Genomic DNA, 53,740 nt, shown 5'->3' with positions numbered 1-53,740 from the left:
CTGGGTGCCTGGCAGACCGGCTTGCGCCACGCCCATGTGCCCGACTGCATGGCGCAGATCGCCAAGGCCTTGCCGCCCGAGGACGTGGCCGCGCTGGCGGCCTGGCTGTCTTCTCGCCCGGTGCCCGCCAACAGCAAGCCTGCGCCGCCGGTCAGCGAGCCGATGCCGATGCGTTGTGGCAGTGCCGTGCCCTGAGCGCCATATGGCTGGCCGAACTCCCCTGCTCACGGTGAAGCGCCTGCTGGCTCTGGCGGCCTTGTCGGCCGCCGTGTTGCTGGCGGGTGTGGCGGTGGTGCTGGGACGCGACCTGAGCGCGCGCGCCCTGCCGCCGGTGGACCCGGCGGCCCGCGTGGACGTTGCCTCGGCGCTGGTGGAACGTGGTGCTTACCTGGCGCGCGCAGGCAATTGCGCCGCTTGCCACACGGCTCGTGGCGGCCTGCCTTACGCGGGCGGGCGACCCTTGGTCACGCCCTTTGGCACCGTCTTTGCCAGCAACCTCACGCCCGATGACGACACCGGGCTGGGGCGCTGGAGCGCCGACGCGTTCTGGCGCGCCATGCACCTGGGCCAGTCGCGAGACGGTCGCCTGCTGGTCCCCGCCTTTCCCTATGACAGCACCACCCGCATCACCCGCGAGGACAGTGACGCGCTTTACGCTTTTCTGAAGAGCCTGCCTGCGGTGAATCAGGCCGCCACGCCCCACGCACTGCGATGGCCCTACAACACCCAGCTCGCGCTGGCCGCCTGGCGTGCGCTGTATTTCAAGCCCGAAGCCTTTGTGGCGGATACCGGCCAGAGCGCCGAGTGGAATCGGGGTGCTTACCTGGTGCGCGGCCTGGGCCACTGCGCGGCCTGCCACGCCACGCGCGATGTCATGGGTGGCGTGGTGGCCGACGGCGAATTCTCGGGAGGGCAGCTGCCCGAACCAGGCTGGTATGCGCCTTCGCTGCACGCACAGACCGAAGGCAGCGTGACCCACTGGGAAACCCAGCGCATCGTCAACCTGTTGCGCGACGGCCTCGCGCACGAAGCCTCGGCCGTCGGGCCGATGGCCGAGGTGGTGTTCGGCAGCACGCAACACCTGTCCGAGCCTGACCTGCGGGCGATGGCCATCTACCTGCAATCCCTGGCCCCTCGGCCGGTCACACCGGTGGCCTTCGAGCCAGCGCGCGGTGACCAGCGAGAGCTGGGCGCGCGGGTGTACGAACAGCGTTGTGCTGACTGCCATGGCGAGCAGGGCCAGGGCGCCGCAGGCATCTACCCGGCGCTGGCGGGCAACCGCGCCGTGACCCAGGCTTCGGCCGCCAATCCGGTGCTGGTGGTGTTGGGCGGGGGTTTCCCGCCCGCCACCGCTGGTAACTCACAACCGTTCGGCATGCCGCCCTACCGCACCCTGCTGACCGATGCTGAAATCGCTGCCGTGGTCACACACCTGCGCCAGTCCTGGGGCAACCAGGCTTCGGCCGTGCCGTCGCAGGCAGTGCAGCGCCTGCGCTGAATCACTTTCCTCTGGACGGGCATTGGTGCGACACTCGAACGGTGACCACGAAAAAATCTCCCCCCCCGATGGCCCAGCCCGAGTCGCTGCGTCCCGCGACACGCACAGTCGCTGTCGATCCGCTGTTTCTCGCCGCACCCCAGGTGTCGACCTACCTGGGCGAGTTCGCGCTCACCAACGCCAGTGGTTTCTTTTTTGAGCGTGAGGACCGGATTTACCTGGTCACCAGCCGCCACGTGGTGATCGACGAGGCCAGTGATCACCTGCCCGACCGGCTGGTGATTGAGCTGCACCTGGATGCCACCAACCTCACCAAATCCACCGGTTTCTCGGTGCCGCTGTACCGCGACGGCCAGGCGCTGTGGCACCAGGGCCGCGACAGTGCGGGGGAGATCGATGTAGCCGTGATCGAGCTGGAGCGCGCTGCGTTTCCGCCCTCGGCCGTCTACCGCGTGTTCACCCCCGACCATATCCAGGCTGCATTCGCCGCCGTGCCTGCCGATGCCTCGCTCATGGTCGTGGGCTTTCCACTGGGCTTTCACGATGTCGTGCACCACCTGCCGGTGGTGCGGCTGGCCGCCATCGCTTCCCCCCTGGGCATCCGCTTTCAGGGCCAGGGCTTTTTCCTCACCGACGCGCGAACCCACCGCGGCACCAGCGGCGCGGCCGTGGTGATGCGCGATCCGGCGCCCACCACCCCCGCCACCAAGGCGTTGCCCTGGCGCTTGCTGGGCGTGCACTCCTCGCGCATGGACATGGGCAACCGCGATCTGGTGCTCGACGAATCGCTGGGCCTGAACTGCGCCTGGTACAGCGACATCCTGCTCACCCTGACCGAAGAAGACTGAGCCGGCACTGCGCAAGAAACCCCTGGGTCGGGCCTTGCCCCTCGCCTGACCTAGACTGGGGCGCATGAAAACCGCGCTTTTGTTTCTGGGCCTGGCCGCGGCCACCGCGGTGCTGGTCCTGGGCGGTTGCGCTGCTTCGCGCATCAGCACGGCGGCGCAGCTCGCGCGCGACAGCGAGCCCTTCCAGCACACACCGCCCAACCCCACCTTGCGCCTCCTGATCGTGGGCGACAGCACCGGTGTGGGCACCGGCGCCAGCTCACCCCAGGCCAGCCTGGCCGGCCTGCTGGCCCAGGCCTATCCGCGCCTGCGCATCGACAACCGCGCCCGCGACGGCGCCACCTTCGAAGGTGTGGTGCAGCAGCTGCAGGCCGACGATGCGCGCTACGACGTTGTGCTGATCCAGGCCGGCGGCAATGACGTGATCCGCCTGCGCCGTGCCGATGCCATGCGCGACGACATTGATCGCGCGGTCGCACTCGCGGCCGCTCGTGCCGGTCGTGTGCTCATCATGCCCGCCGGCAATGTCGGTAACGCACCGTTCTTTTTCCCGCCGTTGTCCTCGCTCATGACCACGCGCGCAGAGCGATTGCACGGCTTCATCCAGGCCGCGGCGCAGCGCCACGGCGCCATCTACATCAATCTGTTTCAGGCGCCCGAGAACGATCCGTTCGTTCAGAAACCCGGCCTGCACGCACGCGACGGCTTGCACCCGAGCGACGCCGGTTACCAGGTCTGGTTCGATGAGCTCAGCCGTCAGGCCGGCCTGGCCCAGCTGTTGGCCGCCGCGCGCGCCGGGTAAGTTGCATTGACGCCTGCGTGACCGGTGCGAACCGGCTGTCTTTGCCATGATGACCTGCATGAACACAAGCGCGAAACCCACCTCCGTCGAAGGTCGCATCTCCACCGAGCAACGCGGCCATGTGCTGCTGATCGGCATCGACCGGCCCGCCAAACGCAATGGATTCACGCCCGCCATGCTGCGCGCGCTGGCCGAAGCGTACACGCGGCTCGACGACGACCCGGTCCTGCGCGTCGGCCTCTTGCACGCGCAGGGCGATCACTTCACCGCCGGGCTCGATCTGCCCAGTTTTGCGCCGCTGATGCAGCGCGGTGAATCGCCGGTGCCCGAGGGCTGGGTCGATCCGGTGGATCTGGGTGACCCGCGCTGGCGCCGCCGCGCCAAGCCCATGGTGGTCGCAGTCAAGGGCATCACCTACACGCTGGGCATCGAGCTCATGCTCGCCGCCGACATCGTGGTGGCGGCCGACAACGGCCGTTTTTCGCAGCTTGAAGTCAAGCGCGGCATCATGGCCACTGGCGGCGCCACGCTGCGCATGGCCGAGCGCTCGGGCCTGGGCAACGCTTTGCTGCACCTGCTAACGGGCGACGAGTTCGGCAGCGCCGAGGCATTGCGCCTCAACTACATTCAGCGCGTCGTGCCCGCGGGCACCGAGTTCATTGAGGCGCTGCGCCTCGCCCAGACCATCGCCGAGCAAGCGCCTCTGGCGGTGATCGAGACCCGGCGCAGCGCCGTGCTCGCGGTCGAACAAGGGCCCATCGTGGCCCAGGCCGAGTTCGAAGCGGTGCAGTAACGCCTGGCGCAGAGCGAGGATGCGAAGGAAGGTGTGGCCTCGTTCCGCGAAAAGCGGGCCGCGGTGTTCAGGGGCCGCTGACTGGGCGTCAGTCGGTGAAGCGCCCCACCAGCGCTTCGCCCCAGCCCCAGGGGCCGGTGAGGGTCAGCGTCACCGTGGTCCAGCCGCCGTCGGTCTGCACCTGCTGCTCGGCGTCCCAGGCGCCACCCTCGTCCAAAGGCCCCTGCGGCCCTGGACTGTCGGCAACGGCCTGGGCCATCACCGCCCGCACTTCGGCCAGCACCCCCGGCAGATCGGCGGCGCGCACGCTGGCCATCGCCTCCCAGGTGCCGGTGCCTTCGCCGTCGTCGCTGGCGTCGAAGATCAGGTAGCTCAGCGCCATCGTGCCGTTGTTGCGCGCGTGCTCACAGCGCGGCCACGATGCCGTCGCTGCGCGGGTCGGCTGCCCCTTCAATCACGCCGTTCGGGTGGCGCACCAGCGCGCCGGCATGGCCCATGGTGTCGCTGAAGGCTTCGGGCAGCACCTCCACCGCATGGCCGGCTTCGCGCAGTTGTTCGATCAGCGCCGGCTCGAAGCGGCTTTCCAGCTTGAGCGTGGTGCTCACGTCGCCCCAGGTTCGGCCGAGCAGCCAGCGCGGCGCGGTCACCGCCTGCTGCAGGCCCTGGCCAAAGCGGGCGTAACGCGTGAACACCGCCGCCTGGGTCTGGGGCTGGCCCTCGCCACCCATGGTGCCGTAGGGCATGACGCGGCCGTCGTCGAACAGCGCCAGTGCCGGGTTGAGTGTGTGAAATGGCCGGTGGCCAGGCTTCAGCACGTTGAGTGCCTTGGGGTCGAGCGAGAAGCTGGTGCCCCGGTTTTGCCACACGATGCCGGTGTCCTGCAGCACCACGCCCGAGCCGAACTCCCAGTACACGCTCTGGATGAAGCTCACCGCGCGGCCTTGCGCGTCGATGCAGCCCATCCAGATGGTGTCGCCTGGCGCAGCCACGTCGGGCCACGGAAGCGCTTTCTCGCGGTCGATTTCGGTGGCCAGATCGGTCAGTGAGGCGGGCTTGAGGAAGCTCTTGGGGTCGGCGGGCAGGCGCTGCGGATCGGTGACCACGCGCTCGCGCACGCGAAATGCGCGTTTGGTCGCTTCCACCAGACCATGCACGTGGGAAAAGCCCTCGCCCTCGGTCACCCCAAGGCGCTCGAACAGGCCCAGGATCATCAGGGCCGAGAGGCCTTGCGTGGGGGGCGGCAGGTTGTAGATGGTACTGTCGTTCAGCCGCACCGAGAGGGGCTCGACGATCTGCGCCCGGTAGGCCGCGAGGTCGCTGCTGCGCAGCGGGCTGCCCACGCGCTCGAGCTCAGCGCCGATGCGTGCAGCGAGCTCTCCGCGATAGAAATCGTCCAGGCCACGCTCGGCCAGTTCGGCGAGCGTGCGGCCCAGCGTGGGCTGTTTGAGGATGTGGCCCACCGCGGGCGGCTGGCCATCGACCAGGTGGGTCTGCGCAAACCCTGGCGCGTCCTTCAGGCCGTCGAACTTCTCGCGCGTGAGAGCCGACTGGCTCTCGGTGACGGCGATGCCGTTGTGCGCATGGCGAATGCCGTCAGCCAGCAAGCGCGACAAGGGCAAGGCGGGTCCCCAAGGTGCTGCCACCTCCAGCGCCTTGGCCCAGCCGCCGATGGTGCCGGCCACGGTAAGGGCGGCCTTTGGTCCGCGCGACGGAATGCTGTCGTGCCCGGCGTAGAAGTCCAGGTCGGCCAGGGCCGCAGCAGGGCCACAGGCACTGATGGCCACGGGCTCCTTGCCGGGTTCGTGGATGAGCCAGAAGCCGTCGCCACCGATGGCGTTCATGTGCGGGTAGACCACGGCAATGGCGGCGGCAGCGGCCACCATGGCCTCGACTGCGTTGCCACCGTCGCGCAACACGTCGCGCCCGGCCTGCGCGGCCAGGTGGTGTGGGGCCACGTGCATGCCGCCGAGAGCGGTGAGGGTGTGGATCACAGGGGAGGTCTCCTTAGGGTGGTGTCGGTACTCAGATCACAGATTGTCGGGTGTTTGTGCCGCGTTGCGGGCCGCAGTGGGACTCCACTCTTCGCCGTCAAGTTGGCAGCGGCCCTCAGTGCAGCAGGCCGTAGAACATGCGCAGCGAGGTGAGTGCGAGAAAGACAGCAAATACCTGGCGCAGGCGGCGCGCGTCGATGGCATGGGCGAGTTTTGCTCCCCAGCCGGTGGTGGCCATGGTGGCGGGCACGATCGTGGCCATGCCCAGCAGGTTCACATAGCCCAGGCTCGCGGGTGGGCGGCCGGCCACACCCAGGCCGTTGATCAGAAACGCCAGCGCCCCGGGAAAACTGATCACCATACCCAGCATGGCGCCCGTGCCCACGGCGGTGTGCATGGGCACGCGCAAGGCGTTGAGGATGGGCACGCTCAGGGTGCCGCCACCGATGCCCATGAGCGTCGAGATGCCGCCAATGCCGCCCCCCAGCAGCGAAGTGCCCACCTGGCCCGGCAGGCCGTCCGCCAGTGCGAAGCCCTCGCGCTTGAATGCCATGTTCAGCGCCACCACCAGCGCCACCGTAGCGAACACCGCGGTGAGCACGGAGCCACTGAGGTAGCGGCTGGCCACCGAGCCTGCCAGCACGCCCACAATCACCGAGGGCATGAGCCGCTTGATCAGCGCGAGGTCCAGGCTGCCGCGTTTGCGATGTGCGCGACTGGACATGATGGAAGTGGGAATGATGGTGGCCAGCGAGGTGCCCACCGTCACGTGCATGCGCACCGATTCGTCGATGCCCAGCAGGGTGAACAGGTGGTAGAGCACCGGCACGATGACGATGCCGCCGCCGACGCCGAGCAGTCCCGCGAGGATGCCGGCGATCACACCCGTGGCCAGCAGGGCGAGCGCCAGGCCCAGCAGCCACAGGCCACTGTGTTGGTTGAGGATGTCCATGGTGCCTCCCCGATCACCAGCCGATGGCCTTGGGCAGCCACAGCGCGATCTGCGGATAGAGGAACAGCAGCACCAGCGCACACAACTGCAGTGCAATGAAGGGCAGAACACCCTGGTAGATGTCCTTGATGCCGACCTCGGGTGGCGCCACGCCTTTCAGGTAGAAAAGGGCCCAGCCGAACGGCGGCGTGAGGAAGCTCGACTGCAGGTTCATGGTGATCAGCATCGCCAGCCACACCGGGTCCACACCCATGTTCAGCAGGATGGGCAGGAACAGCGGCACTGCGATGTAGCTGATCTCGATCCACTCGATGAAGAAGCCCAACACAAAGATGATCATCATCATGAACCACACGGCGGTGTTGGCGCCACCGGGCAGGGCATCGAACATTTTCTCGATCAGCATTTCGCCGTGCAGGCCCCGGAACGACAGGGCGAAGACCTGCGCCAGCATCAGGATGAACATCATGATGGCGGTGATCTTGCTGGTGTCGAGCGCCGCCTCGCGCAGGGTTTTCAGGCTGAAGCGACCCGACAGGGCGGTGATGACCACCGCGCCCACCGCGCCCATGGAGGCGGCCTCGGTGGGGGCGGCGATGCCGCCCACGATGGAGCCCAGCACCGCCACCACCAGCATGATCGGCGGCACTAGCACCTTGAAAAAGCGGATCCACAAATCGCGGCGCGACAGCGCATCGCGCTCGGCCACTGGCACCGGCGGCATGGTGTGGGGCCTGAGCATGCCCATCACCAGCAGGTAGACGATGTAAACGCCAGCCAGCAGCATGCCCGGGCCCACCGCAGCGGCAAACAGCGTGCCCACCGAGAGCTGCATGATGTCGGACAGCAGGATCAGGATCAGGCTGGGCGGAATGATCTGCCCCAGCGTACCCGAGGCGCAAATCACGCCGCAGGCCACGCGTTTGTCGTAGCCGCGCCGCAGCAGCGTGGGCAGGGTGAGCAGGCCCAGCGTGATGATGGTGGCACCCACAATGCCGGTGGTGGCGCCCATGAGCACGCCGAACAGCACAATGCCCACGCCCATGCCGCCGCGCACTCCGCCGGCGATGTGGCCCATCACGTCCAGCAGGTCGTCTGCCAGTCGCGATTTCTCCAGCATCACGCCCATGAACACGAACAGCGGGATGGCCATCCACTGGTAGCCCGAGACGATGCCGTAAAAGCGGGCGGGTAACAGGCTGAACAGCGTCTCGCCGAAACCCATGTAGCCGAACACCAGGCCCACCGTGGCCAGGCTGATGGCGACCGGGATGCCGATCATCAGCATGACAAAAAAGCCGCCCAGCATCAGCAGGGCGTAGGTCTGCATCTCAAACATGGGCGCCCTCCAGGCTTGCGCGGCGGGTGATCACCAGCCGCATCAGGTGCGCCAGCTGCTGTAGCGCGACCAGGCTGTAGCCCAGTGGAATCAGCGCCTTCACCGCCCATCGGTAGGGAATGCCGCCCGGATCGGGAGAGCCCTCCAGGATCGAATACGACTGCCCCACGTAAGGCAGCGACAGGTAAACGAACAGCAAGGCCACGGCCGCCGTCAGCAGCGCAGCGAAGACGTCCACCACGAACTTGGTGGTGGGCGAATACCGGGCATAGAAAAGGTCCACCCGGACGTTGTCGCCGCGCTGCAGCGCGTGGCACATGCCCAGAAGAATGAGCGCAGCGAGCAGGTGCCACTCCAGCTCCTGCGCCCACACCGAGCCCAGACTCAGCGAGTAGCGCAGGATCACGTTGAGCGCCACCAGGCCGATCATGGCCAGTGCCACCCACGCGGTGACGCGCCCGATCCAGTCGATGAACGACTCGATGCCGCGCAACGCGGCAGGCGTGTGGATATGCCCGGCTGCGCTCATGTTCAGCCCCGCACCTGGGTGTGGTAGGCCTCTTCGCTGATCTCGCTCCAGCGGTCAGACTTGGCCTTGTACGCCATGTACGAGTCGCGCACCTTCTTGGTCATCGGGTCCTTGGCCACCGCCTCGGCGAGCACCTTCTCGGTCTCGGCACGAAGCGCCTTGATTACGTCCGCGGGCAGCGGCCGGGCGATCACCTTCTGGTTGTTCACCAAGTCGTCCATGGCTTCGGAGTTAGCCTTCTGGCACCAGGCTTCGCTGATCACGTTGCAGGCCGCTGATGCGTTGCTGACCACCGCCTGCAGGTGCTTGGGCAGTTTGTCCCAGGCAGCCTTGTTGATGAGCAGTTCGGACACCGTTGCAGACTCGTGCCAGCCGGTGGTGTAGTAGTACTTGGCGGCTTTCTGCAGGCCGAGGCGGCGATCCTGGAACGGTCCGACGAACTCGGCCGCATCAATCACGCCGCGCTCCAGGGCGGGGAAGATCTCGCCGCCCGGCAGCACCTTCACGTCCACCCCAAGATTGGCGTAGACCTTGCCCGCCAGTCCAGGGATGCGCATCTTCAGGCCTTTGAGGTCGGCCACAGACTTGATTTCCTTCTTGAACCAGCCGGTCATCTGCACGCCGGTGTTGCCGCAGGGCATGGCCACCATGCCGAAAGGCGCGTAGACCTCGTTCCAGAGGTCGATGCCGCCGCCGTCATACAGCCATCCATTGACGGCCTGGAAGTTCATGCCGAACGGCACGGCGGTGAAGTACTGGGCGGCGGAGGTCTTGCCGGTCCAGAAGTAGGCATTGGCGTGGTTCATTTCCACGGTGCCGGCGCGCACCGCATCGAAACCTTCAAACGCGGGGATCAGCTCGCCAGCGCCAAACACCTGAATGTTGAGCTGACCGTCCGACATCTCGAGGATGCGCTTGGCCAGGTCGGTGGCGCTGCCGGGCCCCGCCATGTAGAAGGGCGAACCCTTGGGATAGGCGCTGGTCATTTTCCAGTTGAACTGGGCCTTGCCCTGGGCGTGGACCAGGGCGGGTGCGCCGAGCACGCTGCCTGCAACAGCGGCACGGGAGAGGAACTGGCGGCGAACGAGTGACATGGTGAGACTCCTGGGTGGGTTGGAAAAAATGGCGCTGCCGTTTGTACGGCCACACCCAGACCCATGCGCAAGCGCTGTGCCACACACCAAAAATCACTTAAGTCATTGAAAATATTCAATAAAGTCCTGATCGACAGGGGGCACGACTGCACCAAGAAACACCGTGGCCGGTGCCGTTTGCCACAGGCGGCGTGATCGAATGTTCAGCCGATCCGCTCCGGGTGATCGTTTGTCAACAGCTGGATGCCGTTTGGATGGCATCGGTAGCGTGCCGGCCCCGTCCAGCGGCCGCGGCGGTGACGAATGTTCAGCCTGCACCCGCCCGGTGCGCGCGCACCACGCTGGACGCACCGCTCACAGCCGGGCGCCGCCGCGCCGGTGCTTGACCCGGGTGAGCAGGGTCTTGCAATCGACCGACAGGATGTCGGGCCGGTTGAACAGGTGGCGGTGAACAAAGGCCTCGAAGTCCTGAACGCCTTCGGTCAGCGCATGCACGTGCAGGCTCTTGAGGTCGCTCATGATGTAGAGGCTGACCACTTCCTTGCAATCGGCCAGCTCCTGTGCCACCGCCTCTAGGGCCACCGGCGCGACCTGGATATCGAGAAAGGTCGACAGCACCTTGCCCAGCTTCTCCGGGTTGATCACCGCGCCGAACAGCTCGATCACGCCGCTGGCCTGCAGCGCCTGCACCCGGGCCCGCGCGTGCGCGCGGGAAATGCCAAGCTGGCGTGCGATATCGGCGAAGGAGGCGCGGCCGTCTTTGACGAGGATGCTGAGCAGGGCGCTGTCGAGCTTGCTCAGGCTGGGTTCCGGCAGCGACGGCGAAGGAGTGGAGATCAGTGCGTTGGACGTCATGCTCGATTGCAAGCACATCCTGCGCCAGACCCGGCCGGGTGCAATGGCCAAAAAAAACGGCGCCTCGAAGGGCGCCGTCAGTCTCCTCGACTCCTCGTTGTCAGATCAGGCGGCAGCTTTCACTTTGAGGCGCCAGGCGTGCAGCAGCGGCTCGGTGTAGCCGCTGGGCTGTTCCTTGCCCTTGAACACCAGGTCCAGCGCGGCCTGGTAGGCCATGCTTTTCTTGAAGTTGCCGGCCATGGGTTTGTAGAACGGGTCGCCGGCGTTCTGGCCGTCGACCACCGCGGCCATGCGCTCGAAAGTCTTCTTCACCTGTGCTTCGGTCACAACGCCGTGCAGCAGCCAGTTGGCCATGTGCTGGCTGGAGATGCGCAGCGTAGCGCGGTCTTCCATCAGACCCACGTTGTGGATGTCGGGCACCTTGGAGCAGCCTACGCCCTGGTCAACCCAGCGCACCACGTAGCCCAGAATGCCTTGGGCGTTGTTGTCCAGTTCCTGCTGTTTTTCCTCGGCGCTCCAGTTGGGGTTGCTCGACACCGGCACGGTCAGCAGACCGGTCAGCAGGTTGTCGCGCTCCTGAGAGGCGTCGATTTTTTCCAGGCCTTTCTGCACGTCGGACACCAGCACCTGGTGGTAGTGCAGGGCGTGCAGCGTAGCCCCCGTCGGGCTGGGCACCCAGGCGGTGTTGGCGCCGGCTTTGGGGTGGGCGATCTTCTGCTCCATCATGGCCTTCATCAGGTCGGGCATGGCCCACATGCCTTTGCCGATCTGCGCCTTGCCGCGCAGGCCGCAGGCCAGACCCACCAGCACGTTGTTGCGCTCGTAGGCCTGGATCCAGGCGCTGGTCTTCATGTCGCCCTTGCGCACCATCGGGCCGGCCATCATAGTGCTGTGCATCTCGTCGCCGGTGCGGTCGAGGAAGCCGGTGTTGATGAAGGCCACCCGGCTGGCGGCGGCAGCAATACAGGCCTTGAGGTTGACGCTGGTGCGGCGCTCCTCGTCCATGATGCCCAACTTGACGGTGCTCTCCGGCAGACTGAGCACCTGCTCGACGCGGCCAAACAGCTCGGCGGCAAACGCCACCTCGCGCGGGCCGTGCATCTTGGGCTTGACGATGTAGACCGAGCCCTTTCGCGAGTTGCGGATCGCGTCCCTTTTTGTGCGCTTGAGGTCGTGCAGGGCGATGGTGGTGGTGACCATTGCGTCCAGAATGCCTTCGGGAATCTCTTGGCCTTCCTCGCCCCAGAGGATGGCGGGGTTGGTCATGAGGTGACCGACGTTGCGCAGGAACATGAGCGAGCGGCCGTGCAGGCGCACGGGTTTTCCGTTCGGTGCGGTGTATTCGCGGTCCGCGTTGAGGCCGCGGGTCATGGTCTGGCCGCCCTTCTGGAACGACTCCACCAACGTGCCCTGCAGGATGCCGAGCCAGTTTCGGTAGGCCAGTACCTTGTCCTGTGCGTCCACCGCGGCTACCGAGTCTTCGAGGTCGAGGATAGTGGACAGCGCGGCTTCCACCACCAGATCGCTCACGCCAGCGGCGTCGCTTTTGCCAATCGGCGTAGCGCGGTTGATCTGGATGTCCAGGTGCAGGCCGTTATGTTTGAGCAGCACAGCGGTGGGCGACTTCGCTTCACCCTGGTAGCCCACGAGCTGGGCCTGGTCGGCCAGTTTGCTGGTGCCGCCGCCGTTGAGACCGACCACGAGCTCGCCGTCCTTGTTGATCTTGTAGGCGGTGGAACCCACATGGGAGCCCTTCTTCAGCGGTGCGCAGCGGTCGAGCACGTGGCGCGCGTATTCGATCACCTTGGCGCCGCGCTTGGGGTTGTAGCCGCCCTTCTTGCCTGGACCTACTTTGCCGCAGCCTTTGTCTTCGCTGATCACGTCGGTGCCGTAGAGCGCGTCGTACAGGCTGCCCCAGCGTGCGTTGGCGGCGTTGAGCGCGTAGCGCGCGTTCAGGATCGGCACCACCAGCTGCGGGCCGGCCTGCACCGCCAGCTCGTCGTCCACGTTCTTGGTGGTGGCCTTGACCTTTTTCGGCTCGGGCACGAGGTAGCCAATGGTCTCCAGGAACTTGCGGTAGCCCAGCATGTCGCGCACCGGGCCGGGGTTGGCGCTGTGCCATTTGTCCAGCTCTGCCTGCAGCCGGTCGCGTTCGGCCAGCAGGGCCGCGTTCTTGGGCGCGAGGTCGCTCACGATGGCGTCAAAGCCCTTCCAGAAAGTCTCGCTGGACACACCAGAGCCTGGTAGCACCTGGCTGTTGACGAACTCAAACAGTTCGGTGGCGACTTGCAGGCCGTGGATCTGGGTGCGGGGTGTTTTGTGGGTGGTCATACGTTGCTCCAAAAGAAAATAAATACTGAAAGGATTGGTCTCGGCGGTACGTTGGGCTGAGTCAGGTCAGCGGTGGAACCGGCTTCGCCGGGCCACAGGCTGCGACTCTCGTCCCGCAGGAAAGGGGGGAAGACGCGAAGCGGCGCAGGGGGGCGTTCACAGCATCTCCAAAACATCGCGCAGGCTGCTGCCGATGCGGTGCGGCGCGGTGCCGAGTTCTTCGAACGGCGCGTTCTGGCGGTTGACCCAGAGTGTCTGGTAGCCAAACCAGGTGGCGGCAAGCGCGTCCCAGCTGTTGGAGCTGACAAACAGCGTCTCATTTGCCGGCACACCCGTGGCAGCCGGGCCCAGGGCGTAGGCTTCGGGCGCGGTCTTGAACAGGCGCACCAGGTGCACGCTGATCACATGGTCGAGCAGCTCGTCCAGTCCGGCGCTACGCACCGAAATGCCCAGCATCTCGGGGTCTCCGTTGGACAGGATGCCGGTCTTGAGGCCGCGTTCGCGCAGCGCCGTGAGCACGGCGCGCGTTTCCGGAAAGCCCGAGAGGTGGCGATACTGGCCCATGAGCGCGCGGTGGTGGTCTTCAAAGCCGCCGGTGGCCCATTCAGCGCGCGCGGCGGGCGCCACGGACTTGATGGCGTAGCGCAGGGCAGCCTCGGTCAGCGTCCAGAACGGCTGGTAGTGCGCGCCGTGGTTGCTGGTGGTGGCCAGGCGTGTGTATTCAATCTGCTTGTCACGCCAGAGCAGGGCCAGCCGCTGGCCCTGACCGGAAAACAGCTGCTCGGCCAGCATGGCGATGCTGTACACGTCGAACAGCGTGCCATAGGCGTCAAACAAGACCGCGCGGGGCTTTTTCATGCCTGCCAATGTATTCCAACCTTTGCCCAACATTAAAAACCCTGCGGGGGTTTGACCTGTGACTTTTTTGAATGCAGTCCTGCTCAGAGCCCAGGCGGTACCATGCGGACATGCCTTCCAGCCCCACCCCCGACGTGCGCATCAGCGAGGTCGGCCCGCGCGATGGGTTGCAGTCCGTGTCGGCAACCATGGCCACGGCCGACAAGTGCCGCTGGATCGACGCGCTGGTGGCCGCCGGCTTGCGCGAGATCGAGGTGGCGTCGTTCGTGCCGGCGCGCCTGATGCCGCAGATGGCGGACGCTGCCGAGGTGGTGCGCCATGCACTGACCCATGTCGCGCGACACCGGCGCCTGACCATCATGGTGCTGGTGCCCAATGCCCGTGGGGCAGAGGCCGCCTTTGCCGCCGGGGTGCACAAGATCACCCTGCCGGTCTCGGCCAGTGAGGCCCATTCGCTCGCCAATGTGCGCAAGACCCGTGCACAGATGCTCGACGAATTGCGCACAGTGGCCGCGCTGCGGCGCGACAGCGCACCCGCAACCTCACTGGAAGTGGGTCTGTCCACCGCCTTCGGCTGCACGCTGCAGGGCGCGGTGCATGAAGACGAGGTGATCCGCCTGGCGGTTGATTGTGTGAGCGCGGGCGCTGACGAAGTGGGCCTGTCCGACACCACCGGCATGGCCCACCCGGCGCAGGTGCGCCGCCTGTTCACCCGCTTGCGCGCCGAGCTCGGCGACCGCGCGGGTGCCGCCCATCTGCACAATACCCGCGGCCTGGGCCTGGCCAACTGCCTGGCGGCGTGGGATGTGGGTGTGCGCAGCTTCGACAGCTCACTTGCTGGCCTGGGCGGTTGCCCCTACGCGCCCGGCGCCAGCGGCAACGTGGTCACCGAAGACCTGGTCTTCATGTTCGAAGCCATGGGCGTGCGCACTGGCGTGCAAATCGATGGCCTGCTGGCCGCGCGCGAGCCGCTCCAGGCTGGTTTGCCCGGCGAACCGCTGCACGGCATGACCCCTTTGGCTGGCCTGCCCAAGGGCTGGTCATCTTTTGAATACCCAAGCACGTCGATCTCATGAGCAACGCTGCACCCAATTCTTTGCCCTACGCCGGCATCCGCGTCGTCGAGTTCACCCACATGGTCATGGGCCCGACCTGCGGCATGGTGCTCGGCGACCTAGGTGCCGAGGTGATCAAGGTCGAGCCACTCAAGGGTGACAACACGCGCCGCCTGCTCGGCTCCGGCGCAGGCTTCTTCCCGCTGTTCAACCGCAACAAGAAAAGCCTGGTGCTTGATCTGCACACGCCACAGGGCAAGGAAGCCGTGCTCAAGCTCATCGCCACCGCCGACGTGGTGAGCGAAAACTTCAAGACCGAGACCATGCAGAAGCTCGGGCTGGACTACGACAGCCTGAAGCAGCTCAACCCGCGCCTGATCTACGTGAGCCTCAAAGGCTTTCTGCCCGGACCGTACGACCACCGCACCGCGCTTGACGAGGTGGTGCAGATGATGGGCGGCCTGGCCTACATGACCGGGCGGCCTGGTGACCCGCTGCGCGCGGGCAGCAGCGTGAATGACATCATGGGCGGCCTGTTCGGCGCCATCGGCGTGATGGCGGCGCTGAAAGCGCGCGAGACCACGGGCCTGGGCCAGAAGGTGGAGAGCGCGCTGTTCGAAAACAACGTGTTCCTCGTCGCGCAGCACATGATGCAGTTCGCCGTGACTGGCCAGCCCGCCGCGCCCATGCCCGAGCGCATTTCGTCCTGGGGTATTTACGACGTGTTCAGCGTCAAAGACGGCGAGCAAATTTTCCTCGCTGTGGTCAGCGATACCCAGTGGGACATCTTCTGCAAGGCCTTCAGTTTCGACGACCTCAAGGCCGACCCTCGCCTGCCCAGCAATAACCACCGCGTGCGCGAGCGCAGCTGGCTGGTGCCTGAGCTGCGCCAGCGCCTGGCCAATCGCAGCGCGGCCGAGCTGGCCGAGGTGTTCGAGCGCGAAGGCCTGCCGTTCGCGCCCATCACCCGCCCGCACGACCTGCTAGACGACCCGCACCTCAACGCCACCGGCAGCCTGGCCCCCATCACCCTGCCCGACGGCGAATGCGCCGGCCAGACCGCACCCACCGTGTTGTTCCCGTTCACGCTCGATGGCCAGCGCCCCGGCGTGCGCCTGAGCCCACCTCGCCTGGGCGAGCACAACGCGGAGCTGCTGGGTGAGCTCGGCTATGGTGAGGCGGAGATCGCGCGGCTGAGCGGGCTGACGTAGGGGTCAAGCCGTCCCGCCACTGGCGGTGCCCGGCGAAGCCTCAGGCGGTGAACGCCGAGAAGTGGTTTGCCAAGTGCATGGCGTGGGCCTGTTCGTATTCGGCCTTGCTCAGCGCGCCGTAGGCAAAGTGCGGTTGCAGCGGCCCGGCGTGGTCGCGGAAGGCCTGCGCCGCGATTTGCAGGCGGGCCAGCGCCGCGACGGTGTCGGTATCGGCCGGGAGGGAGGGCGCGCCGGGGATGGGGTCGTCCAGCGGGTGGCTCATGCGCCCGCGCCAGGTGAACACGCCAAACGCTGTTGCGCCTACCGTGCGCTGGAACAGCGTTGACTTCGTCTCTGGAAACCCCCTCACCGAGTATTCGATGCTTTGCGCCAGGTGGGTCAGCGTCTGGCCCCAGTTCCAAGGCGTGTGCGGCTGCAGGTTCGGCGCCTGCGAGAGGCGGGTGAGCTCGGCCAGTGCTTAATCCAAGGTCTTGAAGCTGAGCCGCCGGTTCATGCCCGGGCCTTCTCGGCAACCGGCGCTGCCGAGGGTGCCCAAGCCCAGCGGGGCGGCCACCACCGCGCTGCTGAGCAGCCGGCGGCGTTGCAGGTCGACCTCAGGCGGTTGCGGCGTCAGCGTGGTCATTATCTGAGAGGGCGGATCAAAGGGTTTCACTTTAGCGTTCACCGTCGGCAGGGTCCACCCAATAAATCGTTAGCAGGTGCCACTGAATCGGTTTCAGTCAAAAATACGGCGGTGACTGCGATTGATTGCACCAATTTTCTGGAGTAATCTGGCCGGCGATGGACAAACTCAAGCAGTTCGAAACCTTGGTCTCGGTGGCCGCGCGCGGCAGCCTGACCGCGGCGGCCAAGGCCGAAGGTGTGGCACCCGCCATCATCGGGCGCCGGCTCGATGCGCTGGAGGCGCGCCTGGGCGTCAAGCTCATGGTGCGCACCACGCGGCGCATCACCCTCACCCACGAAGGCAGCGCGTTTCTGGAGGATTGCCAGCGCCTGCTGATTGATCTTGCCAACGCCGAGGCCAGCGTCAGCGCCGGCGGCGTGAAAGCCAGCGGCCACCTGCGTATCACCGCCCCCGCCGGCTTTGGTCGCCGCCATGTGGCGCCGCTGGTGCCGCGCTTTCGCGAGCTGCACCCCGAAGTCACCATCTCGCTCAACCTCAGCGACCGCGTGGTCGACGTGCCCGGCGAAGCCTACGACTGCGCGGTGCGCGTGGGCGACCTGCCCGACTCGTCGCTGGTCAGCGTGCGCCTGGCGGACAATCGCCGTCTCTGCGTGGCCACACCCACGTATCTGCAGCAACACGGCAGCCCGCAGGCCCCTGCTGATCTGGTGCGCTTCGACTGCCTCACGCTCAGCAGCGACGCGTCACAGACGCGCGGCTGGGCGTTTGCCGTGGGCAAGGAAGCTGGTGGCAGCCCGGAAGTGATCCACCTCAAGCCCGGCGGCCCGCTGGACTGCAGCGACGGCCAGGTTTTGCACGAGTGGTGCCTGGCGGGCTACGGCATCGCCTGGCGCAGCACCTGGGAAGTGGAAAACGACATCGCCGCCGGCCGCCTGACCACTGTGCTGGACGAATTCGCCGCCCCGCCCAACGGCATCTATGCCTTGTTTCCGCAGCGCAAGCACCTGGCCTTGCGCGTGCGACTGTGGATCGATTTTCTGAAGCACCACTATGGGCAGGCGGATTTCTGGGCGGGTTCGGGGCGGTAGACCTGTGAGCCATGCTGGGAGCTTCACCTTGGCTGCTGCTCGGAGGCTTTGGACTTCAAACGAGGGCTGGGGGGAGCATTCCATGTATCGAGTGGCAATCATTTCTTGCGTGATCGGAATGCTGTTGGCTTGTGCCGGTGTGTCTCGTTTCGAGAAGGGCGTGATCGTCGCCCACGGAGAGCGACTCGAGGGTGCGAGTGAGGTTCTCTATTATCTGATTTCTATCGACCTTGGTCAGGACGATGCGGCAGACCAGGAGGTCGTCCGTGTGCGCCTGAAGCTGGCTGCCGACGCGCCCATGCTTCCCCTGTCGGCATTGCGTCCGGAGGTCGTGGCCAAGTATCTGCCGCGTTTCGTTGCGCCCTCCCAATGGCCCGCGAGCTGGAGGAAGAAGGCTGAGGACGACGATGCGTACGCAGGTGGTGGTTTCTACCTCCGCTTTGAAAAAGGGCGACTGGTCTCGGTGAGCATATGCTCACATTGTTCTGGCGGCCGGGAGTCGCCCGTAGTGGGTGCCGCGCATGGCCCGAGTCCTTTCAAGCTGCCGTTGTCGATTTCGCAGCTCGTCGAGGTCTTCGGATCACCCGATCGCCTGCGTTCAGCGAGGGAAGTTACCTATTGAACTGGAGGTTTTGCTTTGCTGCAATCGGTTGGGAGCCGCAGGTCGGGGGGCAGCGCCGGGCCCCAAAGACTGCATGGGCGAATTCGCGCCCTCAGGGATTTCCTTTGCATCATTGCGGCATTCGATTTCTTTTCAGTCGACGGCCTCCAAGCCGTTTCTACGCTATGACCCGACTACCGACCCTCGTTGCACGACGGAGCATTTTGTTCGCTGCAGCGGCTGGCGCCGCGAGCCTGATCGTTGGTTGCTCGATGCCAATTTCAATGCCTGGCGTTGGCCGCGCGCCCGACGCTCCTGCCTCGCGCGAGTACCGCCGGGCTGTCGCCAGTCACCTCTACACCCGCAACAGCGATCGCATCTACAGAGGTGTGATGCAGCCCAACCTGTATGCGATTGGTGTGCTGCAGGTCGACATCGATCGCCGCGGTCAGGTGGGGCGCATGAACTGGTTGCGCGCGCCCAGCCACGCGCCCGAGGTGGTGGCTGAGATCGAGCGCATCGTGCGCGCCGCGGCGCCTTACCCGTCGCCCTCGCGCACGGTGACCTACACCGACACTTGGCTGTGGGACAAGAGCGGGCGTTTTCAGCTTGACACGCTGACTGAGGGCCAGCTCTAGGACCTGCGCAGCGCCTGCCCACTTCGGCTGGCTTGCAGGCCTGTGTGATCATGGTGCTCTGCGCCCCGCTCGTCGCGGTGTGCCCACTCACCGGAGAATTGCCATGGCGGCTTACGTGATTGCAGACGTGGAAGTGATCGACAGTGAAGGCTACGAGGCTTACCGGCAGCAGGTGCCGGCCACGATCACCGCTCACGGCGGTCGCTACCTCGCGCGCGGCGGCGATACCGAGGTGCTCGAAGGCAGTTGGTCGCCCAAACGCTGCGTGATCCTGGAGTTTCCTGACATGGCGCGTTTTCGGGCTTGGTGGACGTCACCCGAGTACGCGCCTTTGCGCACGATCCGCGAGCGCACCACCCGGTCGCATCTGGTCGTCACCCAGGGCCTTTAGCCGCTGGGGCCTGCGCGGTCGGTCCGGCGCAACAAAGCATCAGAACAGGCTTTTCAACAGAAAAGCGGCCGTGCCCCACATCATGAGCGCCACGGCACCGTCCAGCGCGCGCCAGAGGTGCAGCGAGTTGAGACGGCGGCCGAGCCAGAAGGCGGCCAGGCCCAGGGCGGCAAACCACACTACCGAGCCCGCGGCGGCGCCCATGCCGAACACGTTGGCGCTGGCGCCGTAAGCTAGCGAGGCGGTGCCGATCAGCACCGCGGTGTCGAGCCAGGCGTGCGGGTTGAGCCAGGAAAACGCGAGCGCGGCCAGCACCGCCTGGCGCCGGCTGGTGGTTGGCTGTGGGGTGGCTTCAGCCGTTGCGGGGTCGAGGTTGAGCACCTGCGGGTGCAGGAATCGGTGAAAGGCTTTCCAGCCGTAGACGGTGAGGAACAGCGCGCCCGCGCCCACGAGCGCCCCCATCAGCTTGTCCGACAGGCCGCCGAGCTGCGACAGGCCCAACACGCCGATACCGATGAGCACCATGTCGGACAGCATGCACACCGCCACCGTGAGCCAGACATGCTGACGCTGCAGGCCCATGCGCAGCACATGGGCGTTCTGCGGGCCGATGGCCATGATGAGCGACATGCTCAGCACCATGCCGGCGGTGAAGGTGGGGAAGGATGCGAGGGCGAAAGACATGGCGGGTCACCGGTTCAAAAGACAAGAGGTCGGTTGCTGAGCAATTCAAAGGGCGTCAGCAGACGGAGAAGTGTGCTCGCCCCTGGCATAAAATTAAATCAAGTTAACGCGAACTTTATTTAATTAAATAAAAATCAATCAAACCAAAGGACTGGTCATGCTCGATGCCCGCCAGCTGGATGCCCTGGCCGCCGTGATCGAACACGGGGGCTTTGGCCCGGCCGCCAAGGCCTTGTCGCTCACGCTGGCGGCGGTGTCGCTGCGCATCAAGGCGCTCGAAGACCAGATGGGCCAGCGCCTGCTGGTGCGTGGCAAGTCGGTGCGCGCTACTGCGGCCGGTCAGGCGCTGCTGGCCCATGTTAAGCAGGTGCGCATGATGGAGACCGATTTGCTCAGCGGGCTGCAGGGTGGCGGTGCGTCGGGTGCAGGGAGGCGCTGGCAGTCGCTCAGCGTGGCGATCAATGCCGATTCGGTGGCCAGCTGGTTTCTGCCCGGCGTGGCGCCGGTGCTGCAGCGGCATCGGTTGTTACTGGATATCGTGATCGACGACCAGGACCACACCCTCGACGCGCTCAAGAGTGGAGAGGTGATGGGCTGCGTGACCACGCTGGCCCAGGCCATGCGCGGCTGCGTGGCCGAGCCGCTGGGCGTGATGCGCTACCGATGCGTGGCGTCGCCTGCCGTGGTGCAGCGCTGCCGCACGCCGGCGGGCGCTATCTCACCCCACAAGCTGCTGGCGCAGCCCGCCATCATTTTCAACCGCAAAGACGCGCTTCAGGATGACTTTCTGGAACAGCATTTCGGTCTGCGCCAGCCGCGCTATCCGCGCCATTTCGCGCCCGCAGTGGATGCTTTTGAAGTGGCGATTGCGCAAGGCATGGGCTGGGGCATGGTGCCTGAGCAGACGCTGGCACACCGCCAGGACCTGGAGGAGTTGCTGCCGGGGGCCACCGTCGATGTGGTGCTGTACTGGCAGCACTGGGCGCACGAATCGCCATCCGCCCAGCGGCTGACGGCGGCGGTCAAGGCGGCGGCGCTGGCGCACCTGGCGCCGATGGCGGTGGCTTGAAGCTGAGGTGCCCCCAGGCTTCAGTCGCTCGCCAGAGCCCAGGTCGGGCTCACCAGGCCAGGTAGGCGTAGCCTTGTTCCTGCAGTTCCATTACCGCTGCTGCTCCCACCTCTTCCACCTGGGCAAAGGCCAGCATGTCCGCCTCGGTCCAGCCGACGGTGTGCATGGTGTTGCCGCAGGCAATGAAGCGCACGCCGTAGGCTTCGGCCATGCTGCGGGCGCGCTGCTGGTGCAGTTCGGGCACCGGGCGCTGCGGCTTCTTGGCCAGCAGATGGATGCCTGGTCCCCACACCACCACGGCGATGGCGACGTCATCCACATACTTCTTCAGCATGGCGCTGATCGAGTTGAAGATGGCTTCCTGGTATTCGGGCTCGTGGCGGTTGAGCTGGTAGACGATCTTGTGCGGCGCTTCGCCGCCGAGCAGGGGCGCTCGCGGCGTGGCGGCCTGGCTGACGCCGGATGCGGCGGCCGTGCCCGCGCCCAGCGCAAGCAAGCGGCCGAGCCAGCGGCGGCGGTTGGGGGGTGTGGTGCTGTTCATGGCCCGTACGGTACCCGATACAGGCCCTGCGCACCATCGCCAGAGGTCGATCCGCCTCAGAACCTAAAATCTCCCCCCTATGCTCAAGATCAAACAAGACCTGCTGGCCGGCCTGGCCACAGCGCTGGACGCGCTTTCGCCAGGGGCCGGGGCCAAGGCGGCGTTCGAGTCGCCCAAGGTGGCGGCCCACGGCGACTTTGCCATCACCGCGGCGATGCAGCTCGCCAAACCGCTCAAGCTCAACCCGCGCCAGCTGGGCGAGCAGTTGCGGGAGGCCTTGCTGGCGCTGCCGGTGTTCCAGCAGTGGGTGGCAGAAATTGACATCGCCGGCCCCGGCTTCATCAACATCCGCCTGAAGCCCGAGGCCAAGCAGCAGGTGGTGCGCGAGGTACTGGCGGCGGGGCCGTTTTTTGGCGAGGCACCGGCCAACGGTCAGAAGCTCATGGTGGAATTTGTCTCGGCCAATCCCACCGGCCCGCTGCATGTGGGCCATGGTCGCCAGGCCGCGCTGGGCGACGCCATCTGCAACCTCTACGCCACCCAGGGCTGGCAGGTGCACCGCGAGTTTTATTACAACGACGCGGGGGTGCAGATCAGCACGCTGGCCACCTCCACCCAGCTGCGCGCCAAGGGCCTCAAGCCAGGCGATGCGGGCTGGCCCAGTGGCGAGAATGCCGCGGCCTACAACGGCGACTACATCCAGGACATCGCCAACGACTTCCTGGCGAAAAAGACTGTGCAGGCCGACGACCGCAGCTTCACCGCCAGCGGCGATGTGAACGACCTCGACGGTATGCGCCAGTTTGCCGTGGCCTATTTGCGCCACGAGCAAGATCTGGATCTGCAAGCCTTCGCCGTCAAGTTTGACCACTACTTCCTGGAGTCCAGCCTGTACACCAGCGGCCGCGTCGAGGCCACGGTCAAGCGGCTGGTCGAGGCCGGCAAGACCTACGAGCAGGACGGCGCGCTGTGGCTCAAGTCCACCGACTACGGCGACGACAAGGACCGCGTGATGCGCAAGTCCGACGGCTCGTTCACCTACTTCGTGCCCGACGTGGCGTACCACATCGCCAAGTGGGAGCGCGGGTTCACCAAGGTGATTAACATCCAGGGCACCGACCACCACGGCACGATCGCGCGCGTGCGCGCTGGCCTGCAGGCGGCCAACGTCGGCATTCCGGCCGGTTACCCCGACTACGTGCTGCACACCATGGTGCGCGTGATGAAGGGCGGCGAGGAAGTGAAGATCAGCAAGCGCGCGGGTAGCTACGTGACGCTGCGCGACTTGATCGAATGGACCAGCAAGGACGCGGTGCGCTTTTTCCTGCTCAGCCGCAAGCCCGACACCGAGTACACATTCGACGTCGACCTCGCCGTGCAGAAGAACAACGACAACCCGGTGTACTACGTGCAGTACGCCCACGCGCGCATCTGCTCGGTACTTGCTGCCTGGGGTGGTGACAGCGCGCAGCTGAAGTCCGCCGACCTGTCGGCGCTCGACAGCGCACCCGCGCAGGCGCTGATGCTGCTGCTGGCCAAATACCCGGCGATGCTGGCCGATGCCGCGCGCGATTTCGCGCCGCACGATGTGACCTTCTATCTGCGTGAACTGGCGGCGAGTTACCACAGTTACTACGATGCCGAGCGCATCCTCGTGGATGACGAGCGCGTGAAAACGGCGCGCCTGGCGCTGGTCGCAGCCACCGCGCAGGTATTGCACAATGGCCTCGCGGTGCTGGGCGTGAGCGCTCCGCCAAAAATGTGAACGGGAATTCTTGATGACGATGCAGAAGCAAACACGCCGTGTGCAAGGCGGCGGCACCCTGTTGGGTTTTGTGGTTGGCCTGCTGGTGGGGCTGGGCGCAGCGCTGGGGGTGGCGATCTACGTGACCAAGGTGCCCGTGCCGTTTGTCGACCGGGGCGTGTCGCGCAACCCCGCGCAGGACGCGGCTGAAGCCGAGCGCAACAAAGGGTGGAACCCCAACGCTGTGCTCAATGGCAAGTCGGCCACTGGCACCGTCACGCCCAATGCGCCAGGGACACCCGCCGAAGGCGCGATCAGTGTGCCTTCCCCCGACGGCCAGGCCCTGCCCAAACCGGGTGCGGCGACCGCCGAGTCCGCCGACCCGCTGGGTGACCTCGCCAGGGCCAAGGCGGGGCAGAGCGCGCCGGTGGTACCCACCATGCCAGCGCCTGGTCCGGGCGCTGACCCATTCCTGTATTTCGTGCAGGCCGGCGCTTTCCGCACCGCCGACGACGCCGAGGCGCAGCGCGCGAAGCTCGCCATGCTCGGCATCGAAGCGCTGGTCAGCGAACGCGAGCAGTCCGGGCGAACGGTGTATCGCGTACGCGTGGGCCCTTTCAATCAGAAGGCTCTGGCCGACCTGACCCGCGAGCAGCTTGAGGTAAACGGCATGGAAGCCGCCTTGGTCCGCGTTCAGCGCTGAACCGCCACCTGTCACATCCCTGGCGCTTGCCGGGGGAACTTTTGCGGCGCTGGCTCGCCCCAAACAAGCCATTCAAGGAGTCTGATTCCATGCAACGTCGCGATTTTTCCCGTTCCCTGCTGGCCGCCGGCGGCCTCGCCGCTCTGAGTCACAGCATCGCACAGGCGCAGCTAACAGGTCTGAAAGAAGGCACCGACTTCGTTCGCCTGGCCAAGCCCGCGCCTGTGGACAGCCCGGCTGGCCAGATCGAGGTGGTGGAGTTCTTCGCTTACACCTGCATCCACTGCTTCAACTTCGAGCCGGTCATGGAAGCCTGGATCAAGAAAAAGCCCGCGGGCGTGGCGATCAAGCGCACGCCGGTGGCGTTCAGTGATGCCTTCGTCCCGATGCAAAAGCTCTACTACGCCCTCGAAGCCATGGGCCAGGTCGAGGCGCTTCACGAAAAGGTTTTCCGCGCCATTCATGTGGACAAGCAGCGCCTGACCACGCCTGACGCCATCATCCCTTGGGTGGCAGCGCAAGGGGTGGACAAGGCGAAATTTGAGAGTTTTTACAACTCATTTGCCGTCGCCGGCAAGTCCAAGCGCGCAGCGCAGTTGCAGGACGCCTACCAAGTCGAAGGCACGCCGGCCCTGGGTGTGGCGGGCCGTTACTACGTGCCAGGCCAGGGGCCACGCTCGATTGTGGTGGCCGAGGCGCTGATCGCCGAAGTCCGCAAGGGCTGAACCGCGTTTGACATCTGCTTGGGCCCGCCTTGTGCGGGCCATCTGTTTGCTGGGGCAGGCATCCGGGCAAAGCCTGCAAAAGTCATGGCATGGCTCGTGGCGGCGATGCACACGCCGTTACAATGAATGCAAGTTTCGTGCCCTACCTATGATGCCCCTGAACCTCCGTTTCCGATCCTCGCTGGCGCTCGCCGCGCTGCTGCTCGCCAGCCTGGGTGGCATGGGGGCTGCGCTGGCTGAAAAAGCCGACCGCAACCAGCCCCTGAATGCGGAGGCGGACGCGCTGCGCTACGACGACGCGCGGCAGACCAGCGTGTTCACCGGCAACGTGGTCATCACCAAGGGCAGCATCGTGATTCGCGGCGCCCAGGTCGAGGTGAAGCAGGATGCGCAAGGCAACCAGTTCGGCACCGTCACCGGCAGCCCGGCCTTTTTCCGCCAGAAGCGTGACGGCGTGGACGAGTTCATCGAAGGCACCGCCCAGCGCATCGAATACGACAGCAAGGCCGATACCGTGCGCTTTGTCGGCAACGCCGTGCTGCGCCGCCTCAAGGGAACGGCTGTCAACGATGAGACCGCGGGCGCGGTGATTGCCTACAACAACGCCAACGACGTGTTCACCGTCGACGGCGGTCCGGCCAACCGCACCGCAGCCAACCCCACCGGTCGTGTGCGCGCCATGCTCACGCCCGTGCCCAAGGACGGCGATGCGCCGGCTTCACCACCCGCGACACCGGCCCCGCTCAAATCCAGCGGCCAGCTGGGTGAAGGCCGCCCGTGAGGGCGCCCGAGACCGACGCGGCGGTTGCCAGCCCCTCCCGCCCTGAGGTGACCAGCCGCCTGGTGGCCAGTGGCTTGAAAAAGGCCTACGGCAGCCGGCTGGTGGTCAAAGACGTGTCGCTCTCGGTCGACAAGGGCGAGGTGGTCGGGCTGCTGGGACCCAACGGCGCGGGCAAAACGACTTCGTTCTACATGCTGGTGGGCTTGCTGCGTTCAGACGCCGGGCAGATCCTGCTCGACGGTCAGGCGATTGAAAAGCTGCCGATCCACCAGCGCGCACGCTTGGGTCTGGGCTACCTGCCGCAAGAGGCTTCGATCTTCCGCAAACTCACCGTGGCGGAGAACGTGCGAGCGGTGCTGGAGCTGCAAACCGACCCTTCTGGCCGCTCGCTGCCCTCGGCCGAGATCGAGCAGCGGCTGGACCAGCTTCTGGCCGACCTGCATGTGGACCACCTGCGCGATTCCCCTGCGCCCGCTCTCTCGGGTGGTGAGCGTCGCCGCGTGGAGATTGCGCGCGCACTGGCGACCAACCCGCGCTTCATCCTGCTCGACGAGCCATTTGCCGGCATCGACCCGATCGCGGTGATCGAGATCCAGCGCATCATCGGTTTTCTCAAATCGCGCGGCATCGGTGTGCTGATCACCGATCACAACGTGCGCGAAACCCTGGGCATTTGCGACCGCGCTTACATCATCAACGAAGGTCACGTGCTAACCAGTGGCACGCCGGCTGACATCGTCGAGAACGCGGACGTGCGCCGCGTCTACCTGGGCGAACATTTTCGCATGTGATGGACGAGACCCCTATGTTTCACCGATGCGCGAGTCGCTGCTTCCCAAGGGGGCTGGGCCAGCCTTGGGGCGGCCCGGCGGCTGGCCCGGGGCTTCCCTTGTTGTTCCGTTTCTTCGGCCTGACCGAATGAAACAGGGTCTGTCTCTCCGCGTCTCGCAGCACCTGGCGCTCACCCCGCAGTTGCAGCAATCGATCCGCCTGCTGCAACTCTCCACGCTGGAGATGGCGCAGGAGGTGGAGCAGATGCTGGACGAAAACCCGTTTCTTGAACGCAGCGAGGAACAGGCCGAGCGCGAGGCCTTCGGTCTGGAGCAGACCGACGCCGCGGTGAACGCGGGCGAACAGATTGCCGAGGCATCGGTGGCGCAGCCAGATGCACCTGTGATGGAGCGCAGCAGCACCAGCAGCACCGAGAGCAGCGACAGCGACAACAGCGTGGAAAGCCGAATCGATGGCGACAGCCCGCTGGAAGAGAGCTGGGATGGTGATGGCTCGGTGGACATGGCACCCGACGATGGCGAATGGGGCGGGGAAGCGCCTGCGCGCAACAACAACCTCAACAACGCGGGCGACGACGAAACCGCCAGCGCCGCCGAGCTGGCGCGCGCGGGCACCAGCCTTCAAGATCACCTGCACGACCAAGCGCGCTGCCTGCGCCTGAGCGACGAAGACCGCGCCGCTCTGTACTTCCTCATTGAGTCACTTAATGAAGACGGTTACCTTGAGGACAGCCTGAGCGATCTGGCCCTGGCCTGGCTGCGCCTGTCGTTACCCGGTGCCGCCGAGGGCGATGAAAACCTCGAAGCGCGTGAAGAGCTGGAGCAGCGCCTGGGCGTGGCGCTGCAACTGCTGCAGCACATGGAGCCCACGGGGGTGGGCGCGCGCGATCTGTGCGAGTGCCTGCGGCTGCAGATCGAAGAGCTGCGCAACAGCCCGGAAGCGCGCGCGGCGCTGGCCATCTGCTCGCAGCCGCTGGAGCTGATGGCCAAGCGCGACGTCAAGCGGCTGTGCAGCCTCTGTGGAGCCGACGAGGAGACTGTGCGCGCCGCACTGGCGCTGATCGCGCGCCTGGAGCCCAAGCCCGGTCGGCGCTTTGTCGATGTGGAGCGCAACATCGTCGTGCCCGATGTGCTGGTCACGCGCGCCGGGCGCGGCTTCAAGGTGCAGCTCAACCCCGAGGTGATGCCACGCCTGCGCGTGCACGACGTGTACGCCAACGCCATGCGCCAGAACCGCGGCGGCAAGGACAACGGCACCGAGGCCGGCCATGCCGCCATGCAGCAGCGCTTGCAGGAGGCACGCTGGTTCATCAAGAACATCCAGCAGCGTTTCGACACCATCCTGCGTGTGTCCAGCGCCATCGTCGAACGCCAGCGCAACTTCTTCATGCACGGAGAGCTGGCCATGCGCCCGCTGGTGCTGCGAGAAATTGCCGACGAGCTGGGCCTGCACGAATCCACCATCAGCCGGGTGACCACGGCCAAATACATGGCCACGCCCTTTGGCACCTTCGAGCTGAAGTATTTTTTTGGCTCCTCGCTTGGCACCGAGACCGGCGGCAATGCGTCCAGCACCGCGGTGCGCGCCCTGCTCAAGCAGTTCATCGCCGCAGAAGAAGTCACCAAGCCGCTGTCGGACAACCAGCTCTCTGACCTGCTCAAGGAGCAGGGCATCGAATGCGCGCGCCGCACCGTGGCCAAGTACCGCGAGGCGCTGCGCATCGCGCCTGCCAATCTCCGGAAATCCCTGTGAACCAGCTCAAGCTCTTTCTTCCCTGCGCCGCTGGCGTGGAAGACTTCCTGGCTGATGAGGTGCAGCGCATCACGGGCGAGCTGCCGGCGTTCAAAGCGCGTGGTGGCGTCGGGGTGCAGGCGTCGTGGCGCGAAGCGATGCGGCTCAACCTGCACAGCCGCCTGTCGCAGCGGGTGCTGGTGCAGCTCTGGCATGGCATCTACCGCAATGAGCAAGACCTCTACAACGCCGCGAGCGACGTGGCGTGGGAGATTTGGTTTTCGCCGCAGGAAACCATTAAGGTCGAAATCACCGCGCAGCACAGCCCGCTGACCTCGCTCAACTTCGCCGCGCTCAAGATCAAGGACGCGGTGTGTGACCGTTTTCGGGCCAAGCGCGGTGAACGCCCGAGCGTGAACACGACCTGGCCTGACATCCGCCTGTACGCCCACCTCACCACTGACGAGCTCACGCTGTATCTGGACACATCGGGGGAGCCGCTGTTCAAACGCGGCTGGCGCGAAGACAAGGGCGATGCTCCGCTGAAAGAAACCCTGGCCGCGGCCATGATCGCCGCCACCGGCTGGGGCGCCTGCGCCGATCAGCCGCTGGACGAGATCGTGCCGCTGTACGACCCTTGCTGCGGCAGCGGCACGGTGCTGATCGAGGCGGCCCAGATCGCGCTGAACATGCCGGCCGGGGGGTTGCGCCAGTTTGCGTTCGAGAAGATGCTGCCGTTCCAGCCCCACGTGTGGGACGGGATCCGCGATGAAGCGCAGCGGGCGGTGCGCGAATGGCCGGTGGGCCACGCGCCCATTGTGTTCGGTAGCGACGTGTCGTTCCGCATGGTCGATTTTGCCCAGCGCAACGCCGAGCGCGCCGGGGTGGCGCAGGCTATCGACTTGCGCGGTGGAGATGCCTTGCAGCGCCAGCCGCCGGCGGACCGCCCGGGCGTGATGCTGCTCAACCCGCCGTATGGCGAGCGCATCGCCGCTGCCGGGGTGGCAGGCGAAAGCGCGGCGGCGCGCGCGGGCGCCAGGGCGCCGCGCACCTTCAGCTTGGGCGCTGGCAGGGCGCCCGAGACGGGCCCGGATCGCAGTTCCCGTGAACCCGAGCGGGTCGGCCGCGAGAGCGCCCAGATGGCCGATGGCGGTGACGGCAGCGAGTTCTTCCAGCAACTGGCCGCCCACTGGAAAAGCCACTACGCTGGCTGGACCGCCTGGCTGCTCACGCCCGACCTCAAGCTGCCGGGAAAAATGCGGTTCAAAGAATCGCGCCGTGTGCCGCTGTGGAACGGACCGATCGAATGCCGGTTGTTCCGGTTCGACCTCACGGCCAGGCGCGTGCAGCCTGCTGACGCTCGCTAGCCAATGGTGGAGGCACCGGTGCCGATGCGATCTCCCCTCGTGCTCGATACCAACATCGCGCTGGATCTGTTCGTGTTCGACGATCCAGCGAGTGGGGCATTGCGCACGGCGCTGGCTGCCGTGCTCGTGGACTGGCTGGTCACCGATGCCATGCGCGAGGAGCTGGCGCGTGTGCTGGGCTACCCGCAGATCGCCCAGCGACTGACCCGTCGGGCACTCGCACCCGAAGCCGTGCTGGAAGCCTTCGATGCCCGGGTGTGCGTGGTGGCTGAGGCGCCCAAGGCGCCTGTGACCTGCCAAGACGCTGACGATCAGAAATTCATCGATCTGGCGGTGGCGCACCGTGCCACCCTGATCAGCAAAGACGCGCACATCCTGCGCATGACCAAGCGCCTCGCGCGACTCGACGTGCTGGTGCGCCGGCACTGGGCTGGCGAACCGGGGCGCGCGACTGGCAAGGACCCGAGCCATGTGGCTGCACACCCGCTGTATTCCTGATGGTTTGCCCCGCTGGCGTGTCTTGGCCGCCCTCTTGCTGGGACTGAGCAGCGGGCTGGCCCTGGCCGTGCCGCAATGTGAGCTCAATGGCGAGTCGGTGAGTCCGTCCAACGGTCACACCACGGCAGGCAAGTCGGGGGTGATGCGTTGCACCGACGACAGTGGGCCGATTCGCTTGCGCGAGCAGACGCTGCGTGATGGCCGTTTCGAGGGGCCGGCGCTTTTTGTCATGCAGTCGGGCGAGCGGCGCGAGTACACCGTCAATGCCCGCGGCAACCGCGAGGGGGTTTTCCGCGAATGGGATGTCAGCGGCACCTTGCGGCGCGAGCAAAACCTGGACAACGGGCAGGCCATCGGCGAGCAAAAGACCTTCGCAGCCTCCGGACACCTGGCGCGGCTCGACTACATGGTGAACCGCCGCGTGGCCGTGTCCATCGGCTACCTGGCGGACGGCTCGCTCAGCGCACTGCGCTGCGCGCCGGTGTCGCTGCTGTCGCAGGACCGGCAGGTCTGTGGACACGAAGGTCAGGCCAGTGCGGTCACGCTGTACCGAGAGCCTGGGCAGGTTTCGGGCATGGTGAGCTTTCTCGCCGGTGAGCTGGTGCGCCAGACTGTGGTCAATGCCCAGGGAGCGCTGGTGCGCAGCGAAGAGCTGACCCGCGCGCCTGGCGAGCCCGACCGGCGGATCAAACGGGTGTACTACCCATCGGGCCAGCTGCGCTCGGAAACCGACCTGTTGCAGCGCGATCCGGATGTGCTGGTGCGCGAGGGCGTGGTGCGCGAATGGGCCAGCAGCGGCCAGCTCACTCAGCAGACGGTGTGGGCGGCCGGGCGCGAGCAGCGCATCGAGCAGTGGTACCTCAACGGCCAGCGCAAGTTCGTGCAAACCATCCAGCGTGAGGGTCGCAACGAGCTGCGCGACACCACCAGCTATTGGGACAGCGGCGAGCGGGCGGCCGAGAACGCCGAGCGCAACGGGCGGCTGTTTGGCTGGCAGCGCTACTTCAGCGAAACCGGTGTGCTGCAGCGCGAGGACGAACACGGTCCACGTGGCGTGCTGTTGCGGCGCAAGAGCTATGACGGCCAGGGCGCGCTGGAGAAGGAAGAGCGTTTCCTGGAGGACGGCTCGCGCATCTGAGGCGCAGCCAGGTCAGACAGGTTCAGGCGTTGTGCTCAGACCAGACCAAACCGGTCTGGCTCGGCCTGCGGCCAGTAGTACTGGAAGACCTTGTGCTGATCGGTCAGTTCGCCCAGCAGGGCGCCGGGACGCACCGTGGGCAGCAGGGTCGAGAGCAGGCGCACATCGTTTTCGTTGACGCGACGAACGATGTGGTCGGCGGTGATCTCGCTCGGGTGGTTCAGGCCGGCCGCTTGCACCAGCTCCTGCAGCGCGTTGAGCGTCTGGCGGTGGAAGCTGTAGACCCGCTCGGCCTTGTCGGGCACCACCAGCGCCTGCTGGCGCACCGGGTCCTGGGTGGTCACGCCGGTGGGGCACTGGCCGGTGTGGCAGGTCTGGGCCTGGATGCAGCCCAGCGCAAACATGAAACCGCGCGCGCTGTTGCACCAGTCGGCGCCAATGGCGATGGCGCGCACGATGTCAAACGCGCTGATCACCTTGCCCGACGCCCCGATCTTGATTCGATCGCGCAGGTTCACACCCACCAGCGTGTTGTGCACCAGGCGCAAGCCTTCCTGCAGCGGCGCACCCACGTGATCGGTGAACTCCAGTGGCGCGGCGCCGGTGCCGCCCTCGGCGCCGTCGACCACGATGAAGTCGGGCGTGATGCCGGTTTCCTGCATCGCCTTGACGATGGCAAACCACTCCCAGGGGTGTCCGATGCAGAGCTTGAAGCCGGTCGGCTTACCGCCCGAGAGCTCACGCAGTCGGGCGATGAACTGCATCATTTCCATCGGCGTGGCAAATGCGCTGTGGGCCGCGGGCGAGATGCAGTCCACCCCCACCGGTACGCCGCGCGCCGCGGCGATTTCTGGCGTGATCTTGGCGCCGGGCAACATGCCTCCGTGGCCAGGCTTGGCGCCCTGGCTCAGCTTGAGTTCGATCATCTTGACCTGCGGGTCCAGCGCATTGGCTTTGAAGCGCTCTTCGCTGAAGCCCCCGGCTTCGTCACGGCAGCCAAAGTAACCCGAACCGATCTCCCAGATCAGGTCGCCGCCGTGCAGCCGGTGCCAGGCCGAGATAGAGCCCTCTCCGGTGTCGTGTGCGAAGCGGCCGCGCGCTGCACCGGCGTTGAGGGCCTGGATGGCATTGGCCGAGAGCGCACCAAAGCTCATGGCCGAGATGTTGAACACGCTGGCCTCGTAGGGCTGGGTGCAGGACGGTCCGCCGATGGTGGTGCGGAAGTCGGATGTGCCCAGCGTGGTGGGCATCAGTGAATGGTTGAGCCACTCGAAGCCGTTGGCGTTCACGTCGAGCTGGGTGCCGAAGGGGCGCTTGTCGGTCTCGCCCTTGGCGCGGGCATAGGCCAGACTGCGCTGGCTGCGTGAGAAGGGAGTGGCTTCAGTGTCGCTTTCCAGGAAGTACTGGCGCAGCTCGGGGCGCACCTTCTCCAGCATGTAGCGAAAGTGGCCAATGATGGGGTAATTGCGCAGCACCGATTTTTTGGTCTGCCACAGGTCGTACCAGCCCAGCGCCGAGAGGCCGCCGAATACCAGGAACCACAACCCACCCACGCCAAATCCCACCATCGCGAACAGGCTGAGCAGGGTGAACAGCACGCACAGCGCAAGCGCGGTGTAGCGGACGGGATAGAGGGCGTTGAGGCGGTCGAGCATGCAAAAGTTCTCCGTGCAGCGCGGGCTACACTGCCGGGCATCATAAAGTCCCACCCGTTGTCCCCATGAACCACCCTGTTACGCCGCCCGACCTGGATCGCCCGCTGGAAGCCGAGGATTTCGACACCCTCGACGCCATCCTGGACGACCTGCGCACCCGCGACGACGAGGTGCCACAGTGGGAGTTCTGCGAAGGTGCGCTGGCCGCGCTGCTGTGCACGCGACGCCTGATCCTGCCCGACGAGTACCTGCCGGTCCTGCTGGGTGAGGGCGCCGAGGGCGGCGAAGCATGGGCGAATGCGGAGCAGGCCACCCAGTTCCTGGGCCTATGGACGCGGCGTTGGAACGAAGTGGCCGCTGCCCTGGCCGCCGAAGTCGAGACGCTGGAAGACGAACGCAGCTACCACCCGGAGGTGATGGACGTGCGCGGTGCCGTGGCCAGCCTGCCGGACGAGGCCCGGGCCGAGATCGGCGATCAGGCGCTGCCGGCCTATGCGCAGGTCTGGGCGCTGGGCTTCATGTTCGTGGTGGAGAACTGGCCGGAAGACTGGGCCGCGCCGCGCGATGCCGAGACCGCCGACTGGCTCGACGGCTCGCTCAATGCCATCGTCGCGCTGACCGAAGACGACACCGCCCGGCCCACGCTTTCCATGCACAGCGAGGATGGTCCGCCCAGCGTGAGCGAGGCGCGGCTGAACCAGCTGGGCGAGGCGATCTGGGCCGTGTACGACCTGCGCCAGCTCTGGCAAAGCCTGGGGCCGCGGGTTGACCCGGTGCGTCGGGCCGAGACGCCGGGTCGCAACGACCCTTGCTTTTGCGGCAGCGGGAAAAAGTTCAAGAAGTGCCACGGCGCGGCCTGAAGGCCGCCGCCATCACCGGGTTGCTCAGCCGCGCTGCAGGTTGCGCAGCATGTCGAGCAGGCGCGCCCGGCTCCGTTCGAAGTCGGTGTTGAGCAAGGTGCTGGCCAGGTGCATGTGGCCCGAATCGGCCAGCATCAAGGCCTTGTCGGCCAGCATATGGAAACGCTGATGCTCGAGTTCCAGTTCGGCAAACAGGGGGTGCTGTCCCGGCGCTCCGTCTCGCGAGCGCGCCAGCCACTGGCCCAGACCGCTGTCGGCTGCATCCGGCAGATCGGGCGGCGGCTCGTCCGTGTGGCGCTCCCGGCCGAGGCGCTCGTTGAAGCGCACACACCACTCCAGGTGCTCAATGATGGCGCCCTGAACCGCCAGGCGGTCAATCTGAGGGGCGGGCATGGGCGACGCCACCGCCGCCGCCGCGGGTGGCTCGGCGGGCGGCGGATCGCTGATGGTCACCGACTGCCGGGACCAGCGCGCGAGCAGGCGCTGAAGAAGCGCGTTCTTGAGGTTCATGGCAACGGGGTCGGGCACGGAGTGTGCCGGCAGCGCAGTGTGATGGCTGCGAGCCTTGCGCGACTGGCTGGCTGGGCACAAGAGCGGGCACTTGTTACCTGCCGTCACACGGCTGTGCGCCTGTCGCCACGGCGATGTGCGCAATATCACGCCGTATCGACCGCGGCTGGGCGCAGTTCGAAAGTCTCGGAGGCTTGCCGCTCACCGTTGACGAGCAGGTCGATCCGGTGCACGCCGGGGTAAAGCCGGCGTGTGGTCACCTCCCGAAACGGGTGGCGTTTGCTCAGGCTCAGCGCCTCGCCGGGCGCGAGGTTCACGTTCCAGCCCTTGAACACTTTGGCGCTGGTTTTGCCGCCAGCCCGCACATGGTGCACCGCGTAGTCGACCACCAGCGCCTGCGGCTCGCGCCCGCTGGCCCGCAGCTGCACCGACAGCGTGAGCGTGTCGCCAATGCGGAGCGCACGGTGCGACAGCGCCAGCTCGGCCTGGCCGCGCAGGCCTGGGCTCATCCCCCAGGCCAGTAGCGTGGGGGCATGCCCCTGTTTGATCAGGCTGCGGCTGGCGTGGCGAAGCAGGGCGGTGCGCTCGGCGCTGGCGCCCGGCAGGTGCTCGCTCAGCCATTGGGCGATGCGCTCGGGGTGATCCTTGGCGATGTCGTTGAGGTGGTTGGCCACGCTGCGCCGCACGTAAGCGCTGGGGTCGTCCTGCAGCAGCCGCAACAGGGGCAGGCTGGGCCGCGGGTCGGCCACCAGCGCCTGCAGCCGCAAGCCCCAGGGCAGCCGCGGTCGGCTGCCTTCGCTGACCAGGCGCCGCACGTGAGGGCTGGCATCGTGTGCCCAGCCGGTCAGTGTCTCGAACACCTCGGACGGATGCGCGGCGATGAAAGGCCGGATGGCAAGTTCGGCGGTGAAGCGCTGCGTCAGCGCGTGCAAACAGGTCAGTGCGCGCGGCACCTCGTCCATGCCGCGCCGCGTCACCCACTCACCCGCGCCCCACAAGACCCAGCCTGCCAGTCCCGCCGGATTCAGCGCAGCACCCAGGCCAATGGGTTCGCCCGGTGCGTTGAATGCCAGAGGCGGCGCCAGCGCCTGCTCCAGCACGCCGGCGGCCTGGTCAAAGTCGGGCGGCAGGCAGGCCTCGAGCGCATCGGCAATCTGCAGTGCGCGGGCCTTGAACTCGAGCCCTTCCAGACCTTTGAGTGCCTGATGTTCAAAACGCTTGCGATCGAAGGCGGTCCAGGCGCGCTGCAGGTGCTCGCTCGCATGCCGGACGGTATGGGCGTTGATCAGGTGCTTGAAGGCTTCGGCCATCGGGCCTCACAACAGGGGCGGCAGCTCGCGCGCCAGGAAGTCGTACACCGCGCGGATGCTGGCGCTGCTGCGGATCTCCCGGTGCACCGTGAGCCAGATCGGCAGCGGCGGTATGCGCAGCTGCGGCAACAGGGTCTGCACCGCCGGGTCTTCTCGGATCAGGTAGTTGGAGACAAAGCCGATGCCCAGTCCAGCGCGCACCGCGCCCCAGTAGGCCATCAGGTCGTCAGTGCGCAGTTCGAAGCGCTCATGCGCAATGGGAAGACCCATGGCGCTGAAGCCTCGCTCGATGTCGGGCACGCGGTCATTGCCAATCAGCTCGTGCTGCAGCAGGTCGGCTGGTGCGCGGGGCGTGCCACGCCGGCGCAGGTAGTCGCGGTGGGCGCAGGCGCTCAGCCCTACCGCGCCGATACGCCGGGCGATCAGCGAGGACTGTTCGGGGCGCACCATGCGAAGCGCGATGTCGGCTTCGCGGCGCAGCAGGTTGCTCACCGCGTTGCTCGCCACCAGCTCAACCGCGATGCCCGGCAGGGCCTCGCGCATGCGCGCCAGCACCGGGGGCAGCAACACGCAGGCGACCGGCTGGCTGGCCGACAGGCGCACCGAGCCCTCCAGCGTAGCTTTGGCGTGGTTCACGCTGCGCAGCAGCGCCAGCGCGCCGGTTTCCATGGCGCGCGCCGCCTCGGCCAGGCGGTGACCGGCCGGCGTCGGGGCCAGGCCGCGCCCGGTGCGTTCAAACAGCACGCTGCCCAGCTGCGTTTCGAGCTCGGCCACGTGGCGCCCCACCGTGGGCTGGCTGGTGCCCAGGGCCCGCGCGGCCGCCAGCAGGCTGCCGTGTTCATGGGCCGCCAGAAACGACGGGATGAGGTTCCAGTTGAACTTATCGGTATTCATTCGTGTATAGCTCGTACGCGATTTCATGCCATTGTGTTCATCTCTGCCCGATTCCACAATGTCCGCGAGACAAGCGCACTCGCCGCTCCGCCCCGAACCATCAAGGAATTCCACATGCAACGCAGAAACTTCATTCGCATCACCGGCGGCGGCGTGGTGCTCGCCGCCACCGCCAGCCTGGCCGCCTGCGACGCCAGCCTGCCCCCCGAGGCCTTGCAGGCGTGGAGCCCGCCCGCGGACGGGGGTGATGTGCGCCGCTGGCTGGTGGCGCACGCCATCCTCGCGCCGCACTCGCACAACCTGCAGTCGTGGCGGGTCGACTTCAGCGTGCCCGACGAGATCACGCTGTTCATCGACCGGGAGCGGCTGTTGCCCGAAACCGACCCCTTGTCGCGCCAGATGATGATGAGCCAGGGCACGTTTCTGGAACTGCTCGACCTCGCGGCCCGTCAGAAAGGCCTTAGGGCCGACATCACCTTGTTTCCGGAGGGTGCGTTTGGTCCCACGGCGCTGGATGGCCGGCCCACCGCGCGCGTGCGCTTGCTGGTCGACGCGGGCGTTCGGCCCGACCCGCTGTTCGCCCAGATCTTCCGCCGCCGCACCAACCGCGAGGCCTATGAAGGGCGTGCGCCCGAAGCAGTTGCCCTGAAAGCCATTGCCGACAGCGTGGCACCGCACCCGATCCGGGTCGAGTTCGTCGGGCCCGAGGCAGGCGAGCGGCTGCAGCAGCACCGCGCCATCGCCATGCAGGCTTGGCGCATCGAGCTGACCACGCCGCGCACGCTGCTGGAGTCTTACAAGGTGCTGCGCATCGGCCCGTCGGAGATTGCGCAGCACCGCGACGGCATCTCGGTCAACGATCCGCTGCTGCGCCTCATCACCGCTGTGGGCCTGTTCGACCGCACGCAAGCGTCCGCCCCCGACAGCTCGGCGGTGACGGGGCAGATCGACGAGTTCAACGCCAAGCTGGCCACCACGCCGGCCTTCTTTGCCATGGTCACCGAAGGCAACGACCGGTTCACCCAGGTGAACGCGGGTCGTGCCTACGCGCGCGCGCAGCTCGCCGCCACGGCGCATGGGCTGGCCATGCAGCCCTTGTCGCAGGCGCTGCAGGAGTACCCCGAACAGGCGGGGCCCTATGCGGCCATCCACCAGCTGCTGCAGGCGCCGCCACCCGCCTTCACGGTGCAGATGTGGGCCCGCCTGGGCTATGCGCCACCCATTGGCCCGGCGCCACGCCGGGGTGTGGACGTGCACATCCTGCCCACGCGCGCCTGACCGCTCACAGCCGCTGCAGCAATCCCGCCAGCGCACGCTGCACCGTGGCCTGGCGGACCGCGGCGCGGTCGCCCGGGAACCGGTGGTGTTCGGCCTGCACGCCTTGCGCCGTGGCCCAGGCCAGCCACACCGTGCCAACCGGCTTGTCGGCACTGCCGCCGGTGGGGCCGGCCACGCCCGTCACGGCGACCGCGCACTGCGCCTGCGAGCGCGCCAGCGCCCCTGCGGCCATGGCACAGGCCACCGCTTCACTCACCGCGCCGTGGGCTTCGATCATGGCCGCCGATACGCCCAGCAACTCGGTCTTGGCCGCATTGGAATAGGTGACAAAACCGCGTTCGAACCAGTCACTCGACCCGCTGATCTCGGTGCACGCCCCCGCGATCAGCCCGCCGGTACAGCTCTCTGCGGTGACCAGCATCTGCCCGTGCAAGCGCAGCCGCGTTGCGAGTTGCGACACAAGGTCGGGCACAGCAGATTCAGCAGCAGGTTCGATCATGGGTGGCAGCGTACCGCAAGCAGAACAGGAGGAACACGCGCAGGCACGAGGGTGAGCCAACCAGAACGCCCCGGACCCGGCTCCGCCAGTCCGCCAGCGTGCCTTGCAGGCCGCGCCGCCGCCCACAGCCCCTTGAGGGGTGATGCGCCGCGGGCGCAGCCCGGGGGTGGGTCAAAACCGCCAGGCCGCGATCACCAGCAGCGTGCAGCCGGCCGCCGCAAAATCGTCGAGCAGGATGCCGAAGCCGCCGCGCGGGCCAAACCCCTTGAAGCGCCGATCGGCCCAGGCCATGGGGCCGAACTTCACCGCGTCGAAGAAGCGGAACAGCGCGAACGCCACGGCCTGACCCAGCAGCCCGGTGGGTGACACCAGCCACAACACCAGCCAGAAGGCGATGATTTCGTCCCACACGATGTGGCCGGAGTCGGCGATGCGCATGTGGCTCGCGGTCACCGTGCAGGCCCACCAGCCCACTAGCGTGCCAACGGTGATCAGCGCGCCCCAGGCGGTGTCGCTCATCACCGGCTGCAGGGTCACAAAAGCGGCCCAGGCCCACAAGGTGCCCGCGGTGCCGGGAGCCAGTCGCGACAGGCCCGAGCCAGCGCCGAGCGCGATGAAGTGGGCCGGGTGCGCCAGCAGAAACGCCCAGCCCGGGTGCACGATCGCCGCGGAATTTTGGGCGAGCTCGCGCTCCACAGGCAAGGTAGGGTCGGTGACCATGCTTCGCATTATGGAGGCGCCACTTCGGGCTGCTTGTGTTGTCAGGGGGTGGCGCGCACACTGGCCGCAGCTGGGGATTCAGCCGGGAGTGCGCTCATGAACAACTTGTCGGGCATGGTGCTGACAGCCTTGATGCTGGGTGTGCTGCTGGCGACTGGGGTGTCCTGGGTGATCGCTGGGCTCTACCGCCGACGCATGCTGAGCCTGATGCGCGGCGGGCCACCGCCCAGTGACCGGTCAGCCGCCGCAGCGGGCGAGGGCGCACCGCCGCTGATGGCTTTGGCGCGCGCGCGTTTGCCAGGCGCCGCGGTGCATCGGCGCGCCACGGTGCGCTTGATGGTGTTCATTGCCGGCTTGAGCCTGCTGATCGGGCTGACCCAGTCCGCGCTGGCCCTGCTGTTCGTCTACCAGGACCGCAACCTGTCGCTAAACCGCCTGTTTGTCCTGGGCCTGGTCTACGCCTGGCCGATGGTCATGGGCTGGGGGCTGTTGCGACGCTGGTCCTGGACCCGGGTGCTGGTAGGTGTGCTTCTCTACCTGGTGGCCATGGTGGGGGTGGTGATGCTGGGCTCCACCTCGGCCCAGTCCTGGACCGCGGTGGCGGGGTGGCTGGGCGGCGCGGTGGTGATTCCGATCACGATCGCGTTGATGATTGGTGCCAGCGGGCGCATTCGCGCGGTGGCTCCCACCCTGCTGCCCTTGTTTCTCGTGCTGGCGGTGGCCTCCGTCTTCATGCTGGGCTGGCTGGCACGTGATTCGAGCGCACCGCCGGATTGGATGATGTCCCTGGTCGGCGCGGTTGGCGCCCGGCCGGCCCTTGTCCTGATGGCGCTCGCGCCCTGGCTTCTGCTGGCCTGGCCGGTCTACCAGGCAGGGCTGTGGCTGGCCCAGGCCTACCGGCGGCAGCGGTTTTCAGACCTTTTGTACCTGCTGGGCGCCTACTGGTTCGTGGTGCTCATGGCCAACGCATTGCCGCCGCTGGAAAGCGTGGGGCTGGTGGCGGCGACGCAGTTGCTGCCCTGGTTGTGGATTCCGCTGGGTGTCTGGGCATTGCGCGGGTGGCTGGCACCGGCAGCGCCGCCCGCTACCCTGCTGGTGCTGCGCGTGTTTCAGCAAGACACCGCGGTGCAGACGCTGTTTGACCGGGTGGTCGAGCGCTGGCGGCTGGTGGGTAACACGGTGCTGATTGCCGGCACCGACCTGCTGAGCCGAACGCTGGACCCCGACGACCTGTTCACCTTTCTCAACCGCCGCCTGGCCGGCCGCTTCATCGCCAACCAGGCGCAGCTGAGCGAGCGACTGCGCGACTTTGACCTCGCGCCCGACCCGGACGGCCGCTACCGCGTCAACGAGTGTTATTGCTTCGACACCACCTGGCAGGTGGCGCTGGCCGCCCTCGTGACACGCGCCGATGTGGTGCTGATGGATTTGCGGGGTTTTCAGGCGGCCAACCGCGGCTGTCAACACGAACTCGGCGTGTTGGCCGCAGCCACCCACCTGCAGCGGGTGGTGCTGCTGGCCGATGCGCGCACCGACCGCGCCGTGGCGCAAGCGGCGCTGGCGGCCGCGCCGGCAGGTGGATTTGTCTGGGTGGACGCCGCCCACCTGGGTGGCGCGCGCGCCGACGAGGTGCTGCGTGCTTTGCTCGGCGGACCTGCGCCGTCCAGCGCTCTTTGACTGGCCCTCAGGCCGCGAAGTGGTCGTGGCCGCGCATCGCCAGTGGCGCGCGCTGGCCATGGTGGTCGATCAGCACCAGGCCTGGTGCGGCGTGCAGGCGGCCTATGCGTTGCACAACCGTCTCGCTGGCCGCGCCGGCGGCCCGCACCCGGTCGCGATCGTCTGGGGAGGCGGTGAAGAGCAGCTCGTAGTCGTCGCCGCCGTGCAGCACACATTCGCGTTGCCACTCGACAGGCAGCGCGGCCAGAGCCGGCGCCAGCGGCAAGGCCGCCCAGTCGATGTCAGCGCCGAGCTCGCTCGCTTGCAGGATGTGGCCCAGGTCGCCCGCCAGGCCATCGCTCACGTCGATGGCGGCGTGGGCCAGGCCCGCCAGCGCCTGGCCCAGCGCCAGCCGGGGTGTGGGCTGGTCCATGCGGGCTCTGGCCTGGGTCAGGTCGGCAGGCGATGCGGTCGTGGCCCAGGGAAGGCCCTGGCGCTGCGCCAGGGCGAGTCGCGCTTCGCCGGTGCGGCCGCTCAGCCACAGGTCGTCACCCGATTGCGCAGCCGAGCGCCGAAGCGCCTGACCCGGCAGGACTTCACCGAACACGGTGATGCTCAGGGTGAGCGGTCCGCGGGTGGTGTCACCGCCCACCAGGGGGCAGGCGTGGGCATCGGCGAGGGCAAACAGGCCACGCGCAAAGGCAGCGAGCCAGGCGTCGTCGACCGCGGGCAAGGCGATGGCCAGCGTGAAGCCGAGCGGGCGTGCGCCCATGGCGGCCAGGTCACTGAGATTGACGGCCAGCGCCTTGTGCCCAAGCGAGCCGGGATCGGCGTCGGGAAAAAAGTGCCGGCCTTCCACCAGCATGTCGCTGGAGATCGCCAGCTGGTGACCGGGTGTGGGCTGTATCAATGCACCGTCGTCGCCCACGCCGAGCACCAGCGATTCCGCGCTGGCAGCAGCTGTCCGCGTGAAATGGCGCGCGATCAGCGCAAACTCTCCCATCTTGGCAGCGTCAGGCGGCAGGTTTTTCTTGGGCATTCAGCGGAGCGGTCTCGGACTCGGGAGCCTCGGCCACCATCGGCTCCATCACCGCATCGGCCTGGGTCAGGCCACGGTCTTCATCGTCACCGTGCACCTCGCCCGCCCAGCGCAACGCCCGAGCGACCACGGGCGGGCCGAGGGTCTCGAACACCGCGACCGCGGCAAACACGATGGAGGCCACTTCGGCTGCGCGGATCGGGAACTGCTCGGTCATGGTGTTGGCCAGGCCGATCGCCATGCCCGCCATGGGCAGCAGCATCAGGCCGGCATTGCGGTGGGTGCGGCGGTGCCAGCCCACCGCATAGCCGGTGGCGGCCACACCCACCCACTTGGCCACGCTGCGCGCGATCACGTAGACCGCGGCCGCCGGCGCGAACGCCACCATTTCCTTGAGGTGCAGGCTGGCACCTGCATAAACGAACAGGGCGACGAAAAAGAGCTCGAAGGCAGGGCCAAACTCCAGGTTGGCCAGCAGGTCCTGCTTCTCTGCGGTCTTGACCACCACACCCAGCACCAGCGGCGCAAACAGCGCCGAGAGGCCAAACGCCAGCGCCAGCCCCAGCGTCATGGCCACGGCACCCACCACCAGCGCCAGGCTGTACTGGGTGGCCCGCTTGGTCAGCCGGGCCACCATGTGCAGCATCCAGCCCAGCACCAGGCCCAGCACGGTGGAGCCCAGCAATTGGTACAGCGGTGCCCCGATCATGGTGGCCAGAGGCGCTTCGGTGTCCTGGTACAGCGCCGGCAGCAGACCGGCAAACACCAGAAAGGCCAGCACATTGTTGAGTGCGACCAGGGCCTCGGCGCGGTCGGTGGTCTTGCCATGGGCACCGAGCTCGTGAGCCACGTGCAGCAACACGGCGGGTGAGGAGGAGATGGCAATCGCCGCGACCACGGCAGAAACCAGCGGCCCGATGCCAAACAGGCTCATGGCGAAATACACCACCACGAAGGTCAGCGCACTCTCCACCAGCGACACCAGCAGCAAGCCTTTGTCGTGAAGCAGCGACTTGATGTCCAGCGACAAGCCGAGGCGGTAGAGGATCAGGGCCAGCGCGATGTCGACCACGATGCGCGCATCCGCCAGCGCGTCGTAGTCGAAGATGCCCAGCACATTCGGTCCTGCGACCAGCCCCACCAGCATGAAGCCGGTGATGCTGGGCAGCCAGCTCATGCGGTGCGCCAGAAAGCCGCCCAGGGCACCACAGAACAGCAGAAAGCCGAAAAAGAACAGGGTGTTAAGTTGAAGGGGCCAGGTCGGCAGGAAATCCAGTTGCATGCGTCGGGTCTCGATGGGGTGCAGGGCCGCGGGATGTCGTAGGCGGCATGGCCGCCTGGCCCGTCAGTGAAGCAGGCGGCCGGGGGCGCTCGTATCGGCCACAAGTGCGAACGGCAGCACGGTGGCCTCGAAGCGCTCGCCGTCCTCGGCCACACAGAAAAAGCTGCCGTGCATCTGGCCGCTGGCCGAACGCAGGCGAGTGCCGCTGGTGTATTGAAACGACTCGCCCGGGCGCAGCAGCGGTTGGTTGCCCACCACCCCCAGGCCCTTGACCTCGTCGCTGTGGCCTTGAGCGTCCTCGATGATCCAGTGCCGGGAGATCAGCTGCGCCGCCACGTCACCGGTGTTGGTGATGGTGACCGTGTAGGCGAAGGCGTACGCATCCTCGTCGGGCGCGGACTGCTCGCTCAGGTACTGGGGCTCCACCTCGCAGGTGAACTGATATGTCGGCATGGCCGGCATGTTACCTGCACCGGGTGAGCGTTGTGCAGAGCGCGCGGCAGGCCTGAGACAATGCCGGTCATCGCCCTCGGGCCTTCTGCCTTCTGTCCTCCCGGCTTCGACATGACCACCACCTACCGCATTGCCCCTTCCATCCTTTCCGCCGACTTCGCCCGCCTGGGTGAGGAGGTCCGCGACGTCATCGCCGCCGGCGCCGACTGGATCCATTTCGACGTGATGGACAACCACTACGTGCCCAACCTCACTTTTGGCCCCATGGTCTGCCAGGCGCTCAAGCCGCATGCGAAAAAGCCCGACGGCACGCCGGTGCCGGTCGACGTGCATCTCATGATCCAGCCAGTGGACGCGCTCGCGGGCGCTTTCATCGACGCTGGAGCTGATCTGGTGAGCTTCCACCCGGATGCAAGCGCTCACGTTCACCGCAGCGTGCAGGCAATCAAGGCCCGGGGATGTCAGGCGGGCCTGACGTTCAACCCGGCACAGCCGCTCGACGTGCTGGACTGGGTGATCGACGACATCGACCTGATTCTGATTATGAGCGTCAACCCTGGCTTTGGCGGTCAGAGCTTCATCGACTCGGCGCTGCGCAAGATCGAGGCGGCGAGAAAGCGCATCGAGGCCAGCGGCCGCGACATCCGCCTGGAGGTCGATGGTGGGATCAAAGCCGACAACATCCGCCGCGTGGCGGATGCCGGCGCCGACACCTTCGTCGCGGGCAGCGCCATCTTCGGCAAGTCCGACTACAAAGTCGTTATCGACGCCATGCGCAGCGCGCTGCGCGCCTGAGCGGTTGGCTGGTCAGGGCTTGATGTAGGCGAACTGCTCGCGGAACTGCAGCGCGCCGATGCGCGCCACGCCCGAGGGGGTGAAATCGGCATCCAGCGAAAACTGCTCTTTCTTCAGGTTGCGGTTCTTCAGCGTGATTTCGCACACCTCGAAACGCACGCCGCGCGCCTTGAGCGCGCTGACCAGGGAGTTGTAGTCAATGTCGGGATTCTTCGGGTCTTTCGCGTCGGCGAACAGGAAGTCCACGCCGTTGGCGTGCGTCACCACCGTGATCTGCGTCTGGGGCAATACGTCGAGGTGGTTGCGGATGTTGCGCAAGCCCTTGGTGGCCTGAGTGGCGGCATCATCGATGTGATACACCACCTTGTCCTGGGCCAGCGCTGCGGTGCTGAGCACCACGCCGGCGATCAGCAGGCAAAAGGATTGCAAGAGTTTTTTCATGAAAGTCTCCGTCAGGTTTGAATGATGCGCGAAAGTAACACACCATGCTGAATTCGGGTGGCCTGGACCTGCGGCCTTTGAGCGCCGCGATCATCGACCTCGACGGCACGATGGTCGATACCTTGGGGGATTTTGAGGTTGCGCTCAACCGCACCTTCGCTGACCTGATGCTGCCCGGCGTGGACAGGGCGGCGGTCGCGCGCACCGTGGGCAAAGGTTCGGAGCACCTGATCCGCAGCTTGTTGGCCGAACAGCTGGCCTTGCCCGCGGTGAGCGGTCTGGGGCAGGTCTGCCCGGCTCGCACCGTCGACGCGCTGTTCGACTCCGCCTGGCGCCGCTATCAACACCACTACCTGACGATCAACGGTCAGTTTGCTGACGTCTTTCCCGGCGTCATCGAAGGCCTGGAGGGTTTGCGGGCGCGAGGCTTGCGTCTGGCCTGCCTCACCAACAAGCCGCTTGCTTTTGCGCAGGGCCTGCTAGAGACCAAGGGGCTGGCTGGCTACTTTGTCGAGGTGTTTGGCGGCGACAGCTTTGAGCGCCGCAAGCCCGACCCCTTGCCCTTGCTCAAGACCTGCGAGGCACTGGGCAGCGAGCCGGCGCGCACGCTGATGGTGGGCGACTCCCAGAACGACGCTCTGGCCGCGCGCGCGGCGGGTTGCCCGGTGGCGCTCGTCACCTACGGCTACAACCACGGCGAGCCGATCGAGCGTTCACCCCACGACCGGATGGTGCACTCGATCGCCGATCTGCTGAGCGACACGTAGCGCCGCGGCGCCCTGCCGAGGCGGCGCGATCAGGGGGCTTTGCCCAGCAGCGCTTCCTTGAGCCGGAAATCGGCCGGCTTCTTGCCCAGCCAGATGCGCATGAGCGCATCGAAAAACTCGGGCTCTTTGAACGGTTCTCCCTGTGCGGCGCCCTTGACAGTGAGCACGGTGCCAGTGCCCGGCACCCAGTCGAGCACAAAGGTTTCGCCTTCCTTGAGTTGCTTGTGGTCGCTGAACACCTGGCTCATGCGCAAGACGCCAGGGATCAGTTTGGAAAACGCGGTGCGTTCCATGTTGTCTTCCATGCCGCGCGAAAACAGCTTGCCGAGTTCGCCCGAATCGATATCCCGCAGCATGGTGATGGTCAGGCGCTTGGGGCCGGGCGCGGCCAGCACCGCTTCCGGTGTGTCCGCCTTGGTGCTCAGGTAAAGACCAGCTGTGTAGACCTTGAACACCGCCTTGTAGCGGATGCCGGCGCCGTTGAGCATCAGTGGGCTGCCGACCAGGTTGATGCGGTCCTCCAGCTTCACGCCCGCCACTTCAACCGTGGCCGCGGCAGACAGCAAGGGGGTGAGCACCAGCCCGAACAGCAGCGAGGCGGTGGCGACGGGAAGGCGCAGCGGGAAGCGGAATGACATGGTGAAGCTCCAGAATGGAACAGAGGGTCGAAAAAAAGTGCGCGACGCGTTGCGCACAAAAGCACGACCGTTCGAAAAATTCCATTGTGGGGGTTTTGATGCCGGCCAGCCATGGGGTTCCCACCTAGTCGGTTGACTGCCCGGCGGGCAGTTTTCGACCTGCCTGGGGTGGCTTTGCTACACTTTGCTCACCATGTTCACACCCCGCACGAAGTTCGTATCCGCTCTTGCGCGCCGCCCAGGCCGGGGAGCCTGGCCTTGGCGCAAGCCAGCGTAAACGTGCCTTCCCCTGGGGTGGGTAGCGGCGACGGCGATTGCACCGCCCGCCTCTGCGATATCCCCGCCCCCAGCCCGGCAGCCCGACTGCCCGGCCCTCTTTAGCAAACGGTTCTGCGAGCTGCACCCCAGCCCGGAGCCGAAGGAGCGTCTGAACATGATCACCGAACTCGAATTCAAAAGCCTGGCCGGCCAGGGCTACAACCGCATTCCGCTGATGGCCGAGGCCTTTGCGGACCTGGAAACCCCGCTCTCGCTCTACCTCAAGCTGGCCCACGGCAAGGGTGACGGCAAACACTCGTTCCTGCTGGAATCGGTGGTGGGCGGTGAGCGGTTCGGCCGCTACAGCTTCATCGGGCTGCCCGCGCGCACCCTGCTGCGCTCCAGCGGCTTTGGTGCCGCGGCCAAAACCGAAGTCGTGACCGACGGTGTGGTGGTAGAAACCGCCGCGGGCAACCCGCTCGACTTCATCGCCGCCTACCAGCAGCGTTTCCAGGTCGCGCTGCGCCCGGGCTTGCCGAGATTTTGTGGCGGCCTGGCTGGCTACTTCGGATACGACGCGGTGCGCTACATCGAAAAGAAACTGGAGAACAGCTGCCCGCCCGACACCCTGGGTTGCCCGGACATCCTGCTCCTTCAGTGCGAGGAGCTGGCCGTCATCGACAACCTCTCGGGCAAACTCTATTTGATCGTCTACGCCGACCCCGCCGCACCCGAGGCCTACGCCAGCGCCAAGCGCCGCCTGCGCGAACTCAAGGACGCGCTGAAGTACTCGGTGAGTGCGCCGGTGGTCAAGGCCAGCCAGAGCCACCCGGCCGAGCGCAGCTTCGCGAAGGCCGAATACCTGGTGGCGGTTGAGCGCGCCAAGGAACTGATTGCCGCTGGCGAGTTCATGCAGGTGCAAGTGGGCCAGCGCATCAGCAAGCGCTTCACTGAAAGCCCTCTGTCGCTCTACCGGGCGTTGCGTTCCCTGAATCCGTCGCCCTACATGTACTACTACCACTTTGGTGATTTCCACGTGGTCGGTGCATCACCGGAAATCCTGGTGCGCCAGGAAAAAACCGACGAGGGCACCAAGGTCACGATCAGGCCGCTGGCCGGCACGCGCCCGCGCGGCGCCTCGCCCGAGGCCGACAAGGCGATCGAGCAGGAACTGGTGAACGACCCCAAAGAGCGCGCCGAACACGTGATGCTGATCGACCTGGCGCGCAACGACATTGGCCGCATCGCGAAAATCGGCTCGGTCAAGGTGACCGAGGCCTTCGCGGTGGAGCGCTACAGCCACGTAATGCACATCGTGAGCAACGTCGAAGGCATTCTGAATGACGGCATGACCAACATGGATGTGCTCAAGGCCACTTTCCCGGCGGGTACGTTGACCGGTGCGCCCAAGGTGCACGCCATGGAGCTCATCGACCAGTTTGAGCCCACCAAGCGCGGCATCTACGGGGGCGCCTGCGGCTACCTCAGCTACGCCGGCGACATGGACGTGGCGATCGCCATCCGCACCGGCATCATCAAAGACCAGACCCTGCACGTGCAGGCCGCCGCGGGCGTGGTGGCCGACTCGGTGCCGGAAATGGAGTGGAGGGAAACGGAGCACAAGGCACGAGCGCTGCTGAGGGCGGCCGAGTTGGTGGAAGAAGGGCTGGAGTGAACAGCATGAGCAAAAAAATCCAGCTCCTGATGGTCGATAACTACGACTCGTTCACCTTCAACATCGTGCAGTACTTCGGCGAACTGGGGGCGGAGGTGACCGTGGTGCGCAACGACGAGATCACCGTCGATGAAATTCAGCGCAGGGTGAAGGTCGGCGAGGTGGATCGCCTGGTGATTTCACCCGGGCCTTGCTCGCCCAAAGAGGCAGGTGTGTCGGTGTCGGCGATCGATCGCTTGGCGGGTCAGCTGCCCATCCTCGGCGTCTGCCTGGGTCACCAGGCCATCGGTGCGGCTTTCGGCGGCCGGATCGTGCGAGCCCAGGAGCTGATGCACGGCAAGACCAGCGTCATCAGTACCACGCAGGAAGGCGTGTTCGCCCACCTGCCAGCCAAGTTCCGGGTCAACCGCTACCACTCACTGTCCATCGCCCGCGATAGCTTGCCCGATTGCCTGCAAGTCACCGCCTGGACCGACGATGGCGAAATCATGGGCGTGAAGCACAAGACGCTGGATATCGAGGGCGTGCAGTTCCACCCAGAGAGCATCCTGACCGAGCATGGTCACGCGATGTTGAAGAACTTTTTGGTGAGACCCGCATGAAGACGATTGACCTGAGAAGCGACACCGTCACGCAGCCGACGGCGGCCATGCGCGAGGCCATGATGGCCGCGCCGGTGGGCGACGACGTGTTCGGCGATGACCCATCGGTCAATGCCTTGCAGGCGCACATTGCCGCCATCACCGGCAAAGAAGCGGCGTTGTTCATGCCCAGTGGCACGCAGAGCAACCTGTGCGCCATCCTGGCGCATTGCGCGCGGGGTGACGAGTACATCGTGGGCCAGAATGCCCACACTTACCGGTACGAAGGCGGGGGCGCGGCGGTGTTCGGCAGCGTGCAGCCACAGCCGCTGAACCAGGACGCGCAAGGCCGCATGGCGCTTGACGCTATCGAAGCGGCCATCAAGCCCGATGACATGCATTTCGCACGCACCCGCCTGCTGTGCCTGGAAAACACCTGGAACGGTCATCCCATGACCGACGCCTACCTGCAAGACGCCACCCAGCTGGCGCGTGAACGCGGTCTGGCGACCCACCTTGATGGTGCGCGGTTATTCAACGCCGCCGTCGCCACCGCCGCGCCGGGACAGAGCGCCCTGGCCCGCGTGCGCGAGATCGCGGACCTGTTCGACAGCCTTTCGGTCTGCTTCAGCAAAGGGCTCGGCGCCCCGGTGGGATCGGCGCTGTGCGGTTCGCAAGCGCTGATCGAGCGCGCCCGGCGCATCCGCAAGATGGCGGGCGGCGGCTTGCGACAGGCTGGCGTGCTGGCAGCGGCCGCCCACCACGCACTGGATCACCATGTGAACCGCCTGGCAGACGATCACGCGCTGACGCAACGGCTGGCCGGAGGGCTACAAGGCATCGAGGGTCTGACGGTGCGCTCGGCGCAGACCAACATCGTGTTTGTGGATGTGGCCGACGGCCGTGGCCCTGCATTGCTGGACCATCTGAAGGCCGATGGCGTGCTGGCTACAGGCTTGATCGGTTTGCGGTTCGTAACACACCTCAACGTGGACGCGGCCGGCATCGACCTTGCCATTGCCTCGGTGCGCGACTTCTTTGCGCGAGCGCCAGTGGCCACCGCCGGTGCGCGCGGCAACGGCCCTTACTGAACACAGTCCGGCGTTCACCATGCCCGACACAACCCAGTTGCTGGTCTTCATCGCAGCCGGCTGGTTACTCAACCTCACGCCCGGCCCCGACGTGCTGTACATCGTGAGCCAGGCCTTGCGCAGCGGCGTGCGCGCGGGTGTGGTGGCAGCCTTGGGCATCGTGAGTGGCTGCTTCGTGCACGTGTTCACCGCGGCGCTCGGGATGGGGGCACTCCTTGCCACCTCGGCCACTGCGTTCATGGTGCTCAAGTGGGCTGGGGCGGCCTACCTGGTTTGGATGGGGCTCAGGCTGCTGCTGGCGCGCCCAGACGGTGTTGCGGCCTTGCCCTCCGTGCCATCGGCCACACTGCTGCCGGCGAACCTGGGGCGCATCTACTGGCGCGGCTTTCTGACCAATGTGCTCAACCCCAAGGTGGCGCTGTTTTTCCTGGCTTTTGTACCGCAGTTCATCGCGCCCGACGCGCCGGACAAGGTGGTGGTCTTCCTGCTGCTGGGCCTGATCTTCAACATCAACTCGCTGCCAGTCAACTTCGGCTACGCCTGGCTCGCTGGCTGGGCGGCCCATCGCATGAGCGCTGCCTCGCGCGCACGGCGCTGGATGGATCGCAGCGCTGGCGTCATGTTCATCGGCTTTGGCCTGCGCCTGGCCATGTCCGACAATCCCAAAGCTTAAGCAGGAGACTTTCATGCCCCACCGACACCAGATCACCCCACAGGAAGCGCTGCAACGCACCATCGAGCACCGCGAGATCTTTCACGACGAGATGCTGCACCTGATGCGGCTCATCATGAGCGGCGAAATGTCGCCGGTGATGATGGCCGCCTTCATCACCGGTCTGCGGGTGAAGAAAGAAACCATTGGTGAGATCACGGCCGCAGCCCAGGTGATGCGCGAGTTCTCCACCAAGGTGAACGTGCCAGACAAGACCCACTTAGTGGACATCGTGGGCACGGGGGGCGACGGTTCGCATACCTTCAACATCTCCACCTGCTCGATGTTCGTCGCCGCAGCGGCCGGCGCCAAGGTGAGCAAACACGGCGGGCGCAGCGTGTCCAGCAGGAGCGGCAGCGCCGACGTGCTGGAGAGCCTGGGCATCAACATCAACCTGTCGCCCGAGGCGATCGCGCGCTGCATCGACGCCGTAGGTGTGGGCTTCATGTTCGCACCCAACCACCACCCAGCCATGAAAAACGTGGCGCCGATCCGCCGCGAACTGGGCATGAAGACCATCTTCAACATCCTGGGTCCGCTGACCAACCCGGCCTCGGCGCCCAATATCCTCATGGGCGTTTTCCACCCCGACCTGGTGGGCATTCAGGTGCGTGCGCTGCAGCGCCTGGGCGCCGAGCATGCGGTGGTGGTCTACGGCCGCGACGGCATGGACGAGGTTTCGCTGGGGGCGGCCACCATGGTGGGCGAGCTCAAGGGCGGCGAGATCAACGAATACGAAATCCACCCCGAGGACTTTGGCCTCACCATGGCGAGTAACCGCGCGCTCCGCGTAGAGACGCCCGAGGAATCCCGCACCATGCTGATGGCGGTACTGGAGCAGCCGGAGGATCCGGCCATTCGCGCGGCGCGAGACATCGTGGCGCTCAACGCCGGCGTGGCTCTGTACGCGGCCAATGTCTGTGACGACATGGCGCAAGGCATTGCGCTGGCGCAGCGCGCGCTGGAGTCTGGCGCGGCGGTAAAGACGTTGCGCGCCTTCACCGATTTCACCCAGTCCGTCACCGCGGGCACCGGCCCCTGAGCCATGGGCCTGCCCGCCTGGCTGCAGAACGATGGCGCCTGGATCGCCATCGGCATCTCGGTGCTGTTCGTGCTGGCCGGTGTGGTGATGCACCGCGTGTTCCTGAACATCCTCAAACAACCCCCCGGCGAAATCCCTTTGCCGGGGGGGCCTCCGAACGAGTCCCGACCCCATGAATGACATTCTGCAGAAGATCGTCGCTGTCAAGCACGAAGAGATCGTCGCCGCCCGCAAGAAGAAGCCGCTGGAGTTGGTGCGTCAGGACGCAGAGAGTCGCTTGCTGACGCGCGACTTCGAAGGCGCGCTGAGGCTCAAGATTGCTGGCGGCCAGGCGGCGGTGATTGCGGAAATCAAGAAAGCCAGTCCCAGCAAGGGCGTGCTGCGCGCCGATTTCATCCCCGCCGACATCGCGCAGAGCTACGCCGAGGGCGATGGCCAGACCAGTGCGGCTTGTCTTTCGGTGCTGACTGATCGCCAGTTTTTCCAGGGCAGCTCGGACTTTCTCAAACAGGCACGCGCCAGCTGCGATCTGCCGGTGCTGCGCAAAGACTTCATGGTCGACCCGTATCAGGTCTACGAGGCCCGGGCCATGGGGGCGGACGCGATTTTGCTGATCGCGGCCTGTCTGGAGGACGCGCTGATGGCCGAACTGGAGGCGCAGGCGCATGCGCTGGACATGGCGGTGCTGGTGGAGGTGCACGATCAAGCCGAACTGCACCGCGCGCTCAAACTCAAGACGCCGCTGGTGGGCATCAACAACCGCAACCTGCGCAGTTTTGAGGTCAGTCTGCAGACCACGCTGGATCTGATAGCCGAGGTGCCCGCCGACCGGCTGCTCATCACCGAGTCTGGCATCCTGGCGCGCGAAGACGTGGCCCGCATGCAGGCGGCTGGCGTGCATGCCTTTCTGGTGGGCGAGGCGTTCATGCGGGCACCGGACCCGGGCATGGCACTGGCCGAGCTGTTTGGCTGAGGGTAAGCCGGTGCAGACCAGCCTGGTTGGGATGGCTGCGGGCTCGACTCGCGGGCTTGCCTGGGAGCATGCCGACCCGGCCCGCTGGGCAGTTCACCCCGACTGGGCCCACGTGGTCGACGATTTCTGGCGTGATGCCGCCGGGAAACGGCTGCAGGCGTTTCTGGCCCAGCGCCTGGCCGCGGGCGCGATGATCTACCCGCCTGAGCCGCTGCGCGCCCTGGCGCTCACGCCGCTGGATCGCGTCCGGGTCGTGATCCTGGGCCAGGATCCGTACCACGGGTCGGGTCAGGCGGAGGGTCTGGCCTTTTCGGTCGCGCCAGGGGTCCGGCTGCCGCCCAGCTTGCGCAATGTCTTCAAGGAGCTGCAGCGGGACTTGGGGCGACCGATGCCAGCCGACGGCTCGCTGGTGCCTTGGGCCGAGCAGGGCGTGCTCTTGCTCAACACCTGCCTGAGCGTGGAAGACGGTGCGCCCACCAGTCATGCGGGACAAGGTTGGGAAGCGCTCACTGACGCCCTTATCCAGCGGTGCGCTGATCATCTCTCGCCGAAGGTGTTTCTGTTGTGGGGCGCCCAAGCCCAGAAAAAGCAGTCGCTGATCGATGTGCGGCGCCACTTGGTCTTGTGTGCCAATCACCCTTCCCCCCTGTCAGCCTTGCGCCCACCGGTGCCGTTCCTGGGTTGCGGCCATTTCGGCGAAGCAGCGCGCTGGCTGGTTTCCCGTGGGCTGGCTGCACCCCGCTGGTGAGCGTCCGAACGACCGACCTATTAGCAAGCATCCCCAAAACCATGGCATAATATTGGGCTGCATTGCGGAGGGGTGGCCGAGTGGTTAAAGGCAGCAGACTGTAAATCTGCCCGCTTACGCGTACGCTGGTTCGAATCCAGCCTCCTCCACCAGCGGCTCAGGCGATGCGCAATCGACTGGGATCAGAGCGTTCCAGGTGTGCCGGGCCAGCCCTGCTGCACCTCTGCGCGGGAGTAGTTCAATGGTAGAACCCCAGCCTTCCAAGCTGATGACGCGGGTTCGATTCCCGTCTCCCGCTCCATGTTCTGTGGCGGTTTGCGTGTCGAGTTGGCTGTTGGTTTGACGGTATGTGAGAGTTTCTGAGGTGGCGCCCGTGTGGGTGGCTGCCTTGGCCCTTGTGGCTCAGTGGTAGAGCACTCCCTTGGTAAGGGAGAGGTCGCGGGTCCGATTCCCGCCAAGGGCACCAGTTTTTTGTGTTCTGGTGTTTTCGGCAATTTTGATTTTGGAGCTGAAGAATGGCAAAAGAGAAATTTGAGCGGACCAAGCCGCACGTGAACGTGGGCACGATTGGTCACGTGGACCATGGCAAGA

57 protein-coding genes, 3 tRNA genes and 1 pseudogene (1 of these 61 cut by a window edge) are annotated in these 53,740 nt (G+C 66.3%); 37 read left to right on the top strand and 24 right to left on the bottom strand.

Annotated features, from left to right (window positions below):
- From GPT34_RS12435 to GPT34_RS12415, 5 genes and pseudogenes are all read left to right on the top strand, one after another.
- Positions 1 to 195, top strand: partial view of a c-type cytochrome gene (locus tag GPT34_RS12435; protein ID WP_291012917.1) — the end only. Its footprint begins 417 nt before the window's first position; only the last 195 of its 612 coding nucleotides appear in the window; its start codon lies beyond the left edge, outside the window; its stop codon occupies positions 193 to 195.
- Positions 196 to 202: 7 nt separating this feature from the next.
- Positions 203 to 1,498, top strand: a complete 1,296-nt coding sequence (locus GPT34_RS12430) for a cytochrome c (RefSeq protein ID WP_291012858.1) — start codon at positions 203 to 205, stop codon at positions 1,496 to 1,498.
- Between the two features lie 68 nt (positions 1,499 to 1,566).
- Positions 1,567 to 2,346: a trypsin-like peptidase domain-containing protein gene (locus tag GPT34_RS12425; RefSeq protein ID WP_291012856.1), complete on the top strand. Its 780-nt coding sequence runs from the start codon at positions 1,567 to 1,569 to the stop codon at positions 2,344 to 2,346.
- Positions 2,347 to 2,410: 64 nt separating this feature from the next.
- On the top strand, positions 2,411 to 3,148 hold the full coding sequence (locus GPT34_RS12420) for a GDSL-type esterase/lipase family protein (protein ID WP_291012854.1): 738 nt from the start codon (positions 2,411 to 2,413) through the stop codon (positions 3,146 to 3,148).
- A gap of 58 nt (positions 3,149 to 3,206) precedes the next feature.
- Positions 3,207 to 4,022 (top strand): annotated as a pseudogene (locus GPT34_RS12415) (crotonase/enoyl-CoA hydratase family protein).
- Between the two features lie 7 nt (positions 4,023 to 4,029).
- Here the strand turns inward: GPT34_RS12415 and GPT34_RS12410 are convergent.
- From GPT34_RS12410 to GPT34_RS12370, 9 genes are all read right to left on the bottom strand, one after another.
- Positions 4,030 to 4,323 (bottom strand): hypothetical protein, encoded by a 294-nt coding sequence (locus tag GPT34_RS12410; protein WP_291012852.1) that lies wholly within the window; start codon positions 4,321 to 4,323, stop codon positions 4,030 to 4,032.
- A gap of 22 nt (positions 4,324 to 4,345) precedes the next feature.
- Entirely contained in the window at positions 4,346 to 5,932 is a 1,587-nt protein-coding gene (locus GPT34_RS12405; RefSeq protein WP_291012850.1) for a gamma-glutamyltransferase family protein, read from the bottom strand.
- Between the two features lie 115 nt (positions 5,933 to 6,047).
- On the bottom strand, positions 6,048 to 6,884 hold the full coding sequence (locus GPT34_RS12400; RefSeq protein WP_291012848.1) for a sulfite exporter TauE/SafE family protein: 837 nt from the start codon (positions 6,882 to 6,884) through the stop codon (positions 6,048 to 6,050).
- 13 nt (positions 6,885 to 6,897) lie between these two features.
- The gene (locus tag GPT34_RS12395) at positions 6,898 to 8,223 is read right to left on the bottom strand and encodes a TRAP transporter large permease subunit (RefSeq protein ID WP_291012846.1); all 1,326 of its coding nucleotides are present in this window, start codon (positions 8,221 to 8,223) and stop codon (positions 6,898 to 6,900) included.
- Positions 8,216 to 8,752: a TRAP transporter small permease subunit gene (locus GPT34_RS12390; protein WP_291012844.1), complete on the bottom strand. Its 537-nt coding sequence runs from the start codon at positions 8,750 to 8,752 to the stop codon at positions 8,216 to 8,218. The genes GPT34_RS12395 and GPT34_RS12390 overlap by 8 nt, the downstream gene beginning before the upstream one ends.
- Before the next feature lie 2 nt (positions 8,753 to 8,754).
- Complete coding sequence (locus GPT34_RS12385) at positions 8,755 to 9,846, bottom strand: TRAP transporter substrate-binding protein (RefSeq protein ID WP_291012842.1); 1,092 nt, start codon at positions 9,844 to 9,846, stop codon at positions 8,755 to 8,757.
- Positions 9,847 to 10,200: 354 nt separating this feature from the next.
- Positions 10,201 to 10,701, bottom strand: coding sequence for an Lrp/AsnC family transcriptional regulator (locus GPT34_RS12380; RefSeq protein ID WP_291012840.1), 501 nt, complete (start codon positions 10,699 to 10,701; stop codon positions 10,201 to 10,203).
- Positions 10,702 to 10,806: 105 nt separating this feature from the next.
- Positions 10,807 to 13,032: a malate synthase G gene (locus tag GPT34_RS12375; RefSeq protein WP_291012838.1), complete on the bottom strand. Its 2,226-nt coding sequence runs from the start codon at positions 13,030 to 13,032 to the stop codon at positions 10,807 to 10,809.
- Between the two features lie 156 nt (positions 13,033 to 13,188).
- The gene (locus GPT34_RS12370) at positions 13,189 to 13,890 is read right to left on the bottom strand and encodes a haloacid dehalogenase type II (protein ID WP_291012836.1); all 702 of its coding nucleotides are present in this window, start codon (positions 13,888 to 13,890) and stop codon (positions 13,189 to 13,191) included.
- 110 nt (positions 13,891 to 14,000) lie between these two features.
- Between GPT34_RS12370 and GPT34_RS12365 the strand changes: the two genes are divergently transcribed.
- Together GPT34_RS12365 and GPT34_RS12360 are read left to right on the top strand one after the other, a co-directional pair.
- Positions 14,001 to 14,966 (top strand): hydroxymethylglutaryl-CoA lyase, encoded by a 966-nt coding sequence (locus tag GPT34_RS12365; RefSeq protein ID WP_291012835.1) that lies wholly within the window; start codon positions 14,001 to 14,003, stop codon positions 14,964 to 14,966.
- Positions 14,963 to 16,156, top strand: coding sequence for a CaiB/BaiF CoA-transferase family protein (locus GPT34_RS12360; RefSeq protein WP_291012833.1), 1,194 nt, complete (start codon positions 14,963 to 14,965; stop codon positions 16,154 to 16,156). The genes GPT34_RS12365 and GPT34_RS12360 overlap by 4 nt, the downstream gene beginning before the upstream one ends.
- A 40-nt stretch (positions 16,157 to 16,196) precedes the next feature.
- Here GPT34_RS12360 and GPT34_RS12355 read toward each other — a convergent pair whose 3' ends face one another.
- Positions 16,197 to 16,610: a DUF1569 domain-containing protein gene (locus GPT34_RS12355; protein ID WP_291012915.1), complete on the bottom strand. Its 414-nt coding sequence runs from the start codon at positions 16,608 to 16,610 to the stop codon at positions 16,197 to 16,199.
- Between the two features lie 3 nt (positions 16,611 to 16,613).
- Positions 16,614 to 16,778 (bottom strand): hypothetical protein, encoded by a 165-nt coding sequence (locus GPT34_RS12350; protein WP_291012831.1) that lies wholly within the window; start codon positions 16,776 to 16,778, stop codon positions 16,614 to 16,616.
- A 158-nt stretch (positions 16,779 to 16,936) separates the two neighbouring features.
- Here GPT34_RS12350 and GPT34_RS12345 point away from each other — a divergent pair, with 158 nt between their 5' ends.
- The 4 genes from GPT34_RS12345 (at position 16,937) to GPT34_RS12330 (ending at position 19,499) form a co-directional block, all read left to right on the top strand.
- On the top strand, positions 16,937 to 17,869 hold the full coding sequence (locus tag GPT34_RS12345) for a LysR family transcriptional regulator (RefSeq protein WP_291012829.1): 933 nt from the start codon (positions 16,937 to 16,939) through the stop codon (positions 17,867 to 17,869).
- Between the two features lie 82 nt (positions 17,870 to 17,951).
- On the top strand, positions 17,952 to 18,491 hold the full coding sequence (locus tag GPT34_RS12340) for a hypothetical protein (protein WP_291012827.1): 540 nt from the start codon (positions 17,952 to 17,954) through the stop codon (positions 18,489 to 18,491).
- A 251-nt stretch (positions 18,492 to 18,742) separates the two neighbouring features.
- Positions 18,743 to 19,108 (top strand): hypothetical protein, encoded by a 366-nt coding sequence (locus GPT34_RS12335; RefSeq protein ID WP_291012825.1) that lies wholly within the window; start codon positions 18,743 to 18,745, stop codon positions 19,106 to 19,108.
- A 103-nt stretch (positions 19,109 to 19,211) separates the two neighbouring features.
- Positions 19,212 to 19,499 carry a DUF1330 domain-containing protein gene (locus GPT34_RS12330; protein ID WP_291012823.1) on the top strand — a complete coding sequence of 96 codons (288 nt, stop codon included), beginning with the start codon at positions 19,212 to 19,214 and terminating at the stop codon, positions 19,497 to 19,499.
- Between the two features lie 39 nt (positions 19,500 to 19,538).
- Here GPT34_RS12330 and GPT34_RS12325 read toward each other — a convergent pair whose 3' ends face one another.
- Complete coding sequence (locus GPT34_RS12325; RefSeq protein ID WP_291012820.1) at positions 19,539 to 20,183, bottom strand: LysE family transporter; 645 nt, start codon at positions 20,181 to 20,183, stop codon at positions 19,539 to 19,541.
- A gap of 157 nt (positions 20,184 to 20,340) precedes the next feature.
- On the opposite strand from GPT34_RS12325, the gene argP reads away from it, so the two are divergent.
- On the top strand, positions 20,341 to 21,252 hold the full coding sequence (gene argP / locus GPT34_RS12320; protein WP_291012818.1) for an HTH-type transcriptional regulator ArgP: 912 nt from the start codon (positions 20,341 to 20,343) through the stop codon (positions 21,250 to 21,252).
- A gap of 49 nt (positions 21,253 to 21,301) precedes the next feature.
- Here the strand turns inward: argP and GPT34_RS12315 are convergent, their stop codons facing one another.
- Positions 21,302 to 21,793, bottom strand: coding sequence for a DsrE family protein (locus GPT34_RS12315; protein ID WP_291012816.1), 492 nt, complete (start codon positions 21,791 to 21,793; stop codon positions 21,302 to 21,304).
- Positions 21,794 to 21,872: 79 nt separating this feature from the next.
- Here GPT34_RS12315 and argS point away from each other — a divergent pair, with 79 nt between their 5' ends.
- From argS to GPT34_RS12270, 9 genes are all read left to right on the top strand, one after another.
- On the top strand, positions 21,873 to 23,558 hold the full coding sequence (argS, locus tag GPT34_RS12310; RefSeq protein WP_291012814.1) for an arginine--tRNA ligase: 1,686 nt from the start codon (positions 21,873 to 21,875) through the stop codon (positions 23,556 to 23,558).
- Positions 23,559 to 23,577: 19 nt separating this feature from the next.
- Positions 23,578 to 24,240 (top strand): SPOR domain-containing protein, encoded by a 663-nt coding sequence (locus tag GPT34_RS12305; RefSeq protein ID WP_291012812.1) that lies wholly within the window; start codon positions 23,578 to 23,580, stop codon positions 24,238 to 24,240.
- Between the two features lie 89 nt (positions 24,241 to 24,329).
- Positions 24,330 to 24,965 carry a thiol:disulfide interchange protein DsbA/DsbL gene (locus GPT34_RS12300; protein WP_291012809.1) on the top strand — a complete coding sequence of 212 codons (636 nt, stop codon included), beginning with the start codon at positions 24,330 to 24,332 and terminating at the stop codon, positions 24,963 to 24,965.
- Between the two features lie 151 nt (positions 24,966 to 25,116).
- A complete protein-coding gene (gene lptA, locus GPT34_RS12295; RefSeq protein WP_291012807.1) occupies positions 25,117 to 25,746 on the top strand; it encodes a lipopolysaccharide transport periplasmic protein LptA in 630 nt (209 codons plus the stop codon).
- Positions 25,747 to 25,793: 47 nt separating this feature from the next.
- A complete protein-coding gene (gene lptB / locus GPT34_RS12290) occupies positions 25,794 to 26,537 on the top strand; it encodes an LPS export ABC transporter ATP-binding protein (protein WP_291012913.1) in 744 nt (247 codons plus the stop codon).
- A gap of 127 nt (positions 26,538 to 26,664) precedes the next feature.
- Positions 26,665 to 28,290 carry an RNA polymerase factor sigma-54 gene (locus GPT34_RS12285; protein ID WP_291012804.1) on the top strand — a complete coding sequence of 542 codons (1,626 nt, stop codon included), beginning with the start codon at positions 26,665 to 26,667 and terminating at the stop codon, positions 28,288 to 28,290.
- A complete protein-coding gene (locus tag GPT34_RS12280; protein WP_291012801.1) occupies positions 28,287 to 29,636 on the top strand; it encodes a THUMP domain-containing protein in 1,350 nt (449 codons plus the stop codon). Before GPT34_RS12285 ends, GPT34_RS12280 begins: the two co-directional genes overlap by 4 nt.
- A 24-nt stretch (positions 29,637 to 29,660) precedes the next feature.
- Entirely contained in the window at positions 29,661 to 30,134 is a 474-nt protein-coding gene (locus GPT34_RS12275) for a putative toxin-antitoxin system toxin component, PIN family (RefSeq protein ID WP_291012798.1), read from the top strand.
- Complete coding sequence (locus GPT34_RS12270; RefSeq protein ID WP_291012796.1) at positions 30,106 to 31,272, top strand: hypothetical protein; 1,167 nt, start codon at positions 30,106 to 30,108, stop codon at positions 31,270 to 31,272. Before GPT34_RS12275 ends, GPT34_RS12270 begins: the two co-directional genes overlap by 29 nt.
- A gap of 35 nt (positions 31,273 to 31,307) precedes the next feature.
- Here the strand turns inward: GPT34_RS12270 and GPT34_RS12265 are convergent, their stop codons facing one another.
- On the bottom strand, positions 31,308 to 32,927 hold the full coding sequence (locus GPT34_RS12265; RefSeq protein WP_291012794.1) for an FMN-binding glutamate synthase family protein: 1,620 nt from the start codon (positions 32,925 to 32,927) through the stop codon (positions 31,308 to 31,310).
- A 65-nt stretch (positions 32,928 to 32,992) separates the two neighbouring features.
- Here GPT34_RS12265 and GPT34_RS12260 point away from each other — a divergent pair, with 65 nt between their 5' ends.
- Positions 32,993 to 33,787 (top strand): UPF0149 family protein, encoded by a 795-nt coding sequence (locus GPT34_RS12260; RefSeq protein WP_291012792.1) that lies wholly within the window; start codon positions 32,993 to 32,995, stop codon positions 33,785 to 33,787.
- A 24-nt stretch (positions 33,788 to 33,811) separates the two neighbouring features.
- Here the strand turns inward: GPT34_RS12260 and GPT34_RS12255 are convergent, their stop codons facing one another.
- The 3 genes from GPT34_RS12255 to GPT34_RS12245 all read right to left on the bottom strand — a co-directional run bounded on the left by GPT34_RS12255 (position 33,812) and on the right by GPT34_RS12245 (position 36,501).
- On the bottom strand, positions 33,812 to 34,315 hold the full coding sequence (locus GPT34_RS12255) for a hypothetical protein (RefSeq protein ID WP_291012791.1): 504 nt from the start codon (positions 34,313 to 34,315) through the stop codon (positions 33,812 to 33,814).
- A gap of 128 nt (positions 34,316 to 34,443) precedes the next feature.
- Positions 34,444 to 35,607, bottom strand: coding sequence for a DNA alkylation repair protein (locus GPT34_RS12250; protein ID WP_291012789.1), 1,164 nt, complete (start codon positions 35,605 to 35,607; stop codon positions 34,444 to 34,446).
- A 6-nt stretch (positions 35,608 to 35,613) separates the two neighbouring features.
- Entirely contained in the window at positions 35,614 to 36,501 is an 888-nt protein-coding gene (locus GPT34_RS12245) for a LysR family transcriptional regulator (RefSeq protein WP_291012787.1), read from the bottom strand.
- A 114-nt stretch (positions 36,502 to 36,615) separates the two neighbouring features.
- Here GPT34_RS12245 and GPT34_RS12240 point away from each other — a divergent pair, with 114 nt between their 5' ends.
- Entirely contained in the window at positions 36,616 to 37,779 is a 1,164-nt protein-coding gene (locus tag GPT34_RS12240; RefSeq protein ID WP_291012784.1) for a nitroreductase family protein, read from the top strand.
- Between the two features lie 4 nt (positions 37,780 to 37,783).
- Here GPT34_RS12240 and GPT34_RS12235 read toward each other — a convergent pair whose 3' ends face one another.
- Together GPT34_RS12235 and GPT34_RS12230 are read right to left on the bottom strand one after the other, a co-directional pair.
- Positions 37,784 to 38,278, bottom strand: a complete 495-nt coding sequence (locus tag GPT34_RS12235) for a CinA family protein (protein ID WP_291012782.1) — start codon at positions 38,276 to 38,278, stop codon at positions 37,784 to 37,786.
- Between the two features lie 171 nt (positions 38,279 to 38,449).
- On the bottom strand, positions 38,450 to 38,998 hold the full coding sequence (locus tag GPT34_RS12230; protein ID WP_291012780.1) for a phosphatidylglycerophosphatase A: 549 nt from the start codon (positions 38,996 to 38,998) through the stop codon (positions 38,450 to 38,452).
- A gap of 96 nt (positions 38,999 to 39,094) precedes the next feature.
- Between GPT34_RS12230 and GPT34_RS12225 the strand changes: the two genes are divergently transcribed.
- Entirely contained in the window at positions 39,095 to 40,675 is a 1,581-nt protein-coding gene (locus GPT34_RS12225) for a hypothetical protein (RefSeq protein WP_291012777.1), read from the top strand.
- Between the two features lie 7 nt (positions 40,676 to 40,682).
- On the opposite strand, the gene thiL is transcribed toward GPT34_RS12225, so the two are convergent.
- The 3 genes from thiL to apaG form a co-directional block, all read right to left on the bottom strand.
- On the bottom strand, positions 40,683 to 41,693 hold the full coding sequence (gene thiL, locus GPT34_RS12220; RefSeq protein ID WP_291012775.1) for a thiamine-phosphate kinase: 1,011 nt from the start codon (positions 41,691 to 41,693) through the stop codon (positions 40,683 to 40,685).
- On the bottom strand, positions 41,668 to 42,975 hold the full coding sequence (locus tag GPT34_RS12215) for a cation:proton antiporter (protein WP_291012772.1): 1,308 nt from the start codon (positions 42,973 to 42,975) through the stop codon (positions 41,668 to 41,670). Before GPT34_RS12215 ends, thiL begins: the two co-directional genes overlap by 26 nt.
- Before the next feature lie 63 nt (positions 42,976 to 43,038).
- A complete protein-coding gene (gene apaG, locus GPT34_RS12210; RefSeq protein ID WP_291012770.1) occupies positions 43,039 to 43,428 on the bottom strand; it encodes a Co2+/Mg2+ efflux protein ApaG in 390 nt (129 codons plus the stop codon).
- A 111-nt stretch (positions 43,429 to 43,539) separates the two neighbouring features.
- On the opposite strand from apaG, the gene rpe reads away from it, so the two are divergent.
- Positions 43,540 to 44,223, top strand: coding sequence for a ribulose-phosphate 3-epimerase (gene rpe / locus GPT34_RS12205; RefSeq protein ID WP_291012767.1), 684 nt, complete (start codon positions 43,540 to 43,542; stop codon positions 44,221 to 44,223).
- A gap of 12 nt (positions 44,224 to 44,235) precedes the next feature.
- On the opposite strand, the gene GPT34_RS12200 is transcribed toward rpe, so the two are convergent.
- A complete protein-coding gene (locus GPT34_RS12200; protein WP_291012764.1) occupies positions 44,236 to 44,664 on the bottom strand; it encodes a DsrE family protein in 429 nt (142 codons plus the stop codon).
- 44 nt (positions 44,665 to 44,708) lie between these two features.
- Between GPT34_RS12200 and gph the strand changes: the two genes are divergently transcribed.
- A complete protein-coding gene (gene gph, locus GPT34_RS12195; RefSeq protein ID WP_291012762.1) occupies positions 44,709 to 45,431 on the top strand; it encodes a phosphoglycolate phosphatase in 723 nt (240 codons plus the stop codon).
- A 29-nt stretch (positions 45,432 to 45,460) separates the two neighbouring features.
- On the opposite strand, the gene GPT34_RS12190 is transcribed toward gph, so the two are convergent.
- Entirely contained in the window at positions 45,461 to 46,069 is a 609-nt protein-coding gene (locus GPT34_RS12190) for a chalcone isomerase family protein (RefSeq protein ID WP_291012759.1), read from the bottom strand.
- A 433-nt stretch (positions 46,070 to 46,502) separates the two neighbouring features.
- Between GPT34_RS12190 and trpE the strand changes: the two genes are divergently transcribed.
- The 11 genes from trpE (at position 46,503) to GPT34_RS12135 (ending at position 53,615) form a co-directional block, all read left to right on the top strand.
- Positions 46,503 to 48,002 (top strand): anthranilate synthase component I, encoded by a 1,500-nt coding sequence (gene trpE, locus GPT34_RS12185; protein WP_291012756.1) that lies wholly within the window; start codon positions 46,503 to 46,505, stop codon positions 48,000 to 48,002.
- A 5-nt stretch (positions 48,003 to 48,007) separates the two neighbouring features.
- Positions 48,008 to 48,604, top strand: a complete 597-nt coding sequence (locus GPT34_RS12180; RefSeq protein WP_291012753.1) for an aminodeoxychorismate/anthranilate synthase component II — start codon at positions 48,008 to 48,010, stop codon at positions 48,602 to 48,604.
- Positions 48,601 to 49,674 carry a low-specificity L-threonine aldolase gene (ltaE, locus tag GPT34_RS12175; protein ID WP_291012751.1) on the top strand — a complete coding sequence of 358 codons (1,074 nt, stop codon included), beginning with the start codon at positions 48,601 to 48,603 and terminating at the stop codon, positions 49,672 to 49,674. The genes GPT34_RS12180 and ltaE overlap by 4 nt, the downstream gene beginning before the upstream one ends.
- A 19-nt stretch (positions 49,675 to 49,693) precedes the next feature.
- Complete coding sequence (locus GPT34_RS12170) at positions 49,694 to 50,347, top strand: LysE family translocator (protein WP_291012750.1); 654 nt, start codon at positions 49,694 to 49,696, stop codon at positions 50,345 to 50,347.
- 13 nt (positions 50,348 to 50,360) lie between these two features.
- Complete coding sequence (trpD, locus tag GPT34_RS12165) at positions 50,361 to 51,428, top strand: anthranilate phosphoribosyltransferase (RefSeq protein ID WP_291012747.1); 1,068 nt, start codon at positions 50,361 to 50,363, stop codon at positions 51,426 to 51,428.
- Between the two features lie 3 nt (positions 51,429 to 51,431).
- The gene (locus GPT34_RS12160; RefSeq protein ID WP_291012744.1) at positions 51,432 to 51,608 is read left to right on the top strand and encodes a hypothetical protein; all 177 of its coding nucleotides are present in this window, start codon (positions 51,432 to 51,434) and stop codon (positions 51,606 to 51,608) included.
- Positions 51,601 to 52,401: an indole-3-glycerol phosphate synthase TrpC gene (gene trpC / locus GPT34_RS12155; RefSeq protein WP_291012742.1), complete on the top strand. Its 801-nt coding sequence runs from the start codon at positions 51,601 to 51,603 to the stop codon at positions 52,399 to 52,401. Before GPT34_RS12160 ends, trpC begins: the two co-directional genes overlap by 8 nt.
- 31 nt (positions 52,402 to 52,432) lie before the next feature.
- Positions 52,433 to 53,149 (top strand): uracil-DNA glycosylase, encoded by a 717-nt coding sequence (locus GPT34_RS12150; RefSeq protein ID WP_291012911.1) that lies wholly within the window; start codon positions 52,433 to 52,435, stop codon positions 53,147 to 53,149.
- 66 nt (positions 53,150 to 53,215) lie between these two features.
- Positions 53,216 to 53,301, top strand: a tRNA-Tyr gene (locus GPT34_RS12145).
- Between the two features lie 75 nt (positions 53,302 to 53,376).
- Positions 53,377 to 53,450, top strand: a tRNA-Gly gene (locus tag GPT34_RS12140).
- Positions 53,451 to 53,540: 90 nt separating this feature from the next.
- Positions 53,541 to 53,615: transfer RNA gene (locus GPT34_RS12135), tRNA-Thr, on the top strand.
- Positions 53,616 to 53,740: the final 125 nt, after the last annotated feature.

Origin of the sequence: Hydrogenophaga sp. (assembly GCF_011390835.1) — a bacterium.
Taxonomy (GTDB): domain Bacteria; phylum Pseudomonadota; class Gammaproteobacteria; order Burkholderiales; family Burkholderiaceae_C; genus Hydrogenophaga.
This window is presented reverse-complemented; position numbering and strand designations above follow the sequence as displayed.

What these genes read in the sequence shown, in the direction of transcription:
- GPT34_RS12430 (WP_291012858.1), top strand. Translation starts at nt 203, where the DNA reads ATGGCTGGCCGAACTCCCCTGCTCACGGTGAAGCGCCTGCTGGCTCTG.
- GPT34_RS12425 (WP_291012856.1), top strand. Translation starts at nt 1,567, where the DNA reads ATGGCCCAGCCCGAGTCGCTGCGTCCCGCGACACGCACAGTCGCTGTC.
- GPT34_RS12420 (WP_291012854.1), top strand. Translation starts at nt 2,411, where the DNA reads ATGAAAACCGCGCTTTTGTTTCTGGGCCTGGCCGCGGCCACCGCGGTG.
- GPT34_RS12410 (WP_291012852.1), bottom strand. Translation starts at nt 4,323, where the DNA reads ATGGCGCTGAGCTACCTGATCTTCGACGCCAGCGACGACGGCGAAGGC.
- GPT34_RS12400 (WP_291012848.1), bottom strand. Translation starts at nt 6,884, where the DNA reads ATGGACATCCTCAACCAACACAGTGGCCTGTGGCTGCTGGGCCTGGCG.
- GPT34_RS12395 (WP_291012846.1), bottom strand. Translation starts at nt 8,223, where the DNA reads ATGTTTGAGATGCAGACCTACGCCCTGCTGATGCTGGGCGGCTTTTTT.
- GPT34_RS12390 (WP_291012844.1), bottom strand. Translation starts at nt 8,752, where the DNA reads ATGAGCGCAGCCGGGCATATCCACACGCCTGCCGCGTTGCGCGGCATC.
- GPT34_RS12385 (WP_291012842.1), bottom strand. Translation starts at nt 9,846, where the DNA reads ATGTCACTCGTTCGCCGCCAGTTCCTCTCCCGTGCCGCTGTTGCAGGC.
- GPT34_RS12380 (WP_291012840.1), bottom strand. Translation starts at nt 10,701, where the DNA reads ATGACGTCCAACGCACTGATCTCCACTCCTTCGCCGTCGCTGCCGGAA.
- GPT34_RS12375 (WP_291012838.1), bottom strand. Translation starts at nt 13,032, where the DNA reads ATGACCACCCACAAAACACCCCGCACCCAGATCCACGGCCTGCAAGTC.
- GPT34_RS12370 (WP_291012836.1), bottom strand. Translation starts at nt 13,890, where the DNA reads ATGAAAAAGCCCCGCGCGGTCTTGTTTGACGCCTATGGCACGCTGTTC.
- GPT34_RS12365 (WP_291012835.1), top strand. Translation starts at nt 14,001, where the DNA reads ATGCCTTCCAGCCCCACCCCCGACGTGCGCATCAGCGAGGTCGGCCCG.
- GPT34_RS12360 (WP_291012833.1), top strand. Translation starts at nt 14,963, where the DNA reads ATGAGCAACGCTGCACCCAATTCTTTGCCCTACGCCGGCATCCGCGTC.
- GPT34_RS12350 (WP_291012831.1), bottom strand. Translation starts at nt 16,778, where the DNA reads ATGACCACGCTGACGCCGCAACCGCCTGAGGTCGACCTGCAACGCCGC.
- GPT34_RS12345 (WP_291012829.1), top strand. Translation starts at nt 16,937, where the DNA reads ATGGACAAACTCAAGCAGTTCGAAACCTTGGTCTCGGTGGCCGCGCGC.
- GPT34_RS12340 (WP_291012827.1), top strand. Translation starts at nt 17,952, where the DNA reads ATGTATCGAGTGGCAATCATTTCTTGCGTGATCGGAATGCTGTTGGCT.
- GPT34_RS12335 (WP_291012825.1), top strand. Translation starts at nt 18,743, where the DNA reads ATGCCAATTTCAATGCCTGGCGTTGGCCGCGCGCCCGACGCTCCTGCC.
- GPT34_RS12330 (WP_291012823.1), top strand. Translation starts at nt 19,212, where the DNA reads ATGGCGGCTTACGTGATTGCAGACGTGGAAGTGATCGACAGTGAAGGC.
- GPT34_RS12325 (WP_291012820.1), bottom strand. Translation starts at nt 20,183, where the DNA reads ATGTCTTTCGCCCTCGCATCCTTCCCCACCTTCACCGCCGGCATGGTG.
- argP (WP_291012818.1), top strand. Translation starts at nt 20,341, where the DNA reads ATGCTCGATGCCCGCCAGCTGGATGCCCTGGCCGCCGTGATCGAACAC.
- GPT34_RS12315 (WP_291012816.1), bottom strand. Translation starts at nt 21,793, where the DNA reads ATGAACAGCACCACACCCCCCAACCGCCGCCGCTGGCTCGGCCGCTTG.
- argS (WP_291012814.1), top strand. Translation starts at nt 21,873, where the DNA reads ATGCTCAAGATCAAACAAGACCTGCTGGCCGGCCTGGCCACAGCGCTG.
- GPT34_RS12305 (WP_291012812.1), top strand. Translation starts at nt 23,578, where the DNA reads ATGCAGAAGCAAACACGCCGTGTGCAAGGCGGCGGCACCCTGTTGGGT.
- GPT34_RS12300 (WP_291012809.1), top strand. Translation starts at nt 24,330, where the DNA reads ATGCAACGTCGCGATTTTTCCCGTTCCCTGCTGGCCGCCGGCGGCCTC.
- lptA (WP_291012807.1), top strand. Translation starts at nt 25,117, where the DNA reads ATGCCCCTGAACCTCCGTTTCCGATCCTCGCTGGCGCTCGCCGCGCTG.
- GPT34_RS12285 (WP_291012804.1), top strand. Translation starts at nt 26,665, where the DNA reads ATGAAACAGGGTCTGTCTCTCCGCGTCTCGCAGCACCTGGCGCTCACC.
- GPT34_RS12275 (WP_291012798.1), top strand. Translation starts at nt 29,661, where the DNA reads ATGCGATCTCCCCTCGTGCTCGATACCAACATCGCGCTGGATCTGTTC.
- GPT34_RS12270 (WP_291012796.1), top strand. Translation starts at nt 30,106, where the DNA reads ATGTGGCTGCACACCCGCTGTATTCCTGATGGTTTGCCCCGCTGGCGT.
- GPT34_RS12265 (WP_291012794.1), bottom strand. Translation starts at nt 32,927, where the DNA reads ATGCTCGACCGCCTCAACGCCCTCTATCCCGTCCGCTACACCGCGCTT.
- GPT34_RS12260 (WP_291012792.1), top strand. Translation starts at nt 32,993, where the DNA reads ATGAACCACCCTGTTACGCCGCCCGACCTGGATCGCCCGCTGGAAGCC.
- GPT34_RS12250 (WP_291012789.1), bottom strand. Translation starts at nt 35,607, where the DNA reads ATGGCCGAAGCCTTCAAGCACCTGATCAACGCCCATACCGTCCGGCAT.
- GPT34_RS12245 (WP_291012787.1), bottom strand. Translation starts at nt 36,501, where the DNA reads ATGAATACCGATAAGTTCAACTGGAACCTCATCCCGTCGTTTCTGGCG.
- GPT34_RS12240 (WP_291012784.1), top strand. Translation starts at nt 36,616, where the DNA reads ATGCAACGCAGAAACTTCATTCGCATCACCGGCGGCGGCGTGGTGCTC.
- GPT34_RS12235 (WP_291012782.1), bottom strand. Translation starts at nt 38,278, where the DNA reads ATGATCGAACCTGCTGCTGAATCTGCTGTGCCCGACCTTGTGTCGCAA.
- GPT34_RS12230 (WP_291012780.1), bottom strand. Translation starts at nt 38,998, where the DNA reads ATGGTCACCGACCCTACCTTGCCTGTGGAGCGCGAGCTCGCCCAAAAT.
- GPT34_RS12225 (WP_291012777.1), top strand. Translation starts at nt 39,095, where the DNA reads ATGAACAACTTGTCGGGCATGGTGCTGACAGCCTTGATGCTGGGTGTG.
- thiL (WP_291012775.1), bottom strand. Translation starts at nt 41,693, where the DNA reads ATGCCCAAGAAAAACCTGCCGCCTGACGCTGCCAAGATGGGAGAGTTT.
- GPT34_RS12215 (WP_291012772.1), bottom strand. Translation starts at nt 42,975, where the DNA reads ATGCAACTGGATTTCCTGCCGACCTGGCCCCTTCAACTTAACACCCTG.
- apaG (WP_291012770.1), bottom strand. Translation starts at nt 43,428, where the DNA reads ATGCCGACATATCAGTTCACCTGCGAGGTGGAGCCCCAGTACCTGAGC.
- rpe (WP_291012767.1), top strand. Translation starts at nt 43,540, where the DNA reads ATGACCACCACCTACCGCATTGCCCCTTCCATCCTTTCCGCCGACTTC.
- GPT34_RS12200 (WP_291012764.1), bottom strand. Translation starts at nt 44,664, where the DNA reads ATGAAAAAACTCTTGCAATCCTTTTGCCTGCTGATCGCCGGCGTGGTG.
- gph (WP_291012762.1), top strand. Translation starts at nt 44,709, where the DNA reads ATGCTGAATTCGGGTGGCCTGGACCTGCGGCCTTTGAGCGCCGCGATC.
- GPT34_RS12190 (WP_291012759.1), bottom strand. Translation starts at nt 46,069, where the DNA reads ATGTCATTCCGCTTCCCGCTGCGCCTTCCCGTCGCCACCGCCTCGCTG.
- trpE (WP_291012756.1), top strand. Translation starts at nt 46,503, where the DNA reads ATGATCACCGAACTCGAATTCAAAAGCCTGGCCGGCCAGGGCTACAAC.
- GPT34_RS12180 (WP_291012753.1), top strand. Translation starts at nt 48,008, where the DNA reads ATGAGCAAAAAAATCCAGCTCCTGATGGTCGATAACTACGACTCGTTC.
- ltaE (WP_291012751.1), top strand. Translation starts at nt 48,601, where the DNA reads ATGAAGACGATTGACCTGAGAAGCGACACCGTCACGCAGCCGACGGCG.
- GPT34_RS12170 (WP_291012750.1), top strand. Translation starts at nt 49,694, where the DNA reads ATGCCCGACACAACCCAGTTGCTGGTCTTCATCGCAGCCGGCTGGTTA.
- trpD (WP_291012747.1), top strand. Translation starts at nt 50,361, where the DNA reads ATGCCCCACCGACACCAGATCACCCCACAGGAAGCGCTGCAACGCACC.
- GPT34_RS12160 (WP_291012744.1), top strand. Translation starts at nt 51,432, where the DNA reads ATGGGCCTGCCCGCCTGGCTGCAGAACGATGGCGCCTGGATCGCCATC.
- trpC (WP_291012742.1), top strand. Translation starts at nt 51,601, where the DNA reads ATGAATGACATTCTGCAGAAGATCGTCGCTGTCAAGCACGAAGAGATC.
- GPT34_RS12150 (WP_291012911.1), top strand. Translation starts at nt 52,433, where the DNA reads ATGGCTGCGGGCTCGACTCGCGGGCTTGCCTGGGAGCATGCCGACCCG.